At 72.6% G+C, this 55,481-nt stretch carries 53 protein-coding genes and 1 tRNA gene (1 of these 54 only partly in view); 34 read left to right on the forward strand and 20 right to left on the reverse strand.

What is annotated here, in order from left to right:
* The first annotated feature begins 179 nt into the window (after positions 1 to 179).
* On the forward strand, positions 180 to 1,070 hold the full coding sequence (locus QMG39_RS11735) for an aminodeoxychorismate lyase (protein ID WP_281885179.1): 891 nt from the start codon (positions 180 to 182) through the stop codon (positions 1,068 to 1,070).
* On the opposite strand, the gene QMG39_RS11740 is transcribed toward QMG39_RS11735, so the two are convergent.
* The 8 genes from QMG39_RS11740 to QMG39_RS11775 form a co-directional block, all read right to left on the reverse strand.
* Positions 1,054 to 2,268 (reverse strand): NAD(P)-dependent malic enzyme, encoded by a 1,215-nt coding sequence (locus QMG39_RS11740; protein WP_281885182.1) that lies wholly within the window; start codon positions 2,266 to 2,268, stop codon positions 1,054 to 1,056. The two genes, QMG39_RS11735 and QMG39_RS11740, sit on opposite strands and share 17 nt — an antisense overlap.
* 334 nt (positions 2,269 to 2,602) lie before the next feature.
* Entirely contained in the window at positions 2,603 to 3,382 is a 780-nt protein-coding gene (gene pstB / locus QMG39_RS11745) for a phosphate ABC transporter ATP-binding protein PstB (protein ID WP_281885184.1), read from the reverse strand.
* An 18-nt stretch (positions 3,383 to 3,400) separates the two neighbouring features.
* Positions 3,401 to 4,495, reverse strand: a complete 1,095-nt coding sequence (pstA, locus tag QMG39_RS11750) for a phosphate ABC transporter permease PstA (RefSeq protein ID WP_281885186.1) — start codon at positions 4,493 to 4,495, stop codon at positions 3,401 to 3,403.
* A complete protein-coding gene (gene pstC, locus QMG39_RS11755; protein ID WP_281885188.1) occupies positions 4,495 to 5,439 on the reverse strand; it encodes a phosphate ABC transporter permease subunit PstC in 945 nt (314 codons plus the stop codon). The genes pstA and pstC overlap by 1 nt, the downstream gene beginning before the upstream one ends.
* Positions 5,440 to 5,538: 99 nt before the next feature.
* Positions 5,539 to 6,633, reverse strand: a complete 1,095-nt coding sequence (locus QMG39_RS11760) for a phosphate ABC transporter substrate-binding protein PstS (protein WP_281885190.1) — start codon at positions 6,631 to 6,633, stop codon at positions 5,539 to 5,541.
* Positions 6,634 to 6,778: 145 nt separating this feature from the next.
* Positions 6,779 to 7,720 (reverse strand): NUDIX hydrolase, encoded by a 942-nt coding sequence (locus tag QMG39_RS11765; protein WP_281885192.1) that lies wholly within the window; start codon positions 7,718 to 7,720, stop codon positions 6,779 to 6,781.
* The gene (locus QMG39_RS11770; protein WP_281885194.1) at positions 7,717 to 9,900 is read right to left on the reverse strand and encodes an RNA degradosome polyphosphate kinase; all 2,184 of its coding nucleotides are present in this window, start codon (positions 9,898 to 9,900) and stop codon (positions 7,717 to 7,719) included. The genes QMG39_RS11765 and QMG39_RS11770 overlap by 4 nt, the downstream gene beginning before the upstream one ends.
* 86 nt (positions 9,901 to 9,986) lie before the next feature.
* Positions 9,987 to 10,676, reverse strand: coding sequence for a response regulator transcription factor (locus QMG39_RS11775; protein ID WP_281885196.1), 690 nt, complete (start codon positions 10,674 to 10,676; stop codon positions 9,987 to 9,989).
* 86 nt (positions 10,677 to 10,762) lie between these two features.
* Here QMG39_RS11775 and QMG39_RS11780 point away from each other — a divergent pair, with 86 nt between their 5' ends.
* The 4 genes from QMG39_RS11780 to QMG39_RS11795 all read left to right on the forward strand — a co-directional run bounded on the left by QMG39_RS11780 (position 10,763) and on the right by QMG39_RS11795 (position 14,011).
* Entirely contained in the window at positions 10,763 to 11,047 is a 285-nt protein-coding gene (locus QMG39_RS11780) for a hypothetical protein (protein ID WP_281885198.1), read from the forward strand.
* 134 nt (positions 11,048 to 11,181) lie between these two features.
* On the forward strand, positions 11,182 to 11,787 hold the full coding sequence (locus tag QMG39_RS11785; RefSeq protein WP_281885200.1) for a nitrobindin family protein: 606 nt from the start codon (positions 11,182 to 11,184) through the stop codon (positions 11,785 to 11,787).
* A complete protein-coding gene (gene ygfZ, locus QMG39_RS11790; protein ID WP_281885202.1) occupies positions 11,787 to 12,941 on the forward strand; it encodes a CAF17-like 4Fe-4S cluster assembly/insertion protein YgfZ in 1,155 nt (384 codons plus the stop codon). Before QMG39_RS11785 ends, ygfZ begins: the two co-directional genes overlap by 1 nt.
* Entirely contained in the window at positions 12,938 to 14,011 is a 1,074-nt protein-coding gene (locus tag QMG39_RS11795; protein WP_281885203.1) for an FUSC family protein, read from the forward strand. The genes ygfZ and QMG39_RS11795 overlap by 4 nt, the downstream gene beginning before the upstream one ends.
* A gap of 40 nt (positions 14,012 to 14,051) precedes the next feature.
* On the opposite strand, the gene QMG39_RS11800 is transcribed toward QMG39_RS11795, so the two are convergent.
* Positions 14,052 to 14,861, reverse strand: coding sequence for a class I SAM-dependent methyltransferase (locus tag QMG39_RS11800; RefSeq protein ID WP_281885205.1), 810 nt, complete (start codon positions 14,859 to 14,861; stop codon positions 14,052 to 14,054).
* 54 nt (positions 14,862 to 14,915) lie between these two features.
* Between QMG39_RS11800 and QMG39_RS11805 the strand changes: the two genes are divergently transcribed.
* Complete coding sequence (locus QMG39_RS11805; protein WP_281885207.1) at positions 14,916 to 15,668, forward strand: phosphoglyceromutase; 753 nt, start codon at positions 14,916 to 14,918, stop codon at positions 15,666 to 15,668.
* Between the two features lie 93 nt (positions 15,669 to 15,761).
* On the opposite strand, the gene phoU is transcribed toward QMG39_RS11805, so the two are convergent.
* A complete protein-coding gene (gene phoU, locus QMG39_RS11810) occupies positions 15,762 to 16,424 on the reverse strand; it encodes a phosphate signaling complex protein PhoU (protein ID WP_281885209.1) in 663 nt (220 codons plus the stop codon).
* A 178-nt stretch (positions 16,425 to 16,602) separates the two neighbouring features.
* On the opposite strand from phoU, the gene QMG39_RS11815 reads away from it, so the two are divergent.
* Both QMG39_RS11815 and QMG39_RS11820 read left to right on the forward strand, forming a co-directional pair.
* Complete coding sequence (locus tag QMG39_RS11815; protein ID WP_281885211.1) at positions 16,603 to 17,802, forward strand: sensor histidine kinase; 1,200 nt, start codon at positions 16,603 to 16,605, stop codon at positions 17,800 to 17,802.
* Entirely contained in the window at positions 17,799 to 18,479 is a 681-nt protein-coding gene (locus tag QMG39_RS11820; RefSeq protein ID WP_281885213.1) for a winged helix-turn-helix domain-containing protein, read from the forward strand. The genes QMG39_RS11815 and QMG39_RS11820 overlap by 4 nt, the downstream gene beginning before the upstream one ends.
* Before the next feature lie 40 nt (positions 18,480 to 18,519).
* On the opposite strand, the gene QMG39_RS11825 is transcribed toward QMG39_RS11820, so the two are convergent.
* Entirely contained in the window at positions 18,520 to 18,999 is a 480-nt protein-coding gene (locus QMG39_RS11825) for a hypothetical protein (RefSeq protein ID WP_281885214.1), read from the reverse strand.
* Positions 19,000 to 19,182: 183 nt separating this feature from the next.
* Here QMG39_RS11825 and QMG39_RS11830 point away from each other — a divergent pair, with 183 nt between their 5' ends.
* Genes QMG39_RS11830 through rlmB form a run of 4 tightly spaced genes read left to right on the forward strand, consistent with a single transcriptional unit; the run spans position 19,183 to position 23,347 of the window.
* A complete protein-coding gene (locus tag QMG39_RS11830) occupies positions 19,183 to 19,665 on the forward strand; it encodes a CarD family transcriptional regulator (RefSeq protein WP_056734541.1) in 483 nt (160 codons plus the stop codon).
* Between the two features lie 59 nt (positions 19,666 to 19,724).
* Positions 19,725 to 20,891: a 2-C-methyl-D-erythritol 4-phosphate cytidylyltransferase gene (gene ispD, locus QMG39_RS11835; RefSeq protein ID WP_281885218.1), complete on the forward strand. Its 1,167-nt coding sequence runs from the start codon at positions 19,725 to 19,727 to the stop codon at positions 20,889 to 20,891.
* A gap of 30 nt (positions 20,892 to 20,921) precedes the next feature.
* The gene (gene cysS, locus QMG39_RS11840; RefSeq protein WP_281885220.1) at positions 20,922 to 22,343 is read left to right on the forward strand and encodes a cysteine--tRNA ligase; all 1,422 of its coding nucleotides are present in this window, start codon (positions 20,922 to 20,924) and stop codon (positions 22,341 to 22,343) included.
* Positions 22,340 to 23,347, forward strand: a complete 1,008-nt coding sequence (rlmB, locus tag QMG39_RS11845; RefSeq protein WP_281885222.1) for a 23S rRNA (guanosine(2251)-2'-O)-methyltransferase RlmB — start codon at positions 22,340 to 22,342, stop codon at positions 23,345 to 23,347. The genes cysS and rlmB overlap by 4 nt, the downstream gene beginning before the upstream one ends.
* 30 nt (positions 23,348 to 23,377) lie before the next feature.
* On the opposite strand, the gene QMG39_RS11850 is transcribed toward rlmB, so the two are convergent.
* Positions 23,378 to 24,691, reverse strand: coding sequence for a DUF4032 domain-containing protein (locus QMG39_RS11850; protein WP_281885223.1), 1,314 nt, complete (start codon positions 24,689 to 24,691; stop codon positions 23,378 to 23,380).
* Between the two features lie 103 nt (positions 24,692 to 24,794).
* Entirely contained in the window at positions 24,795 to 25,895 is a 1,101-nt protein-coding gene (locus tag QMG39_RS11855; protein WP_281885225.1) for an ABC transporter ATP-binding protein, read from the reverse strand.
* Between the two features lie 250 nt (positions 25,896 to 26,145).
* Here QMG39_RS11855 and QMG39_RS11860 point away from each other — a divergent pair, with 250 nt between their 5' ends.
* Both QMG39_RS11860 and QMG39_RS11865 read left to right on the forward strand, forming a co-directional pair.
* On the forward strand, positions 26,146 to 27,057 hold the full coding sequence (locus QMG39_RS11860; RefSeq protein ID WP_281885226.1) for a DsbA family protein: 912 nt from the start codon (positions 26,146 to 26,148) through the stop codon (positions 27,055 to 27,057).
* 82 nt (positions 27,058 to 27,139) lie between these two features.
* Positions 27,140 to 27,215, forward strand: a tRNA-Thr gene (locus tag QMG39_RS11865).
* 16 nt (positions 27,216 to 27,231) lie between these two features.
* On the opposite strand, the gene msrB is transcribed toward QMG39_RS11865, so the two are convergent.
* Complete coding sequence (gene msrB / locus QMG39_RS11870) at positions 27,232 to 27,633, reverse strand: peptide-methionine (R)-S-oxide reductase MsrB (RefSeq protein ID WP_281885228.1); 402 nt, start codon at positions 27,631 to 27,633, stop codon at positions 27,232 to 27,234.
* A gap of 157 nt (positions 27,634 to 27,790) precedes the next feature.
* Between msrB and QMG39_RS11875 the strand changes: the two genes are divergently transcribed.
* From QMG39_RS11875 to QMG39_RS11920, 10 genes are all read left to right on the forward strand, one after another.
* Entirely contained in the window at positions 27,791 to 28,081 is a 291-nt protein-coding gene (locus QMG39_RS11875) for a DUF3263 domain-containing protein (RefSeq protein ID WP_281885230.1), read from the forward strand.
* A 15-nt stretch (positions 28,082 to 28,096) separates the two neighbouring features.
* A complete protein-coding gene (locus QMG39_RS11880; protein WP_281885231.1) occupies positions 28,097 to 28,642 on the forward strand; it encodes a LytR C-terminal domain-containing protein in 546 nt (181 codons plus the stop codon).
* Between the two features lie 204 nt (positions 28,643 to 28,846).
* The gene (locus QMG39_RS11885; RefSeq protein WP_281885243.1) at positions 28,847 to 29,050 is read left to right on the forward strand and encodes a cold-shock protein; all 204 of its coding nucleotides are present in this window, start codon (positions 28,847 to 28,849) and stop codon (positions 29,048 to 29,050) included.
* Positions 29,051 to 29,231: 181 nt separating this feature from the next.
* Positions 29,232 to 30,854, forward strand: a complete 1,623-nt coding sequence (gene groL, locus QMG39_RS11890) for a chaperonin GroEL (RefSeq protein WP_281885244.1) — start codon at positions 29,232 to 29,234, stop codon at positions 30,852 to 30,854.
* A 128-nt stretch (positions 30,855 to 30,982) separates the two neighbouring features.
* A complete protein-coding gene (locus tag QMG39_RS11895; RefSeq protein WP_281885246.1) occupies positions 30,983 to 32,359 on the forward strand; it encodes an NAD(P)/FAD-dependent oxidoreductase in 1,377 nt (458 codons plus the stop codon).
* A gap of 88 nt (positions 32,360 to 32,447) precedes the next feature.
* Positions 32,448 to 33,551, forward strand: coding sequence for an acetamidase/formamidase family protein (locus QMG39_RS11900; protein ID WP_281885248.1), 1,104 nt, complete (start codon positions 32,448 to 32,450; stop codon positions 33,549 to 33,551).
* Positions 33,544 to 35,133, forward strand: a complete 1,590-nt coding sequence (locus QMG39_RS11905; protein WP_281885249.1) for an AtzH-like domain-containing protein — start codon at positions 33,544 to 33,546, stop codon at positions 35,131 to 35,133. Before QMG39_RS11900 ends, QMG39_RS11905 begins: the two co-directional genes overlap by 8 nt.
* A 34-nt stretch (positions 35,134 to 35,167) precedes the next feature.
* Positions 35,168 to 36,424: a (S)-ureidoglycine--glyoxylate transaminase gene (pucG, locus tag QMG39_RS11910; RefSeq protein ID WP_507762687.1), complete on the forward strand. Its 1,257-nt coding sequence runs from the start codon at positions 35,168 to 35,170 to the stop codon at positions 36,422 to 36,424.
* The gene (locus tag QMG39_RS11915; RefSeq protein WP_281885251.1) at positions 36,421 to 37,740 is read left to right on the forward strand and encodes an allantoate amidohydrolase; all 1,320 of its coding nucleotides are present in this window, start codon (positions 36,421 to 36,423) and stop codon (positions 37,738 to 37,740) included. The genes pucG and QMG39_RS11915 overlap by 4 nt, the downstream gene beginning before the upstream one ends.
* The gene (locus tag QMG39_RS11920) at positions 37,740 to 38,597 is read left to right on the forward strand and encodes a MurR/RpiR family transcriptional regulator (RefSeq protein ID WP_281885253.1); all 858 of its coding nucleotides are present in this window, start codon (positions 37,740 to 37,742) and stop codon (positions 38,595 to 38,597) included. The genes QMG39_RS11915 and QMG39_RS11920 overlap by 1 nt, the downstream gene beginning before the upstream one ends.
* A gap of 33 nt (positions 38,598 to 38,630) precedes the next feature.
* On the opposite strand, the gene QMG39_RS11925 is transcribed toward QMG39_RS11920, so the two are convergent.
* Positions 38,631 to 39,194 carry a nucleotidyltransferase family protein gene (locus QMG39_RS11925; RefSeq protein WP_281885255.1) on the reverse strand — a complete coding sequence of 188 codons (564 nt, stop codon included), beginning with the start codon at positions 39,192 to 39,194 and terminating at the stop codon, positions 38,631 to 38,633.
* A 16-nt stretch (positions 39,195 to 39,210) separates the two neighbouring features.
* On the opposite strand from QMG39_RS11925, the gene uraD reads away from it, so the two are divergent.
* Both uraD and uraH read left to right on the forward strand, forming a co-directional pair.
* A complete protein-coding gene (gene uraD / locus QMG39_RS11930; RefSeq protein ID WP_281885257.1) occupies positions 39,211 to 39,723 on the forward strand; it encodes a 2-oxo-4-hydroxy-4-carboxy-5-ureidoimidazoline decarboxylase in 513 nt (170 codons plus the stop codon).
* A complete protein-coding gene (uraH, locus tag QMG39_RS11935) occupies positions 39,720 to 40,058 on the forward strand; it encodes a hydroxyisourate hydrolase (RefSeq protein WP_281885259.1) in 339 nt (112 codons plus the stop codon). Before uraD ends, uraH begins: the two co-directional genes overlap by 4 nt.
* An 18-nt stretch (positions 40,059 to 40,076) precedes the next feature.
* Here the strand turns inward: uraH and QMG39_RS11940 are convergent, their stop codons facing one another.
* On the reverse strand, positions 40,077 to 40,580 hold the full coding sequence (locus tag QMG39_RS11940; protein WP_281885261.1) for a nucleoside deaminase: 504 nt from the start codon (positions 40,578 to 40,580) through the stop codon (positions 40,077 to 40,079).
* Positions 40,577 to 41,938 carry an allantoinase AllB gene (gene allB, locus QMG39_RS11945; RefSeq protein WP_281885263.1) on the reverse strand — a complete coding sequence of 454 codons (1,362 nt, stop codon included), beginning with the start codon at positions 41,936 to 41,938 and terminating at the stop codon, positions 40,577 to 40,579. Before allB ends, QMG39_RS11940 begins: the two co-directional genes overlap by 4 nt.
* 173 nt (positions 41,939 to 42,111) lie before the next feature.
* On the opposite strand from allB, the gene QMG39_RS11950 reads away from it, so the two are divergent.
* The 6 genes from QMG39_RS11950 (at position 42,112) to QMG39_RS11975 (ending at position 50,435) form a co-directional block, all read left to right on the forward strand.
* Complete coding sequence (locus QMG39_RS11950; protein WP_281885264.1) at positions 42,112 to 43,275, forward strand: XdhC family protein; 1,164 nt, start codon at positions 42,112 to 42,114, stop codon at positions 43,273 to 43,275.
* 10 nt (positions 43,276 to 43,285) lie between these two features.
* The gene (locus QMG39_RS11955; protein ID WP_281885266.1) at positions 43,286 to 44,089 is read left to right on the forward strand and encodes an FAD binding domain-containing protein; all 804 of its coding nucleotides are present in this window, start codon (positions 43,286 to 43,288) and stop codon (positions 44,087 to 44,089) included.
* A complete protein-coding gene (locus tag QMG39_RS11960; RefSeq protein WP_281885268.1) occupies positions 44,086 to 46,863 on the forward strand; it encodes a molybdopterin-dependent oxidoreductase in 2,778 nt (925 codons plus the stop codon). Before QMG39_RS11955 ends, QMG39_RS11960 begins: the two co-directional genes overlap by 4 nt.
* Before the next feature lie 34 nt (positions 46,864 to 46,897).
* Positions 46,898 to 47,803: a factor-independent urate hydroxylase gene (gene pucL, locus QMG39_RS11965; protein ID WP_281885271.1), complete on the forward strand. Its 906-nt coding sequence runs from the start codon at positions 46,898 to 46,900 to the stop codon at positions 47,801 to 47,803.
* The gene (locus tag QMG39_RS11970; RefSeq protein ID WP_281885273.1) at positions 47,803 to 49,191 is read left to right on the forward strand and encodes an 8-oxoguanine deaminase; all 1,389 of its coding nucleotides are present in this window, start codon (positions 47,803 to 47,805) and stop codon (positions 49,189 to 49,191) included. Before pucL ends, QMG39_RS11970 begins: the two co-directional genes overlap by 1 nt.
* A gap of 74 nt (positions 49,192 to 49,265) precedes the next feature.
* Complete coding sequence (locus QMG39_RS11975; RefSeq protein ID WP_281885275.1) at positions 49,266 to 50,435, forward strand: hypothetical protein; 1,170 nt, start codon at positions 49,266 to 49,268, stop codon at positions 50,433 to 50,435.
* A 25-nt stretch (positions 50,436 to 50,460) separates the two neighbouring features.
* On the opposite strand, the gene QMG39_RS11980 is transcribed toward QMG39_RS11975, so the two are convergent.
* From QMG39_RS11980 to QMG39_RS11990, 3 genes are all read right to left on the reverse strand, one after another.
* Complete coding sequence (locus QMG39_RS11980) at positions 50,461 to 50,751, reverse strand: WXG100 family type VII secretion target (RefSeq protein ID WP_281885277.1); 291 nt, start codon at positions 50,749 to 50,751, stop codon at positions 50,461 to 50,463.
* 278 nt (positions 50,752 to 51,029) lie between these two features.
* Complete coding sequence (locus QMG39_RS11985) at positions 51,030 to 52,790, reverse strand: sensor histidine kinase (RefSeq protein ID WP_281885279.1); 1,761 nt, start codon at positions 52,788 to 52,790, stop codon at positions 51,030 to 51,032.
* 31 nt (positions 52,791 to 52,821) lie between these two features.
* On the reverse strand, positions 52,822 to 53,514 hold the full coding sequence (locus QMG39_RS11990; protein WP_281885280.1) for a response regulator transcription factor: 693 nt from the start codon (positions 53,512 to 53,514) through the stop codon (positions 52,822 to 52,824).
* A 155-nt stretch (positions 53,515 to 53,669) separates the two neighbouring features.
* Between QMG39_RS11990 and QMG39_RS11995 the strand changes: the two genes are divergently transcribed.
* A complete protein-coding gene (locus QMG39_RS11995; RefSeq protein ID WP_281885282.1) occupies positions 53,670 to 54,902 on the forward strand; it encodes an NAD(P)/FAD-dependent oxidoreductase in 1,233 nt (410 codons plus the stop codon).
* Positions 54,903 to 54,964: 62 nt separating this feature from the next.
* Positions 54,965 to 55,481: the 5' portion of a dihydropteroate synthase gene (gene folP, locus QMG39_RS12000; protein WP_281887271.1), read on the forward strand. The gene runs 314 nt beyond the window's last position; only the first 517 of its 831 coding nucleotides appear in the window; its start codon is at positions 54,965 to 54,967; its stop codon lies beyond the right edge, outside the window.

Genomic DNA, 55,481 nt, shown 5'->3' on the forward strand with positions numbered 1-55,481 from the left:
GCGAACGGGAATGAATCCACCGGCGGAGACTGTTTACACTGGTCGTGGCCGGTCGCAGTAACCCCGGGCTCCAATTTTCGCCGCTACGAGCGGCCTCGCGCCGAGAGGCGTTCTGCGGCCGGCCGCCAACGTCCTCACGGGGCATCCGGTGCCACTCGCCGAGCGCGTAGCATCGTGCCATGCCCGACACGTTCACGCTGCTGATCGACCCGCTGCCGTACGACGCCGTGGTCGACGACCAGGCGCTCCAGGCGACGTTCCGCGAAGTCGACGCGGCCGAGCCGGCGCTCCGCGTGGGTGAGCTCAGCACGCAGCGCGGCGACGGCATCTTCGAGACCCTCGCGGTCGTCGACGGGCACGCGCAGGAGCTGCGCCCGCACCTCGCCAGGCTGCAGAACTCGGCGCGCATCTGCGATCTCCCCGCCCCGCACCTCGGCCAGTGGGAGGCCGCCGCTGCCCGCGCGGCGGCCGCGCTGCCGGACACGGGGGAGCAGGCGCTGAAGCTCGTGCTGAGCCGCGGCGTCGAGCACGGCCCCGCACCGACGGCCTGGCTGCACGCCTTCCCCGCCGCCGACCAGACCCGCGCCCGCACCGAGGGCCTGCGCGTGGTCACGCTCGACCGCGGCTTCGACCTCGGCACGCCCGACCGCGCGCCGTGGCTGCTGCTCGGCGCGAAGACGCTCTCCTACGCCGTGAACATGGCCGCGATCCGCGAGGCGCACCGCCGCGGCGCCGACGACGCACTCTTCGTCACGAGCGACGGCTACGTCATGGAGGGCCCGACGTCGTCGGTGATCCTCCGCCACGGCGACGTGTTCTCGACGCCCGCTCCCAGCGGGGCCATCCTGCGCGGCACCACCCAGGTGTCGCTGTTCGAGCACCTCGCGGAGATCGGCGAGACCACCGAGGTGCGCGACATCCCGGTGTCGGAGCTCGAGACGGCGGATGCCGCGTGGCTGGTGTCCAGCATCCGCATGGCCGCCCCGGTGCGCGGGATCGACGGGCGCGAACTCCCCGTCGACCCGCGCACCGCGGCGTTCAACGCGTACCTGCTCAGTCCTCGGGACTGAGCTCGTCGCCTGCCCGCTCCACTGCCGCCATCACGGCCGCAGCCACCGCGGGGGCGACGCGGTCGTCGAGCGGGCTCGGCACGATGTGGTCGGGCGCGAGGTCCTCGCCGACGATCCCGGCGATCGCGCGCGCGGCCGCGATCTTCATCTCCGGCGTGATGCGCCGCGCGTCCGCGTCGAGCGCGCCGCGGAAGATGCCCGGGAAGGCCAGCACGTTGTTGATCTGGTTCGGGAAGTCGCTGCGGCCGGTCGCCACCACGCGGGCGTGACGCGAGGCGATGTCGGGGTGCACCTCGGGGTCGGGGTTCGACAGCGCGAACACGATCGCGTCGTCGGACATCCGCGCGATCGTCTCCTCGGGCACCGTGCCCGACGAGACGCCGATGAACACGTCGGCGCCGTCGAGCGCCTCGTCGATCCCCCCGGTGATGCCTCGCGGGTTGGTGCGGGCCGCGTAGTCGGCCTTGACGCCGGTCAGGCCCGGCCGGTCCGCGTGGAGGATGCCGCGCGAGTCGAGCAGCACGACGTCGTCGACGCCCGAGCGCAGCAGGATCTCCGCCACCGCGATGCCCGCCGCGCCCGCGCCCGAGATGACCACGCGCAGCGACGCCAGGTCGCGCTCGACGATGCGGGCCGCGTTCAGCAGCGCGGCGAGCGCCACGACCGCCGTGCCGTGCTGGTCGTCGTGCATCACGGGCATGTCGAGCGCCTCGATCAGCTTCGCCTCGAGCTCGAAGCAGCGCGGGGCCGAGACGTCCTCCAGGTTCACGGCGCCGAAGCTCGAGCGCAGGCGCACGAGCGTCTCGACGATCTCGTCGACGTCGGTGGTCTCGAGCACGAGCGGAATGGAGTTGAGCCCGCCGAACCGGCGGAACAGCGCCGACTTGCCCTCCATGACCGGCAGCGACGCCGACGCGCCGATGTCGCCGAGGCCGAGCACGGCGGTGCCGTCGCTCACGACCGCGACCAGCCGGCTCGCCCAGGTGTACGCGCGGGCGGCGTCGGGGGCGTCGCGGATGGTGCGGCTCACCTGCGCGACGCCCGGCGTATAGGCGATCGACAGGTCGCGCTTCGTCTCGAGCGGCGAGGAGAGCGAGATCTCGAGCTTGCCGCCGTCGTGGGCGGAGAAGATCTCCGCGTCCGTGAGCGTGATCGGGGTGCGGGTGTGGGTCGTGGTGGGGATGGGCTCGATGCTCATCGAAAGTTCCTCCGGGTCGTCGCGGGCGCGCGGGTGCGCCACCGCAGGGGGTGCGGGTCGGCGACCTGCCGGGAGGAGTCGTCTCACCGAGCGGTCTGCCGTCGTGGGGCGGCGCGTGTGCGCCGCGCGTCCATCTGCTCACCGCTGGTGTGCGATCGCGGGCGGAACCGAAGGGGTGGTCCGGAACCGGGTGCCCCCACGCTAGCAGCGTGCGCCGGGCGACGACAGGGTCGGAGGAGGAGAAATGTGCACGCTTTTCTGCACCGTCGGGGGAGACGACGGATGCCTCGGGGAGCGCATCCCCGAGGCATCCGTGAAGTTCTGTCGCGGCGGCCTAGCCGAAGCGCCCGGAGACGTAGTCCTCGGTCGACTTCTGCGACGGGTTGGAGAAGATCGTCGTGGTGTCGTCGTACTCGATGAGCTTGCCGGGCTTGCCGGTGCCGGCGATGTTGAAGAACGCCGTCTTGTCGGAGACGCGCGACGCCTGCTGCATGTTGTGGGTCACGATGACGATCGTGTACTCCTGCTTCAGCTCCTCGATGAGGTCCTCGATCGCGAGCGTCGAGATGGGGTCGAGTGCCGAGCACGGCTCGTCCATCAGGATGACCTCGGGCGAGACGGCGATCGTGCGGGCGATGCAGAGGCGCTGCTGCTGGCCGCCCGAGAGGCCGGAGCCGGGGCGGTCGAGGCGGTCCTTGACCTCGTTCCACAGGTTGGCGCCCTGCAGCGACTGCTCCACCAGGTCGTCGGCGTCGCCCTTGGACATGCGGCGGTTGTTGAGCTTGACGCCGGCGAGCACGTTCTCGCGGATCGACATCGTCGGGAACGGGTTCGGGCGCTGGAAGACCATGCCCACCTGGCGGCGCACGAGCACCGGGTCGACGCCCGGGCCGTAGAGGTTGTTGCCGTCGATCAGCACCTCGCCCTCGACGGATGCGCCGGGGGTGACCTCGTGCATGCGGTTCAGGGTGCGGAGGAAGGTGGTCTTGCCGCAGCCCGACGGCCCGATGAACGCGGTGACGGAACGGGGCTCGATCTCCAGGCTCACGCCCTCCACGGCGCGGAACTTGCCGTAGTAGACGTTGAGGTCGTTGACTTCGATGCGCTTGGACACGGGTTTCCTTTGCTGGCCCTAACGGCCGGTCTTCGGGGCGAAGGTGCGGGCGACGAGGCGCGCGACGAGATTCAGGGCCATCACGATGATGATCAGGGTGAGCGCACCGGCCCACGCGCGATCGAGGTAGGCCTCGGGCGGATTGCCCTGGTTCGCGTACTGCGTGTACACGAACACGGGGAGCGAGCTCATGCGGCCCTCGAACAGGTTGTAGTTCATGCTCGCGGTGAAGCCGGCGGCGATGAGCAGCGGCGCGGTCTCGCCGATGACGCGGGCGATCGAGAGCATGATGCCGGTCGTGATGCCGGCGATCGACGTGGGCAGCACGACCTTCACGATCGTGAGCCACTTCGGCACGCCGAGCGCGTACGACGCCTCGCGCAGCTCGTTCGGCACGAGCCGCAGCATCTCCTCGCTCGAGCGCACGACGACCGGGATCATCAGCACCGCCAGTGCGATCGAGCCGGCGAATCCCGTGCGAGTGCCCGGGCCGAGGAAGATCGAGAACAGCGAGTAGGCGAACAGGCCCGCGACGATCGAGGGGATGCCGGTCATGACGTCGACGAGGAAGGTGATGCCGCGGGCGACGGCGCCGCGGCCGTACTCGACCAGGTAGATCGAGGTCATGAGGCCGATCGGGATCGAGATGAGCGCGGCCATGCCGGTCATCTCGAGCGTGCCGATGATGGCGTGCAGCGCGCCGCCGCCCTCGCCGGTCACGTTGCGCATCGAGTACGAGAAGAACTCGACGTCGAATCGTGCCGCACCGAGGCTGACCACGGTCCACGTGACCGAGATCAGCGGGATCATCGCGATCACGAACGCGCCGATCACGAGCGCCGTGACGAAGCGGTCCATGCCCCGGCGCCGGCCCTCGACGAGCGAGGAGAACAGCCAGGTGCTGAACGCGTAGAGGAGCCCGCCGATGATGAGCCAGCCCGCGTAGTTGAACTCGGCCTCGGAGGCGATGGCGATCAGCAGGAGCACGGCGCCGACCACGGCGAAGGAGACGCCGAACACGACCCAGAGCGCATAGGTGGGCAGCTTCGCCGCCGCGAGGGCGTTCTCGACCGAGGTCGAGCGGGCAGCGGGGCGGGTGGTCGTCGTGGCCATCAGTTCGCTCCCGAGAATTCCTTGCGGCGGCTGACGACCCAGCGGGCGATCGCGTTGACGCCGAACGTGACGATGAAGAGGATGAGGCCGGTCGCGATCAGCACGTTGATGTTGATGCCGTACGCCTCGGGGAAGCTCAGGGCGATGTTCGCCGCGATCGTGGAGGGGTTCACCGAGGTGAGCAGCTGGAAGGTGACCGCGCCGGTCGCCGACAGCACCATGGCGACGGCCATGGTCTCGCCGAGCGCGCGGCCGAGGCCCAGCACGCCGGCCGAGAGCATGCCCGGTGCGCCGAACGGCAGCACCGCGGTGCGGATCATCTCCCAGCGGGTGGCGCCGAGGGCGAGTGCGGCCTCCTCGTGCAGCACGGGCGTCTGCAGGAAGACCTCGCGGTTGATCGCGGTCATGATCGGCAGCACCATCACGGCGAGCACGACCGCGGCGGTGAGGATCGTGCGGCCGGTGCCGGAGACCGGGCCCGCGAACAGCGGGAACCAGCCCATGTTGTCGACCAGCCAGGTGTAGAGCGGCTGCACGGCCGGGGCCAGGACGCCGATGCCCCAGAGGCCGAAGACGACCGAGGGCACCGCCGCGAGCAGGTCGACGATGTAGCCGAGCATCGAGGCGAGCCGGCGGGGCGCGTAGTGCGAGATGAAGAGCGCGATGCCGATCGACAGGGGCGTCGCGATGAGGAGCGCGAGGGCGGCGGCCCAGACCGTGCCGAACAGCAGCGGCCAGACGTAGTCCCAGAAGTTGGTGGTGAGGATCGACGCGTCCTCGGAGGTCGCGAACAGCGCCGGGATCGACTGGACGATCAGGAAGATGGCGACGGCACCGAGCGTCACCAGGATCATCGCGCCGGCGAAGACCGCGGAGCCCGAGAAGACGCGGTCGCCCGCTCGCTGCTTGCCCCGGATCGGCGGGGCCTTGGTGGTCGTCGTCATCGGGTTCGGATCCTCGTGTTGGGTGGAACTGGTTGGAGGCCGGCAACGGTGGTGCCCGACCCCGCGCGAGTGCCTCTCACGGGGTCGGGCACCAACCTATTACTGAATCGAGTCGATCGCAGCCGTGGCCAGCTCGCGCAGGCTGTCCGAGATCGGAGCCGAGCCGGCGGACTCCGCCGACGCCTCCTGGCCCTCGGGGCTGGCGATGTAGCCGAGGTACGCCTTCACGAGCTCGACGTTGGCCGAGTCGGCGTACTCCTCGCAGGCGACCAGGTAGCTGACCAGCACGATCGGGTAGGTGCCCGACGCGGTGGTGTCGCGCTCGAGCTCGATCGCGAGGTCGAACTCCGAGCGGCCCTCGACGAACGGCGAGGCGTCGACGATCGCGGCAGCGGCCTCGGGCGAGTACGGCACGTACTCCTCGCCGACCTTGACCGCGACGGTGCCGAGGTCGCCGGCGCGAGACGCGTCGGCGTAGCCGATGGTGCCGGTGCCGTTGGTCACGGCGTCGACAACGCCCGAGGTGCCCTGGGCGGCCTCGCCGCCCTCGAACGGCCACACGCCGTCGGCCTCGTAGGTCCACACGTCGGGCGCGGCCGCGCCGAGGTACTCGGTGAAGTTCTCGGTGGTGCCCGAGTCGTCGGCACGGTGCACGGCGGTGATCGCCTGGTCGGGCAGCTCGACGCCGTCGTTCTGCGAGACGATCGCGTCGTCGTTCCAGTTGGTGATCTCACCGGCGAAGATGCCCGCGAGGGTGTCGGCGTCGAGGTTCAGCGACTCGACGCCCTCGAGGTTGAAGATCACGGCGATCGGCGAGATGTAGAGCGGCAGCTCGATGATGTTCGTGTCGGGGGCGCAGGCCTGGAAGTTGCCCTCGGCGATCTCCTCGTCGTTGAACGCGCGGTCGGAACCGGCGAAGTCGCTCGCGCCCTCCTGGAAGGTCTCGCGACCGGCGCCGGAGCCGGACGGGTCGTAGTTCACGGTGACGTCGGGGTTCGCCGTCTGGAACGCGGCGATCCACGCCTCCTGGGCGGAGCCCTGCGACGAGGCGCCGGCGCCCACGAGGGTGCCGGAGAGCGACGAGTCGGTCGTGTCGTCGGACGACGCGCCTCCCTCGTTGGCTGCGCAGGAGCTGAGCGCGAGTGCTGCGGCAGCGGCGATTGCGGCGGGGGCGCCGAAACGCTTGAGATTCACGTGATTCCCTTCCGGGTTCGGATGCAGGTGTCGTCCCGGAGATCTCCGGCACGGCTGCGACGCTACGCAGGACGCTTAACGGATCCTCGCCCGGTCGGTGAACGCGAGGTGAACGGAAGGGAACCAGGCGGTGCGGGCGGGCCGCTCAGGGACGTGCGGGATGCGTCTCGAGCGCGACGATGCCCGAGGCGGGGTTCTCGAGCGACAGGTGCACGACGCTGAAGCCCCCCGCGTCCATCTGCGCGGCGTCGTCCGCGTAGGTGCCGATGGGGGTGCCCGTGGCGAGCGCGATCTCGCGCATGATCTGCGGGAGCACGGGCCGGTGGCTGCAGATGACGGCGGGCTTGCGCGCACGCACGCGCTTGCCGATGACGCGGCGCACGTTCGCCGTTCCCGCCTCCCACGCGTCCTGGCTGAGGTCGTCGCTGCGCTTGATGTCGATGCCCGCGTCGGCCGCGAGCGGGGCGATCGTGGTCACGCACCTCGTGGCGGGGCTCGACACGATCCGGGCCGGGGCCCAGGCCCGCAGGGTGGGCGCCAGCGCGGCGGCCTGCGCGATCCCGCGCGTGACCAGCGGCCTGGTCGAGTCGTCCTTCTTGCCCCACCCGCTGCGCGAGCGCGCCTTGGCGTGCCGCAGCACGATGAGCGGCACGGTGCTCGTGACGCCGTCGTCGACGAGCGCGGTGAACCGGTCGAGCAGCGCGACGTCGGCCTCGTAGCTCAGGTAACCCCGTGCGCGCTTGAGCGTGACCCACTCGAGCGCCGCGATCTCGCCGTTCGGCACGAACGTCGAGGTCCGCAGGGCCGCGTCCGAGACCTCGGCCGCCCAGTAGTGCACGACCTTCTCGCGGCCGTTCGGCATCGTGTAGCGGATGTCGCCGAGGGGGACGCCCAGCGCGATCGACAGGCCCGTCTCCTCCTTGATCTCGCGCACCGCGGTCTGCGGAAGGCTCTCGCCGGGATCGACCTTCCCCTTGGGGATCGTGACGTCGCCGTGCTGCGTGCGGTGCACGACGAGCACGTGGATGCGCCCGTCGATCCATCGCCAGCACACGGCGCCGGCCGCGTAGACGGCGGCCGCGCTCACCGTCGCGTTCCCGTGCGGGTGCGCTGGCCGATCTGCTGCATGAGCCAGTTCTGCAGGTCCTCGAGCGGGCCCCCGTCGGCGTCGGTCGAGTGCCGGGTCCAGACGCCGTCGGCGCCGAGCCACCACGACGAGGTGCCGTCGTCCATGGCCTTGTCGAAGTTCGCGCCGACCTCGGCGATGTGCCCGCGGTCGGTGAGGCGCACGAGCGCCTCCACGCGTCGGTCGAGGTTGCGGTGCATCATGTCGGCGCTGCCGATGAAGACCTCCGGCTCGCCGTCGTTGTGGAACGAGAAGATGCGCGAGTGCTCGAGGTAGCGCCCCAGCACCGAGCGCACGCGGATGTGCTCGCTCATGCCGGGCACGCCGGGCTTCAGGCTGCAGATGCCGCGCACCCACACCTCGACCGGCACCCCGGCGTTCGAGGCGCGGTAGAGCGCGTCGATGATCGCCTCATCGACCATCGAGTTGACCTTGATGCGGATGCCGCTGGGCTTGCCGGCCTCCGCGTTGCGCGCCTCCTGGGCGATGCGCTTGAGTAGTCCCTTCCGCAGGTGCAGCGGCGCGACGAGCAGGCGCTTGAACTTCTTCTCGATCGCGTAGCCGGAGAGCTCGTTGAACAGCCGGGTCAGGTCCTTGCCGACCTGGCCGTCGGCCGTGAACAGCCCCATGTCCTCGTACAGCCGGCTCGTCTTCGGGTTGTAGTTGCCGGTGCCGATGTGGCTGTAGTGGCGAAGCTCGCCCTTCTCCTGCCGGATCACGAGGGCGAGCTTGCAGTGCGTCTTCAGCCCGACGAGCCCGTAGACCACGTGCACGCCCGCCTTCTCGAGCTTGCGCGCCCAGGTGATGTTCGCGGCCTCGTCGAAGCGGGCCTTGATCTCGACGAGCGCGAGCACCTGCTTGCCCGCCTCGGCCGCGTCGATGAGCGCCTCGATGATCGGGCTGTCGCCCGAGGTGCGGTAGAGCGTCTGCTTGATCGCGAGCACGTCGGGATCGGCCGCGGCCTGCTCGAGGAAGGACTGCACGCTGGTCGCGAACGACTCGTACGGGTGGTGCACGAGCACGTCGCGCCGGTCGATCGCCGAGAACACATCGGCGTCGAGGTTCGACTCCGACGGCCGCAGCTGCAGCGCGGTCGTGGGCACGTGCGGCGGGTAGTGCAGGTCGGGCCGGTCGATCTTGGCGATGTCGAACAGACCGCCGAGGTCGAGCGGCGCGGGCAGGCGGTACACCTCCTGCTCGGTCACGTCGAGCTCGCGCACGAGCAGGCCGAGCGTCACGTCGTCCATGTCGTCGGTGATCTCGAGGCGGATGGGCGGACCGAACCGTCGGCGCAGGAGCTCCTTCTCGAGCGCCTTGATCAGGTTCTCGGTCTCGTCCTCCTCGATCTCCACGTCCTCGTTGCGGGTGACGCGGAAGACGTGGTGGTCGAGCACGTCCATTCCCGGGAACAGGTCCGACAGGTGGTGCGCGATGAGCGACTCCAGCGAGATGTACCGCGCGTCGTCCACGGTCTCGGCGTCGCTCACCTTGATGTAGCGGGGCAGCATCTGCGGCACCTTCACGCGCGCGAACTCCTGACGGCCGGTGCGGCTGTTCCGCACGCGCACCGAGAGGTTCAGCGAGAGCCCCGAGATGTAGGGGAACGGATGCGCCGGGTCGACCGCCAGCGGCATGAGCACCGGGAAGATCTGCGCGGCGAAGTAGTCGTCGAGGCGCTCCTGCTCGTCCTCGCCGAGGTCGTGCCAGCCCACGATGCGCACACCCGCCTCCGCGAGCGCGGGCCGCACGAGGTCCTGGTAGGCGCGCGCGTGCCGCTCCTGCAGCTCGTGGGCCGCCTGGGAGATGTCGCTCAGCACGTCGGCGGGTGCACGGCCGACGTTGGTCGGCACCGCCAGTCCCGTCGCGATGCGGCGCTTGAGGCCCGCGACCCGCACCATGAAGAACTCGTCGAGGTTCGAGGCGAAGATGGCGAGGAAGTTGGCGCGCTCCAGCACCGGCAGCGACGGATCCTCGGCGAGCTCCAGCACGCGCTGGTTGAACGCCAGCCAGCTCAGTTCGCGATCGAGGTAGCGCGCGTCCGGGAGCTCGGGCGCCCCGGCGATGTCGAGCGGCTCGAAGTCGTCGTCGAAGTCGCTGCTGGTCCGCTCTTCGCTCTCGGTGAGGGTGGCGTCGGCGTTCATCCCCTCATCATGCCACCGGCGTCGCGGGCGTTCGAGGGGCGGGCGTGAACGCCGGGTTACGCCTCGGACGGGTGGCGGGGCGTCGGTCAGCTCGCGGTGACCGGGAGGTCGCGCTCGTCCTCCTCGTGCACGTTGAACCGGTAGCCGACGTTGCGCACGGTGCCGATGAGGCCCTCGAGGTCGCCGAGCTTCGCGCGGAGGCGCCGCACGTGCACGTCGACCGTGCGGGTGCCGCCGAAGTAGTCGTAGCCCCAGACCTCGCTGAGCAGCTGCTCGCGGGTGAAGACGCGCGACGGGTGTGCCGCGAGGAAGCGCAGGAGCTCGAACTCCTTGTAGGTGAGGTCGAGCGGCTTGCCGTGCACCTTCGCCGAGTAGCTCGCCTCGTCGATGACCACACCGGACGTCTGGATGCGCTCGGACGCGGGGGCGGTCGCGGCGCGGCCGATCGTGAGCCGCACGCGGGCGTCGACCTCGGCCGGTCCCGCGGACTCGAGGATCACGTCGTCGACGCCCCAGTCGGGGCTCACCGCCGTCAGCCCGCCCTCGGTCACGACGAGGATGAGCGGCACGCTGAGCCCGGTCGTGCGCAGGATCTGGCAGAGGGCCTTGGCGCCGGCGAGGTTCGAGCGCGCGTCGACGAACACGAGATCCGAGTCGGGCGCGCGCACGAGCTGGTCGGGCGACGCCGGGATGACGCGGATGCGATGCGTGAGGAGGGCGAGCGCGGGGAGCACGTCGTTGTCGGCGGCCGACGTCAAGATCAACAGCTGCGCCACGCAGACCCTCCAGTTGTAAGGTCCGGCAATACTATCGTGACCTCGGGGGACCGATTGACGCCGGGCCCGGGGGGAGTGTGGACGACATGGACGAACGCGCGGCGGACCGGCTGTGGTGGACGAGCGTGGTGCCGGTGTGGGCCGCGGCCCTCGTGGCATCCGCACTGGTGCTCGTGCTCGGGCCCGAGCAGCCGGTCGCGTGGCTGTCGGTGAGCCTCGGCGCGTGCGTGGTGCTCGCGTTCGGCCTGCAGCTCGCGACCCGCACGCCGGCCGGCTACCTCGCTCGCGCGCGCGACAGCCTCGGGGGAGCGGTCGTCATCATCGGGGCCGCAGTGCTCGTGCAGGTCCTCCTCACCCCGTTGAGCGGCTAGACTCACGCGCATGGAATCCTCCCTCGTCGCCCTCGAACTCGTGTTCCTCGGACTGCTCGGCCTCGCCAGCGTGTCCATCGCGTGGATCAGCGGCGTGGTCGTCTACAAGCTGTTCACGGGGCAGCGCTAGCACGATGCTCGAGATCCCCGCCGACCTGCCGGCGGAACTCGTCCCGCTCTCCTGGCTCATCGGCACGTGGGAGGGCACGGGAGTCATCGACTACCGGGTCGGCGACGACACGGTCACCCACGAGTTCGGCCAGCGCGTGCAGTTCGCCCACGACGGTCAGCCCGTGCTGCAGTACTCGTCGGTCGCCTGGCTGCTGGACGCCCCCGAGGGCACCGCTCGCGAGCTCCCCTCGGAGCTGGGCTACTGGCGCCTCGCCCGGCCGCTCGCCGACGGCGACGCCGGACCGGGCATGCTGCCCGCGACCTCGGACGCGGCGTTCGGCGACGCCGAGGCCGTCGAGACGCTGCGCAACGACGCCGGTGCGTTCGACCTGCAGGTGCAGCTCGTGCACCCCGACGGCGTCGGCGAGCTCTACCTCGGGCAGGTGGCCGGCCCCCGCATCGACCTCGCGACCGACGCGGTCGTGCGCGCCGAGGGCGCCAAGCCGTACTCGGCCGCGACCCGCCTGTACGGGCTCGTCGAGGGCCACCTGCTCTGGGCGTGGGACATCGCCGCGCTCGGCCAGGACCTGCGCACGCACGCCTCGGCCAGACTCGCGAAGGTCGCCTGATGGCCGACTCGCCGCTGCTCGCCGTGCCCGGCGCCGTGCCCGCCGAGGGCGTGGACGCCGGCGTGCCCGCGCACTACGGCAACCCGATCGTCGAGCAGCGCGACCTCGAGCGCGGGCTCGCGCTCGTCGACTGCTCCGGCCGCGGCGTCGTGCGCGTCGAGGGCCCCGACCGGCTGAGCTGGCTCGACTCGATGGCCAGCCAGTCGCTCGCGCGGCTCGCGCCCGGCGAGTCGGCCGAGGCGCTGTTCCTCGACGCGGGCGGCCACGTCGAGCACGCCGTGCACGTGCTCGACGACGGCGTCGCGACCTGGCTCGTCGCCGAGGGCGGCGACGCCGACGCGCTCGGCTCGTGGCTCGACCGCATGCGCTTCATGCTGCGCGTCGAGGTGTCGGTGCGCACCGACGAGTTCGCCGTGCTCGGCACGGCCGCCGAGGATCCGGCCGCGCTGCTGCCCGACGGCGTGACCGCGGCGGCGCCGAACGACGTGCCGCTCGTCTGGCGCGACCCGTGGTCGCACGTGGCGGCCGGCGGCTACCAGTACGCGACCGACCCCGAGCACCCCGCCGCCGAGTGGCGCTGGAGCGAGGTGCTCGTGCCGCGCGACGCGCTGCGCGCGCTCGCCGCGGCCGCCCGGACCGGCTCGGTGCGCATGGCCGGCTCGCTCGCCGCCGAGGCGCTGCGCATCGCCGCGTGGCGCCCGCGCTTCGCGACCGAGGTCGACGACCGCTCGCTGCCGCACGAGCTCGACTGGCTGCGCACCGCGGTGCACCTGTCGAAGGGCTGCTACCGCGGCCAGGAGACCGTGGCGAAGGTGCACAACCTCGGCCGTCCGCCCCGGCGGCTGGTGATGCTGCACCTCGACGGCTCCGACACCGTGCTGCCCGCGCACGGCGAGGTCGTCTCGGCGATCAAGCAGCTGCCCGAGGGCGAGCAGGAGCGGCGCGCGGTGGGCACCATCACCGCGAGCGGGCTGCACCACGAGCTCGGCCCCATCGCGCTGGCCGTCGTCAAGCGCGCGGTGCCCGACGACATCGCGCTCATCGTCGAGTCGCACGACATCGACGTCGCCGCGTCGCAGGTCGCGGTCGTGCCCTCGGGCGCGGGCGCCGCGGTGGAGGTGCCGCGACTGCCGAGGCTCGGCGCCCGGCGGTGAACCTCCGCGGCCTCGCGCGCACGGTCGACGTGCGGCGCATGGTCGACGCGGCCCCGGCCGTGCTCCAGATCACGGTCACGGCGGTCGCCGCCTACGCCTTCGCGTCGATCGTGCTGGGCCACGAGCGGCCCCTGATCGCCGCGATCGTGGTGATCTCCTCGCTCGGCTTCGTGCGCGACGCCAGGCCCGTCCGGGTGCTCGAGACCGTGATCGGCATGACGCTCGGCATCGCGCTCGCCGAGGTGCTGCTGATCGTCGCCGGCCAGGGCATCCCGCAGTACGCGCTCGCGCTCGCCGTCACGATGCTCGTCGCGCGCCTCGTCTCGCCGTCGGCGGCCTTCGCGGTCGCGGCCGCGCTGCAGTGCACGCTCGTCATGCTGATGCCGCTGCCCGAGGGCGGGCCGTTCACGCGCACCCTCGACGGCCTGGTGGCGGGCGCGTTCGCGCTCCTTGCCACCGCGATCATCCCGCGAGACCCGCGCCGGACCGCCGCACGGGAGGGCCGCAGGCTCGTGCACGAGCACGTCGCGGTGCTGCGGGCCTTCGCCGACGCCATGCGTTCGGGCGATGCGGATGCCGCGGATCGGGCGCTCTCACGCGCGAGGTCGACCCAGCCCGTGGTCGACGCGTGGACCGCGGCCGTGGACTCGGGCGTCGCGATCGCCCGCATCTCGCCGTTCGGCCGGCGGAGCCGCTACGACCTCGACCGCCAGCGCACCATGCTCACGGGCCTCGAGCTCGCCACGCGCAACCTGCGGGTCGCCTCGCGCCGCACCGCGTTCGCGCTGCGCGACGGCGCGCCGCGGCCCGAGCTCGCCGAACTGTTCACGCGCACGTCCGTCGCGGTCGGGCTGCTCGCCGACGCGATGGGCGACGTCGAGCAGCTGCCCGTGGCCAGGCAGGCCGCGATCGAGATCGCCAAGCACCTCGATCCGGAGCGCATCGTGCCCGCGGCGGGCTCGGTCGCCGACCGCAACGTCGTGCACGCGCTGCGCCCCTACCTCGTGGACGTGCTCACGGCGACCGGGCTCGACGTGGCCGACGCGCGGGACGCGCTCGCCCTGCTCTGAACGCGGGTCCGGGGCATCCGCCCGCCCGTCCGTGCCGGGCTCAGCCCGGTGCGACCGCCGACCAGGCCACCGTGACCTCGCCGAGCCGCCAGCGTCGCACGCCGCCCTCGACCGGCCAGCCGTCGTCGCGCAGCGTGGTCACGGTGCGGATCCAGCGCTGGGACGGCCCGTACACCGACAGGGGAGCGTGCACCCGCCACGCGCGGTCGAGCGCGGCCAGGAACTCGTGCACGCGCTCGCCCGGCACGTTGCGGTGGATGAGCGCCTTCGGCAGCCGCTCGGCCACGACCGACGGCGCCTCGAGGCCGGCGAGCCGCAGCGCGACCGTGAACGTCCTCGGACCGCCTGGGTCGAGGCCGACCCAGGACGCGATGCGCCCGAGCTCGTCGCACGTGCCCTCGACGAGCAGCCCGCCCGGTGCGAGCCGCCCCGTGAGCATCGCCCAGGCGTCTGCCACCTCCGACTCGTCGTACTGCCGCAGCACGTTGCAGGCGCGGATCACGCACGGCGCGCGGCCTCCGGGCACCGGCACCTCGAACCCGCCGAGGGCGAACGAGACGGATGCGGCGGGGTCGAACGCCGTGCCCCCGGCGCGCACCTCCTCGAGTTGCGCGCGGGCGCGCGCAACTCGCGCGGGGTCGATCTCGAGCCCGAGCACCTCGACGTCGTCGCGCACCGCCGCGAGCCCTCGATGCAGCTCGAGCGGCGTCACCGCGCTCGCGCCGTAGCCGAGGTCGACGACCAGCGGATCCGTGGCGCGCCGCAGCGCCGGCTGCGCCGCGATCCAGCGGTCGAATCGGCGCAGCCGGTTGGCGTTCGTCGTCCCTCGCGTGATCGAGCCCACCGGCATGCGCCCCAGTCTGCCAGCGCTCGCGCGACCTGCCCTCGGCGCTAGTCTGGGGGCATGCCAGCTCCCTACACGCTCGTGCTGCTGCGGCACGGCAACAGCGAATGGAACCAGAAGAACCTCTTCACGGGGTGGGTCGACGTCGGGCTGACCGACATCGGCAAGGCCGAGTCCGAGCGCGCGGGCGAGCTGCTCGCCGAGCAGGGCGTGCTCCCCGACGTGGTGCACACCTCGGTGCTGAAGCGTGCGATCGTCACCGCGAACATCGCGCTCGAGCAGGCCGACCGCCTCTGGATCGACGTGAAGCGCTCGTGGCGGCTCAACGAGCGCCACTACGGCGCGCTGCAGGGCCTCGACAAGGCCGAGACGCTCGAGAAGTACGGCGAGGAGCAGTTCATGCAGTGGCGCCGCTCGTTCGACGTGCCGCCGCCCCCCATCGACGACGACGATGAGTGGTCGCAGGTGGGCGACGCGCGCTATGCAGGCCTCGCCGACGACGAGCTGCCCCGCACGGAGTGCCTGAAGGACGTCATCGCCCGCATGATGCCGTACTGGGAGGGTCCGCTCGCCGACGACCTCCGCGCAGGGAAGACGGTGCTGGTCGCCGCGCACGGCAACTCGCTCCGCGCGCTCGTGAAGCACCTCGACGGCATCTCCGACGACGACATCGCCGGCCTCAACATCCCCACCGGCATCCCGCTGGTGTACACGCTGGGCGAGGACCTCATGCCCCTGAAGCCGGCCGAGTACCTCGACCCCGAGGCCGCCGCCGCAGGTGCCGCGGCGGTCGCGGCGCAGGGCAAGAAGTAGCCGCACGAGACGGGTACGACGAAGGGCGACGGATGCGGCTGCATCCGTCGCCCTTCGCACTTCCCCCTGCGGAAGTCCCTCCGGTGTGCCCGACTACGCGTCGGACGTGCGATCGACGTCCCAGTCGCCCGTCGCCAGGTACTGCACCTTCTTGGCGATCGAGACGGCGTGGTCGCCGAACCTCTCGTGGTAGCGGCTCGCGAGCGTGGCGTCGACGGTGGAGGCCGTCTCGCCGCTCCAGGTCTCGCCCAGCACCTTCTCGAACACGCTGAGGTGGAGCGCGTCGAGCTCGTCGTCCTGGTCGCGGATGGCCTCGGCGATCTCGACGTCCTGCGTGCGGAGCATCTCGACCAGCTTGCGCGCCAGCTCGACGTCGATGCGGCCCATCTCGGAGAAGGTCGGGCGCAGCGACTTCGGCACCACCTTGTCGGGGAACCGGTAGCGGGCGAGCTGGGCGATGTGCCGTGCGATGTCGCCCATGCGCTCGAGCGAGGCGCTCACCCGGAGCGCGCTCACCGTGATGCGCAGGTCGCGCGCGACGGGCTGCTGCCGGGCGAGGATCATGATCGCGAGCTCGTCGAGCTGGTTGGCCGCCTCGTCGATGATGGGGTCGCTCGCGATGACCTCCTCGGCGAGCGCGACGTTCGACTCGTTGAACGCGGAGGTCGCCTTCTCGATCGATTCGGCCACGCGTTCCGCGATCTCGACCAGGCGATCCTGGACGTCACGCATCTCCTGCTGGAAGACTTCGCGCATGCTTCGACATCCCTCTTCTCGGGTTTCGTGATTCGGGCGGGGCATACCGCGCTCGCCCCCGACATGCTCGCCGCCGGAGGTGAACGGGAGGTGCCGGAACCCTGAACAGACTCTAAAGTAGCGCCGTCGGGGCTCCCGCGTGCAAGCCGGCCGATTCGGGGTCAGTACGCTGAGGTCCATGGAGTCCACCTGGCTGGTGCTCGCCGCCCTCGGCGTGGGCAGCGTGATCGGGGCGGCGTTCGTGGTCGTCTTCCTGATCGCCGAGCGGCGGGGATCGTCGGCAGCCAAGGTGGTCAACCCCACGATCCCGGAGGGCATCGACGAGATGCTCGACGCACTCGAGACCGCCGGCGTCGTCCTCGACCCGTCCAACAACGTGCTGAAGGCCTCGCCGGGTGCGCTCGCGATGGGCCTCGTGTGGGACCGAGCGCTCGTGCACACGGAACTGGTGTCGCTCGTCGACCAGGTGCGGCGCACCGGCGAGGCGACGACCCGCGAGGTGCGCCTCGTGCGCGGTCCGATCGGCGACACGACGCTCCTCCTGCGGGTGCGGGCCGCGCGGCTCGGCCCGCGCTACGTCATGCTGCTGGCCGAGGACCGCACCGAGGCGAACCGGCTCGACGACGTGCGGCGCGACTTCGTGGCGAACATCAGCCACGAGCTGAAGACCCCGATCGCGTCGGTCACCCTGCTCGCGGAGGCGCTCGACCACGCCGCCGACGATCCCGATCGCGTGCGTCGGTTCGCGCAGCGGCTCACCGAGGAGTCGGCCCGCCTCGGGCGCATCACCAACGAGATCATCGAGCTCTCCCGCCTGCAGGCGCACGAGGCGATCGAGGGTGCCGAGCGCATCGAGATCGACGCGCTCGTGCGCCAGGCCGTCGACCAGAACCGCGTGATCGCGGCCTCGAAGCGCGTCGACATCGCGATCAAGGCGAAGTCGAAGGCCGCCGTCTACGGCGACGAGGCGCTGCTCCGCGTCGCGGTGCACAACCTCATCGCGAACGCGCTCACCTACTCGCACGAGGGGTCGCGCGTCGGCATCGGCGTGTACCGCTCCGCCGACGGCGTCGTCGAGATCGCCGTCACCGACCAGGGCATCGGCATCGCCGAGGCCGACCTCGACCGCGTGTTCGAGCGGTTCTACCGCGTCGACCAGGCGCGCGCACGGGACACCGGCGGCTCCGGGCTCGGGCTCGCCATCGTCAAGCACACCGTGCAGAACCACGGCGGCGACGTGCGCGTCTGGTCGCAGCCGGGCCGCGGCTCCACCTTCACCATCCGCCTGCCGGAGGCGGCGGCCGAACCGACTCCCGAACCCGAACCATCACCTGCCGCGGACAGCCGTCCGCGCACACCCGAGGAGACACGCAAGTGACACGCATCCTGCTCGTCGAGGACGAGGTCGCCCTGAGCGAGCCGCTGAGCTACCTGCTCGAGCGCGAGGGCTACGAGGTGGAGGTCGCCGGCGACGGCGCCGACGCCGTCACGGCCTTCGACCGCGCCGGCGCCGACCTGGTGCTGCTCGACCTCATGCTGCCCGGGCTGCCCGGCACCGAGGTGTGCCGCGAGCTGCGCGCGCGCTCGGGCGTGCCGATCATCATGCTCACGGCGAAGGACTCGGAGGTGGACATCGTCGTCGGGCTCGAGCTCGGTGCCGACGACTACGTCACCAAGCCCTACTCGACGCGCGAGCTGCTCGCGCGCATCCGCGCCGTGCTCCGCCGCCGTGTCGACGACGAGGACCTCGACGACCGCGTGCTCGAGGCCGGGCGGGTTCGCATGGACGTCGAGCGCCACACGGTCGCGGTGGACGGCGACGAGATCTCCATGCCGCTCAAGGAATTCGAGCTGCTCGAGCTGCTCATGCGCAACGCCGGTCGCGTGCTCACGCGCGGTCAGCTGATCGACCGCGTGTGGGGGTCGGACTACTTCGGGGACACCAAGACCCTCGACGTGCACATCAAGCGCATCCGCTCGAAGATCGAGCACACGCCGTCGGAGCCGGTGATGCTCGTGACCGTGCGGGGGCTCGGCTACCGGTTCGAGGCGTAGCCGGGCCGGCCGGACGCGGGTGCCGCGCGGCGCCCGCCGGTCACGGCACGTATTCGGCGTACTCCGGCAGCCCGCCGTCGAGCACGGGAGCCTGGACCTGCACGCCCGGCTCGCCGCCGTACTGCAGGTAGATCGGCATGAGCGAGCCCGGGTCGGTGTCGATGCCCGAGAGCAGGTACGGCTCGATCTGCTCCTCGGTCTCGACGTCGCCGGTGCCGAAGACGACGGTGGAGCCGCCCTCGATCGGGACGATCTCGGTGGTGCCGCCGTCGGCGTACTGCACCGACAGCTCGACGTCGTCGCCGCCGCGGTTGACGACGGTCATGAGCAGGTTGCCCGACTCCCCGTCGTCCGAGACGACCAGGATGTTGCGGATGGCGAGGTCGCCCACGTCCGCGCTCACGCCGTCGCTGGCGTCGTAGCGCTCCGTGGTGGCCTGATAGGTGATCATCGAGCATCCCGTGCCCGCGAGTGCGATGCCGAGGGCAAGGGCGACGGATGCCGCGAGACGCGCCTTCACTGAACCTCCAAGTCCGGGGTGCACGCGCATCACGCGCGCGCGGTTGAAATCGGTCAGAGTCTAGCCGATGGCACCCGCCGGGCCCGGTCGCGGGCCTCGCGCACACGCGCGCGGAGGTGGCGGGGCGAACCCTAGCACGGGGGTGCTGTGGTATCCTGAACGTTGCCGAAAGGACATATATTCATGCTTTTTGAGGTCGGCGAGACTGTCGTCTATCCCCACCACGGAGCCGCAACGATCACCGAGGTGAAGAAGAGGATCATCAAGGGTGAAGAGAAGCTCTACCTCAAGCTGAACGTCACGCAGGGCGACCTGGTCATCGAGGTCCCCGCTGAGAACGTCGACCTGGTCGGCGTCCGCGACGTGATCGGCAAGGAAGGCCTCGACAAGGTCTTCGAGGTGCTTCGCGCCCCGTTCACCGAGGAGCCCACCAACTGGTCGCGCCGGTACAAGGCGAACCTGGAGAAGCTCGCGTCGGGCGACGTGATCAAGGTCTCCGAGGTCGTGCGCGACCTCTGGCGTCGCGACCAGGACCGCGGCCTCTCGGCGGGCGAGAAGCGCATGCTCGCGAAGGCGCGCCAGATCCTCATCTCGGAGCTCGCGCTCGCGGAGAAGACCGACGAGGAGCAGGCGTCGACCGTCCTCGACGAGGTCCTCGCCTCCTGAGCACCCGGGCGTGAGCCCTGCGCGCCGATCTCCCGCACGGCGGGCGATACGCTCGTGACGTGATCGAGCGCACCGCCACCGTCGGAGTCGTCGTCGTCGCCGCAGGCAGCGGCACGCGCCTCGGGGCCGACGCGCCCAAGGCGTTCGTGCCGCTCGGCACGGGCACGATCCTCGGGCGTTCGCTCCATGCCGTGCTCGGCATGAGGGAGCCGGCGCACGTCGTCGTCGTCGCACCCGCCTCGCACGTCGAGCGTGCGCGCGACATCTGCGCGGGCGTGCTCGGCGACGCGATCCCGGCGCACGTGGTCGCGGGCGGTGAGACCAGGCAGGCGTCGGTCACGGCCGGCCTCGCCGCGCTGCCGGCCGCCGTCGGCACCGTGCTGGTGCACGACGCCGCACGACCGTTCACGCCCAGCGCGGTCTTCGACGAGGTCGTCGCCGCGGTCCGCGCGCGCGACTGCGGGGTCATCCCGGTGCTCGACGTGATCGACACGATCAAGCGCGTCGACGGGCGGAGCGTGCTCGAGACCGTCGACCGGTCGGAACTGGCCGCCGTGCAGACGCCGCAGGGCTTCCCCCGCGCGGCGCTCGAGCGGGCGTACGCCGAGGCGCGCCGGGAGCACACCGACGACGCCGCCCTCGTGGCATCCGCCGGGCTCGAGGTCGAGGTCGTGCCGGGGGACGCGCGTTCGTTCAAGATCACCGTGCCTGCCGACCTGCGCCGGGCCGAGCAACTGGTCGCCCCGGGTGCGCCCGCCTGGCGGGTGGGGCAGGGCGTCGACGTGCACGCGTTCGGCGACGACGGCGACGAGCTGTGGCTGGCCGGACTGCACTGGCCGGGGGAGCGCGGCCTCTCGGGCCACAGCGACGGGGACGCCGCGGCGCACGCGATCTGCGATGCGCTGCTGTCCGCCGCCGGGCTCGGCGACATCGGCGGCATGTTCGGCACCGACGACCCGCGGCTCGCGGGCGCGCACGGCGAGGTGTTCCTCGCCGAGACGGTGCGCCGCCTCGACGCCGCGGGCTGGCGCGTCGCCAACGTCGCCGTGCAGGTCGTCGGCAATCGCCCCAAGCTCGCCCCGCGCCGCGTCGAGGCCGAGCGCGTGCTCTCCGAGGCGGTCGGCGCGCCCGTGAGCGTCTCGGCGACCACGACCGACCGGCTCGGCTTCACGGGTCGCGGCGAGGGCGTCGCGGCGATCGCGACCGCGCTGGTCGCGCCACGGTGATGCGGGGCGCCCGCCGGTAGGCTTGCTGGCGTGACACTGCGCATCTACGACTCGAAGGCACAGTCGCTGCGCGACTTCACGCCGCTGCGCGAGGGGCACGTGGGCATGTACGTCTGCGGCCCGACCGTGCAGTCGAGCCCGCACATCGGCCACCTGCGCAGCGCGCTCGTCTACGACCAGCTGCGGCGCTGGCTCGTCTACCGCGGCTTCGACGTCACCTTCGTGCGCAACGTCACCGACATCGACGACAAGATCCTCGTGAACGCCTCCGACTCGGGCGAGCGCTGGTGGGCGCTCGCGTACCGGTACGAGCTCGAGTTCACCGCCGCGTACCAGCGGCTCGGCATCCTCGCGCCGACCTACGAGCCCCGGGCCACCGCGAGCGTGACCCAGATGCAGGACCTCATCGCCCGCCTCATCGAGCGCGGCCACGCCTACCCCGCGCCCGACGGCTCGGGCGACGTGTACTTCGACACGTCGTCGTGGCCGGAGTACGGCGCGCTCACCCGGCAGAGCCGCGACCACATGGAGGCCGCCGCCGACGCCGATCCGCGGGGCAAGCGCGACGAGCGCGACTTCGCGCTCTGGAAGGGGCACAAGCCCGACGAGCCGGCGGATGCCGCGTGGGAGTCGCCCTGGGGCGCGGGCCGCCCCGGCTGGCACATCGAGTGCTCCGCGATGTCGCGCCGCTACCTCGGCGCGCACTTCGACATCCACGGCGGCGGGCTCGACCTGCGGTTCCCGCACCACGAGAACGAGCTCGCCCAGTCGACGGCGGCCGGCGACGCGTTCGCCGAGTACTGGGTGCACAACGGCCTCGTGAACGTCTCGGGGCAGAAGATGTCGAAGTCGCTCGGCAACTCGGTCTACGCGGCCGACCTCCTCGGCCGCGCCCGGCCGATCGTCGTGCGCTACCTGCTCGGCCAGGCGCACTACCGCTCCACCCTCGACTACACGCCCGCGTCGATCTCGGAGGCCGAGGCCGCGCTCGAGCGCATCACCGGCTTCCTCGAGCGCGCCGAGCGCCGGCTCGCCGGCACGCGGTTCGTCGGCACCGCCGCCGAGGTGGTGCCCGACGCGTTCGGCCGGGCCATGGACGACGACCTCGGCGTGCCCCAGGCCCTGGCCGTGCTGCACGACACCGTGCGCGCGGGCAACCAGGCGCTCGACTCGGTCGACCTGCCGGCGGCGGCCCGTGCGCACGCGGAGGTGCGCGCCATGGCCGAGGTGCTCGGCATCGACCCGCGCGACCCCGCGTATCGCCGGGGCCAGGACGAGTCGGCCGCGGTGGGGGCACTCGACGCCCTCGTGACCCGGCTCCTCGACGACCGCCAGGCGGCGCGCGAGGCGAAGGACTACGGTGAGGCCGACCGCATCCGCGCCGAGCTCACCGGCGCGGGCATCACGCTCGAGGACACCGCCCACGGAACGCATTGGAGTCTCGGCACATGAAGGGCAGCAGCGGAAAGTCGCGTGCGGGAGCCGTGCGCAAGAAGGGCAAGGGCGCGTCGACCGGCACCGGGGGACACGGGCGCAAGGCGCTCGAGGGCAAGGGCCCGACGCCCAAGGCGGAGGACCGCGAGTACCACCCCGCGCACAAGCGCAAGGTGCAGGCCGAGCGCCGCGCCGCGAAGCAGGGCGGCCAGGGCGGGCAGAAGGGGGCGCCGCGCGGCGCGTCCGGGGCCTCGCGACGCTCGAAGTCGGGTGACGAGGCGGAGATCGTGACGGGTCGCAACGCGGTCGTCGAGGCGCTGCGCGCGAAGATCCCGGCCAGCACCCTCTACGTCGCGGCACGCGTCGAGATGGACGACCGCGTGCGCGAGGCGCTGAAGGTCGCGACCAACCGCGACATCCCGATCATGGAGGTCATGCGACCCGAGCTCGACCGGCTCGCCGGCGACGGCGGCGTCCACCAGGGCCTCGCGCTGAAGGTGCCGCCCTACGAGTACGCCCACCCGGTCGAGCTGCTCGACGAGCTCCTCGACCGCGACGAACTGCCGCTGCTCGTGGCGCTCGACGGCGTGACCGACCCGCGCAACCTCGGCGCGATCATCCGCTCTACCGCGGCGTTCGGCGGGCAGGGCGTCATCGTGCCCCAGCGACGCTCGGCGGGCGTGACGGCCGCGGCCTGGCGGACGTCGGCCGGCGCCGCCGCGCGGGTGCCCGTGGCGATGGCGTCGAACCTCACCCAGACCCTCAAGGCACTCAAGGAGCGCGGGGTGTTCGTGCTCGGTCTCGACGGCGGCGGCGACGTGAGCCTGCCCGGGCTCTCCTTCGCCGATCGCCCGATCGTCGTGGTCGTCGGCAGCGAGGGCAAGGGACTCTCCCGGCTCGTCACCGAGACCTGCGACGCGATCGTGTCGATCCCGATCCACGACGCGACCGAGTCGCTGAACGCCGGCATCGCCGCATCCGTCACGCTCTACGAGGTCGCCAAGCTCCGCGCCGAGGGCTGACGGGAGCGGATGCCACGGGGCATCCGCTGCTCAGACCCGCGACCGCCAGTCGCCCTCGTCGTCGAGCGTCGAGATGGGCCCGGTGGCCTGGCCGACCATGGTCGTCGGCATGGTGATCGCCTCGGTGGGCGGGGAGATGACGGTCGCCTCGTCGCGGCGATGCCGCAGCACCGAGTTCACGTACGACGACATCGCCTCGGCGAGCGGGATGTCGTGGCCGGCCTCCTGCGCCATGAACCATCGGTGCTCGAGGAGCTGGTGGAACATCTCGGCGGGCTCGAGCTTGCCCTTCAGCTCCGCGGGGATGGATCGGATGACCGGCTCGAAGACCCGCACGAGCCACTCGTGGGCGATCATCTCCTCGTCCGCGCCGGGCCGGCCGTACATCGCGCGGTAGCTGTCGAGGTCGTTGAGCAGCCGGCGCGCCTGGTTCTCCTGGGCGTCGAGACCGGTGAGCCGGAGCAGGCGCCGGTGGTGGTGCCCGGCGTCGACGACCTTGGGGCGGATGCGCACGGTCGTGCCGGCGTCGTCGGTGCGGATCGCGAGCTCCTCGATGTCGAAGCCCAGCGCGTTCAGGCGGTTGACCCGCTCGTTGATGCGCCAGCGCTCGGCGCTCGAGAACGACTCGGCGCCGGTGAGCTCGGTCCACAGGCTCCGGTAGGCGTGGACGATGCCGTCGCTGATGCGCACGGGGTCGAGCTCGTCGGCGACGCGGCCGCCCGCCTCGAGGTCGAGCAGCTCACCGGCGATGTTCACGCGCGCGATCTCGAGGTCGTTCTCGCGCTGGCCGTTCGACAGCCCGCCCTCGTACAGCTTGCCGGTCTCGGCGTCGACCAGGTACGCGGCGAACGCGCCCGCGTCGCGGCGGAAGAGCGTGTTCGACAGCGACACGTCGCCCCAGAAGAACCCGATGATGTGCAGGCGGACGAGCAGCACCGCGAGCGCGTCGACCAGCCGCGTGGCGGTGTCGGGCCGGAGCGTCTGCGAGAACAGGGCGCGATAGGGGAGCGAGAAGCGCAGGTGACGGGTCACGAGCACCGGGCGGAGCGGCTCGCCGTCGGCGTCGACGCGGTTGGAGATCACGGCGACGGGCTCGACGCACGGGACCATGAGGCGCTGCAGCGTGCGCAGCATCTCGTACTCGCCGCGGGCCATCTCCGCGGTCGTCTCCTTGACCGCGACGACGTAGCCCCCGAAGTGGGCGAAGCGCACGAGGTGGCGCGAGATGCCCTTGGGGAGCGCGGCGATGGTCTCGTTCGGCCAGGCGTCGAGCGGCAGGTGCCACGGGAGGTCGAGCAGTGCCGGGTCGACCGTGGCGGAGGTGATGGACAGCGAAGCGGTCATTGCTGCAACCGTACAGTGCCCGCCCCCGCGCTCCTACCGCGGAGACGAACGACGCCGGCCGGGCTCCGAGGAGCCCGGCCGGCGTCGTGGTGCGAGATCGGGGTCAGCTGACCACGGCCTGGCTGCCGAGGCGCTCGCCGCTCTCCGCGTCGAAGACGTGGACGTGGCGCGGGGTCGGCATGAGGTAGACCTTGTCGCCGGCGTCGGGGTGGGTGCGGCCGTCGACGCGCGCGACGATGTCGGTGCGCTTGCCCTCGACGGTCGAGTGACCGTAGAGGTAGCCGTCGGCGCCGAGCTCCTCGACCAGGTCGACGTCGACCTCGAGGCCCTCGCCCTGCGTGGTCGAGACCACGATGTCCTCGGGGCGCACGCCCACGGTGACGGTCGGGCCGCTGGCCTCGGAGATGACCTCGCGCTCGACGGGCACGACGGCCGAGCCGAAGAGCACGCCGCCGTCCGCGACGTCGGCGTGGAAGAGGTTCATCGCGGGGGAGCCGATGAAGCCGGCGACGAACACGTTGCTGGGCTTCTCGTAGAGGTCGCGCGGGGTGCCGACCTGCTGGAGGATGCCGTCCTTCAGCACCGCGATGCGGTCGCCCATGGTGAGCGCCTCGGTCTGGTCGTGCGTGACGTAGACCGTGGTGACGCCGAGGCGGCGCTGCAGCGAGGCGATCTGGGTGCGCGTCTGGACGCGGAGCTTCGCGTCGAGGTTCGACAGCGGCTCGTCCATGAGGAACACCTGCGGCTGGCGGACGATCGCGCGGCCCATGGCGACGCGCTGGCGCTGGCCGCCCGAGAGCGCCTTCGGCTTGCGGTTGAGGTACGGCTCGAGGTCGAGCAGCTTGGCCGCCTCGAGCACGCGGGCGGCGCGCTCGTCCTTGCCGACGCCGGCGATCTTCAGGGCGAAGCCCATGTTCTCGGCGACGGTCATGTGCGGGTACAGCGCGTAGTTCTGGAAGACCATCGCGATGTCGCGGTCCTTCGGCGGCACGTCCGTGACGTTGCGGTCGCCGATGAAGATGTTGCCCTCGTTGACCTCCTCGAGACCCGCGAGCATGCGGAGGGAGGTGGACTTGCCGCAACCGGACGGGCCGACGAGGACGAGGAACTCGCCGTCTGCCACCTCCAGGTCCAGCTTGTCGACTGCGGGGCGGGTTCCGCCGGGGTAGAGGCGGGTTGCCTGGTCGAAAGTGACAGACGCCATCGTTCTTTGCTCCTTCACCGGCAGGTACGTGCCGGACGATCCGTTGTGAATGGAATGCGTCGACGCCGCCAGTGGCATCGACACGCGCCCCAGTATGCCATGCCGGGACCGTGATGCGAACCTCGATGCCGAGGAATGCTCGTATCCACCGGTCGCCGGGCGTGTTTGGACGATTCCCAGCGTGCGGCCCTACGATCGGTTCTTGCGTTCGCAGGGATCCTGCGCGCCCACAGCATACGGAGACCAATCGATGACCTACGGCGGATCGGACCGACCCACCAAGAACGAACGGCGCGAGGCGGCTCGCGAGAAGGCCCGGCAGCTGCGTGAGGAGCAGCGTCGGCGCGAGCGTCGGAACAAGTTCCTCATCCAGGGCGGCGTCATCGTCGCGGTCGTCGCGATCGTCGCCCTGATCGGCACCCTGATCTGGCAGAACATCCAGCCCGAGGGCCCCGGGCCGCGCAACATGGCCAGCGACGGCATCGTCTACGACGTCGGCATGGTGCCGGTCGAGACCACGGCCCTGGAGCCCGACGAGGCGCCCACCGCGACCGTGCAGGACGAGAGCGGCACGATCGCCAACATCGTGACGTACGTCGACTACCTCTGCCCCTTCTGCGGTCAGTTCGAGACGACCAACGGCGACCAGATCCGCACCATGGTGGAGTCGGGTGCGGCGACGATCGAGATCCACCCGGTCGCGATCCTCACCAACCGCTCGGCCGGCTCGCAGTACTCCCTGCGCGCGGCGAACGCCGCCGGCTGCGTGGCCGACGCGTCCCCCGAGCAGTTCTACGACTTCAACGCGCTGCTGTTCGCCAACCAGCCCGAGGAGGGCACCACCGGCCTCAGCAACGACGAGCTCAAGGCGCTCGCCGCGGAGGCCGGCGCGAGCTCGCTGTCGAGCATCGAGCAGTGCATCGACGACACCGAGTTCAAGGGCTGGGTGCAGGACGCCACGAACCGGTTCCTGTCCGAGCCCATCCCGAACTCCGACATCGAGACCCAGCAGCGCGGCACCCCGACCGTCGTGGTCAACGGCAAGCAGTACACCGGCTCGCTGACCGACCCGGCCGAGTTCGCGTCGTTCGTGCTCCAGGCGACGGCCGACACGTACACCGAGGCGACCGCGACGCCGACCCCCGAGCCCGACGACGAGTGATCGTCGGCTGAGTGATGCGGCAGGGGCCCGGCGTTCGCGCCGGGCCCCTGCCGTATCATGACCGAAGGCCCGCGAGGGCCAGGCCGGCTTGGCGCAATCGGTAGCGCAACGCTCTTGTAAAGCGTAGGTTGCGGGTTCGAGTCCCGCAGCCGGCTCCAGTGGACGGTCGAGCCGTCAGTCCTCCGGCGTGAACTCCAGCGCGATCGAGTTCATGCAGTAGCGGTCGCCCGTGGGCGTGCCGAACCCGTCGGGGAAGACGTGCCCCAGGTGCGAGCCGCACCCGGCGCAGCGCACCTCGGTGCGCACCATGCCGAGCGAGCGGTCCTCGATCAGCTCGACCGCCTCCGGCCGGACCGACTCGTAGAAGCTCGGCCAGCCGCAGCCGGAGTCGAACTTCGTGCCGCTCTGGAAGAGCTCCGCGCTGCAGGCCCCGCACGTGTAGATGCCGGCGCGCTCCTCGTCGAGCAGCTCGCCGGTCCACGGGCGCTCCGTGCCCGCGCCCCGCAGCACCTCGTAGCGCTCGGCGCCCAGGTGCTCGCGCCACTCGTCATCGCTCTTGCGGACCTCGTAGCCCATGGTGTTCCCTTCGTCGGCGTCATCCTACGCGCGCCCGCTGCTCGCGCCGCGCGCTCGTGTCGCAGGACGCAACATGCGCGGACCCCGGCATGTTCCCGCGTCGGCCGGCCGGCGCGCGCCTAGGATTGCCGGACGCAGGTACCCGGAGGGAGCGCGCATGGCGGAGGCGGAGCACCGGAGCGGCGGGCTCTCCGAGCGCGACCTGCGCGTGCTCGCGTTCGAGCGGGAGTGGTGGTCGCACGCCGGTGCCAAGGAGGAGGCCATCCGCGACGCGTTCGGCTTCAGCCCGGCCCGGTACTATCAGGTGCTCGGTGCGTTGATCGACTCCCCGGACGCGCTGCGCCACGACCCCATGCTGGTGAAGCGGTTGCAGCGGCTGCGCGAGTCGCGTGCCCGGGCGAGGTCGCGTCGTGCGCTGTCGTACGGCCGCACCGCGACTGACCGCTGACCCGACTGGACCCCGATGGCAGAGAAGTACCCCCGAGACCGGTTCGACGAGATCCCGGACGCGATGCACCGCGTGGGCGCGCACCGCGCGCCGGTGCGACGGCGTTCGGCATGGGCGGGTTTCGCCTGGGCGGTCTTCGCGACCGCGGTGCTTGCCGGGTTCGGCATCGCGGCGGTCATGGCCCTCGACGACCGTCTTTTCCCGTCCGACGTGCCGGTGCCCGTCCAGACCACGGAGGCGGTCGTGACCGCCGAGCCCACGGTGGACCCGAGCGTGCCGGTCACGGTGCTCAACGGCACGACCGAGTCCGGGCTCGCCGCCGCGACCGCGCAGGTCATCGCGGAGGCGGGGTTCACGGTCGGCGTGACGGCCAACGCGAGCGAGAACGACATCCAGACCACCGTGGTCTACTACGGGCGCGAGGAGCTCGAGGGTGCCGCGCGGGGAGTGGCGCAGGCGATCGGCACCTCCGAGGTGCGCATCAGCGAGGAGTTCGCCGCGACGGGAGCCGACCTGGTGGCCGTGCTCGGTGCCGATCATGTCGAGGACACCGCCCCGTAACCATCACGTAAATTGTTGCCGTTCTGCGACATCCGAGCCTGTGGGAACCGGTTCGGGCACCCCCGCGCTGGCTAGTATCTGGCTTGGTCGGTACTTCCGTGTGAGTCCCCCGCTCGACCAGCGGGTTCCTCGTCCAGCACGTTCGTTCGGCCCGGTACAGGCGAGAGGCACGTGCTGCACGACCACGGCAATCAGGAGCAAGGCATGGCGAACGGGACCGTCAAGTGGTTCAACGCTGAAAAGGGATACGGGTTCATCACCGTCGACGGCGGCGGGCAGGACGTCTTCGTCCACTACTCCGCCATCGACATGGCCGGATACAAGGTACTCGAGGAGGGCCAGCAGGTCGTCTTCGAGGTGGGAACCGGGGCCAAGGGCCCGCAGGCGGAGTCCGTCCGCCCGGTCTGACCTTCCGGCCCCACGAGCGTCCGGCGCGCCGTCGAGCATCTCGACGGCGCGCCGTCGTGTCTCCGGCGCCGGGTTCGCTTGCACTCTCCGGACACGAGTGCCAGAATCGTTCTGGCACTCGTCTGATTCGAGTGCTAATCCATCGAATCTTCCAACGTCCGAGAAAGGACGAGAGAACCACATGGCAAAGATCATTGCTTTCGACGAGGAGGCCCGCCGCGGTCTCGAGCGTGGCCTCAACACGCTCGCCGACGCCGTCAAGGTGACCCTCGGCCCGCGCGGTCGCAACGTCGTGCTCGAGAAGAAGTGGGGCGCCCCCACGATCACGAACGACGGCGTGTCGATCGCCAAGGAGATCGAGCTCGACGACCCCTACGAGAAGATCGGCGCCGAGCTCGTCAAGGAGGTCGCCAAGAAGACCGACGACGTCGCGGGTGACGGCACCACGACCTCCGTCGTGCTCGCCCAGGCGCTCGTGCGCGAGGGCCTCCGCAACGTCGCCGCCGGCGCCGACCCGATCAGCCTCAAGCGCGGCATCGAGAAGGCCACCGACGCCGTCTCGGCCGAGCTGCTCGAGGCCGCCAAGGAGATCGAGACCAAGGACGAGATCGCCGCGACCGCGTCCATCTCGGCCGCCGACCCGCAGATCGGCGAGATCATCGCCGAGGCGATCGACAAGGTCGGCAAGGAGGGCGTCGTCACCGTCGAGGAGTCGAACACCTTCGGCACCGAGCTCGAGCTGACCGAGGGCATGCGCTTCGACAAGGGCTACCTGTCGGCGTACTTCGTCACCGACCCGGAGCGCCAGGAGGCGGTCTTCGAGGACCCGTACATCCTGATCGTCAACAGCAAGGTCTCGAACATCAAGGACCTGCTGCCGATCGTCGACAAGGTGATCCAGACCGGCAAGCAGCTGCTCATCATCGCCGAGGACGTCGACGGCGAGGCGCTCGCCACCCTCGTGGTGAACAAGATCCGCGGCATCTTCAAGTCGGTCGCCGTCAAGGCCCCCGGCTTCGGCGACCGCCGCAAGGCCCAGCTGCAGGACATCGCGATCCTCACCGGTGGCCAGGTCATCGCCGAGGAGGTCGGCCTCAAGCTGGAGAACGTCGAGCTCGACATGCTCGGCCAGGCCCGCAAGGTCGTCATCACCAAGGACGAGACCACCATCGTCGAGGGTGCCGGCGACACCGAGCAGATCGCCGGCCGCGTGGCCCAGATCCGCTCGGAGATCGAGAACACCGACTCCGACTACGACCGCGAGAAGCTCCAGGAGCGCCTCGCCAAGCTGGCCGGCGGCGTCGCCGTCATCAAGGCCGGCGCGGCCACCGAGGTCGAGCTCAAGGAGCGCAAGCACCGCATCGAGGACGCCGTCCGCAACGCGAAGGCCGCCGTCGAGGAGGGCATCGTCGCCGGTGGTGGCGTGGCCCTCATCCAGGCCGGCGCCAAGGCCTTCGAGACCCTCGCGCTCGAGGGCGACGAGGCGACCGGCGCGAACATCGTGCGCGTCGCGATCGAGGCCCCGCTGAAGCAGATCGCCCTGAACGCCGGCCTCGAGCCGGGCGTCGTGGCCGCCAAGGTCGCCGAGCTCCCCGCGGGCCACGGCCTCAACGCCGCGACCGGCCAGTACGGCGACCTCGTGGCGCAGGGCATCATCGACCCGGCCAAGGTCACCCGCTCGGCGCTGCAGAACGCCGCGTCGATCGCCGGCCTGTTCCTCACCACCGAGGCCGTCGTCGCCGACAAGCCGGAGAAGAACGCTCCGGCCGTCCCGGCCGACCCGACCGGTGGCATGGACTTCTAGTCCCACCCCAGCCGGCGGATGCCGGCGAACGCGACGGGCGTCTCCCCACCGGGGAGGCGCCCGTCGTCGTTCCCGCCCGGCACGCTCGCCCTTGACGCCGGGCTCCCGCGCTTGGTGTCATGAGTCGCATGACCGTCACGGTGGACGCCGACTACCTCGTCGTCGGGGCGGGTGCCATGGGCATGGCCTTCCTCGACGCGCTGTTCGAGCACTCCGACGCCACGGTCGCGCTCGTCGACCGGCGCCACGCGCCCGGCGGGCACTGGCTCGGGGCGTATCCGTTCGTGCGCCTGCACCAGGCATCCGCGCTCTACGGGGTCGCCTCGACGCTGCTCGGCGACGGGCGCCTGCAGCAGGTCGGCCCGGAGGCGGGCCTGCAGGAGCGCGCGACCGCGCCCGAGATCGTCTCGTACTACGGGCGGGTGCTCGAGCGGATGGTCGCGAGCGGGCGGGTGACGTTCTTCCCCGGGTGCGAGTACACCGGGGGCACCCGGTTCCGGTCGCTCGTGAGCGGCGAGGAGTACTCCGCCGACCGGGCGCGCCTGGTCGATGCGACGTACGTCGAGGGCTCGATCCCGTCGGAGACGGCGCCGCCCTTCGCGGTCGAGCCCCGGGCGACCGTCATCCCGGCAGGGGGCCTCGCTCGCCTGGACCACGCGCCCCGGCAGTTCGTCATCGCCGGCGGCGGCAAGACCGCGATGGACGCGTGCGTCTGGCTGCTGCAGCGGGGCGTCGACCCCGGCGCGATCTGCTGGGTGCGCCCCCGCGAGGCGTGGCTGTTCGACCGGGCGGTCGTGCAGCCCGATCCGGCCGTGTTCCTCGGCATGGCGGCCGACACCATGGAGTCGGCGATCGGCGCGGCGACGCCGGACGAGATCTTCCTGCGCCTCGAGGAGCGGGGCGTGATGCTGCGCGTCGACCGCGGCGTGCTGCCCACCATGGCGAAGACGCCGACGATCGGGCAGTGGGAGATCGACCTGCTGCGGACGATCACGAACGTCGTCCGCCGCGGGCACCTGGTCGCGGCCGCGCCGGGCCGACTCGTCTTCGCCGACGGCGACGTGCGGGTGGACCCCGACGCGGTGGTCGTGCACTGCGCGGCGCCGGGCCTGCCCGACCGGCCGGCCGTGCCGATCTGGCAGCCCGACGCGATCCGCCCGCAGGTCGTGCGCGTGGGCTTCCCGTGCCTCGGCGCGGCGATGGCCGGCTTCGTCGAGGCCACGCGTGACGACGACGAGGCGAAGAACGCGATCTGCCGGCCGACGTCGTACTCGGACTCGCCGGTCGACTGGCTGACGATGCAGGTGGAGGGCTCCGTCTCCGCGCAGGCGATGAGCGGCGCGCGCGACCTGAAGGCGTTCGCGAACTCGACGGCGCTCAACCCCGGTCGCGTCACCCCCGACCGGGCGGAGGACCCCGCGGTCGCCGAGGCGTCCGCGCGGCTGAAGGCGGCGATCGGGCCCGGCCGGGAGCAGATCACGCGGCTGCAGGCCGAGTTCGCCTGACCAGACCGCGCGCCGACCGCGTCCCGGCGGCCGGTACCCTCGACCGACAGAGGTGCCGTCGGCACCGGCGACGGAACGGAGCGCGTGCATGGGCGGATATCGGGGAGTGCTCCAGGCGGGCGACGGCGTCGGCGACGGCCGGCCGTACCTGCCCGCCGAGGTCGGGGCGCTGCACTGGGGGAGACTGCCCTCGCGCGCCGACGCGCCCGTGCTCACGATCGACCCGGGCGACGAGGTCGTCGTCGACACCGTCAGCCACGAGGGCATCCTCGAGGACCAGGGGCGCGACCCGGTCGCGTTCTTCGGGGCGCAGGGCGTCGAACCCGACGCGGTGCTGGCGGAGGCGGCCGCCCTCGCGGCATCCGACCACCCCCGCGACCCCCGTGTCGACGGCCCGCACGTCGTGACCGGCCCGATCCACGTGCGCGGCGCGCGCCCCGGCGACCTGCTGAAGCTCACCGTGCTCGACACCACGCCACGGGTGCCGTACGGCGTCATCTCGAACCGCCACGGCCGCGGCGCGCTGCCCGGCGAGTTCCCGCGCGGCGAGGGCAACGTGAGCGTGTTCGCGCCCATCGACCAGGGCGCCGGCGGCGACTGGTTCGGCGCGCTGCCGCTGGACGACGGCGGCGAGCGCGTCGTGCGGTTCCCGCTCGCGCCGTTCTTCGGCATCATGGGCGTCGCCGTCGACGCCGACGAGCGCCCGCACTCGGTGCCGCCCGGCACGCACGGCGGCAACATCGACATCAAGCTGCTCAGCGAGGGCGCGTCGCTCTACCTGCCGGTGCAGGTGCCCGGCGCGCTCGCGTACCTCGGCGACCCCCACTTCGCGCAGGGCGACGGGGAGGTCGCGCTCACGGCGCTCGAGGCATCGCTGCGCGGCACGATCCGGTTCGACGTCATCGCCCGCGAGGACGCCGTGCGCGAGTTCGGCGACGTCGCCGCGCCGCTGGCCGAGACGAGCGAGTACCTCGTGCCGACGGGCATGGACGAGGACCTCGACGTCGCGATGCAGGACTGCGTGCGGCGCGCGGTCGCGCTGCTCGAGGCGCGGTACGGGATGGACCCGCACCTGGCGCTCGCGTACCTCAGCGCGGCGACCGACTTCGACATCTCGCAGGTCGTCGACCTCGTGAAGGGCGTGCACGCGCGCATCCGCACCTCCGACTTCCGCGAGGTGCGCCGTGGCTGAGTCCGGCGGCGTGCCGGTGCACGTCGCCGGCGGCGGCCCCGCGCCCGAGGGGCTCGTCGAGGCCGCGCTGGGCTACGAGGCCGCGCTCATGGCCGACGACCTCGACGCGCTGCGCGACTGGTTCGAGCCGGGCGACGAGACGGTGCGGGCGGATGCATCGGGGCTGCTCGTCGGTCGCGACGCGATCACCCGGTTCCGGGGCCGGCGCGGCGGTGCGGCGTCGCGACGGGTGAGCGGGCTCCGGGTGCTGCCCGTGGCCGAGGGCGTGGCGCACGTCGTGGTCGAGAACGCCCCGGCGGCGGGTGGCCGCGGCGTGGTCAGCCAGCTGTGGCGCCGCGCCGAGGGAGGCTGGCGCATCGCGGCCGCCCACGTCACGGCACCCGCACCCGCGCTCGACCGCCGCACCTGGCGCGTGGTCGGCGATCCGCTGCTGCCCGCGGGCGGGTCCGGCGCCCTCGACGGGCGCACGGTCGCGGTGAAGGACGTCTTCGCCGTGGCGGGGCATCCGATCGGTGCCGGGATCCCCGGCTACCTCGCCGAGGCGCCGGTCGAGGCGCGGTCGGCGGCCGCGGTCGAGGCGTTGCGGGCCGCGGGCGCGTCGATCCGCGGCATCGCGCGCACCGACCAGTTCGCGTACAGCATCGCCGGGCGCAACCCGGCGTACGGCACTCCGCCCAACCCGGCCGTTCCCGGCGCGATCTCGGGCGGCTCGACGAGCGGGCCGGCCGCCGCGGTGGCGCTCGGCCAGGCCGACCTCGGGCTCGGCACCGACACCGCCGGGTCGATCCGGGTGCCGGCGTCGTACCAGGGACTGTGGGGCATCCGCACCACCCACGGGGCCGTCGACCGCGAGGGCGTGCTGCCGCTCGCGCCGCGCTTCGACACCGTGGGGTGGCTGACGCGCGACCGCGAGACGCTGGAGGCCGCGGCCCGGGCGAGCCTGCCGGCGGCATCCGCTGCTGCCACGGGGGAGCCGGCGCTCGTGATCGCGCCCGCCCTGCTGCACGGACTCGGGCCCGGCGTGCGCGAGGTGTTCGAGCACGGCGCCGCAGCACTGCGTGCGGCGGGGGCCGACGTGCGCGAGCTCGACGCCCCGGCGCTCGCCTCGGATGCGCTCGACGAACTGTTCGCCGCGTTCCGCACCGCGCAGGCCGCCGAGGCCTGGCGGGCGCACGGCGAATGGATCACCGCGCATCCGGGCGAACTCGCCGACGACGTGGCCGCGCGCTTCGCGTGGGCGTCGGAGGTGACGCCGGAGCGGGAGGCGGCCGCGATCGTCGCGCTCGCCGCGGCGCGCACCGCGATCGACGCGGCACTGGGGGAGGCGCTCCTGCTGCTGCCGTCGGCGGCCTCGGTCGCACCCGCGTTCGACGCCGAGGGCGCCGACATCGAGGCGGTGCGTCAGGCGACGCTGCGCATGACCGCGGTCGCCGGGGCCACCGGCCGGCCCGCGCTGTCGATCCCGGGGCTCGAGCTCGACGGCGCCCCGCTCGGCACCTGCGTGGTCGGCCCGCGCGGCGGCGACCTCGACCTCATCGCCCGCGCGGGCGGTTGGCACGAGGCGCTCGCGCAACGCGACTGAAACACCGGTTGCGTATGATTGCCTGCTGAAACACTTGACTCAGCAGGAGGATCCCATCGACGCCGCACCGATCAATCCGCCCACGAGGCTCCTCATGGGCCCCGGCCCGGTCAACGCCGACCCGCGCGTGCTCCGCGCCATGTCGGCCCAGCTCGTCGGCCAGTACGACCCGTCGATGACGGCGTACATGAACGAGACCATGGAGCTGTACCGCGGCGTCTTCCGCACCCGCAACGCGGCCACGCTGCTCGTGGACGGCACCTCCCGCGCCGGCATCGAGGCGGCGATCGTCTCGCTCGTGGAGCCGGGCGACCGCGTCCTCGTGCCCATCTTCGGCCGGTTCGGCCACCTGCTCGCCGAGATCGCGGGTCGCGCGGGCGCCGACGTGCACACGATCGAGACCGAGTGGGGCGAGGTGTTCGCGCCCGAGCGCATCGAGGCCGCCATGCGCGAGGTGCGTCCGAAGCTGCTCGCCGTCGTGCACGGCGACACCTCGACCACGGTGGCCCAGCCGCTCGACGAGCTCGCCGCGATCTGCGCCGAGCACGGTGCGCTGTTCTACACCGACGTCACCGCGTCGCTCGGCGGCAACGAGTTCGAGATGGACGCGTGGGGGCTCGACGCCGCCACCGCCGGGCTGCAGAAGTGCCTCGGCGGCCCGTCGGGCAGTGCGCCGATCAGCCTCTCGCCTGCGGCGGTCGAGCGCATCGAGTCGCGCAAGAGCATCGAGGCGGGCATCCGCTCCGCCGGCGACGCCGTGCGGGCCGACCCCATCCGCTCGAACTACTTCGACCTCGGCATGATCCTCGACTACTGGGGCGAGAAGCGGCTGAACCACCACACCGAGGCCACGTCGATGCTCTACGGGGCGCGCGAGTGCGCCCGACTGCTGCTCGACGAGGGCATGGACCAGGCGATCGACCGACACCGGGTGAACGGCGCCGCGATGGCGGCGGGCGCCGCCGCGATGGGGCTGGAACTGTTCGGCGACCAGGCGCACCGCATGCACAACGTGGTGGGCGTGGCCATCCCCGACGGCGTCGACGGCGAACGCGTGCGCGGCGCGCTGCTGGAGGACTTCGCGATCGAGATCGGCACGAGCTTCGGCCCGCTGCACGGGAGGATCTGGCGCATCGGCACCATGGGCTTCAACGCCCGGCGCGACGCGGTGCTCACCACGCTCGCCGCGCTCGAGCAGGTGCTGCGCGCCGAGGGGCACCCGGTCACCGCGGGCGCGGGGGTGGGCGCCGCACGCGACGCCTACGCCGATGCGGCGGGGGCGGGCGCATGAGCGACCGGCTCCGCACCGGCTCGCTCGCGATCGCCGAACGCATCCTCGACCGCTGCGACCGCCTCGGCACCATCACCTCGACGCCGGGCATGATCGAGCGCGTCCACCTCTCGCCGGAGCACCGCGAGGCGAACGACCTCGCCGCGTCCTGGCTGACCGAGGCAGGGCTCGAGACCTGGCAGGACGCCGCGGGCAACCAGTGCGCCCGGCTCGAGGGCGAGCGGCCCGACCTGCCCGCGCTCGTCGTCGGCTCGCACCTCGACACGGTGCGCGACGCGGGCCGCTACGACGGCATGCTCGGCGTGCTGCTCGCGATCGAGGTCGCCGCGCGCATCGCGGCCCAGGACCAGCCGCTGCCCTTCGCACTCGAGGTCGTCGCGTTCAGCGACGAGGAGGGCACCCGGTTCGGCAGCGGGCTCGCCGGCAGCCGGGCGTTCGCCGGCCAGTTCGCCGCCGACTGGTGGGAGTACCGCGACGAGGACGGCCTCACCTACGCCGACGCGAGCATCGACTTCGGGCTGGACCCGGGCCGCATCGGCGCCGCCGCCCGACGCCCCGAGGCGCTCGTCGGCTACCTCGAGGCGCACATCGAGCAGGGCCCGTACCTCGAGGACGCCGACCGCGCGCTCGCCGTGGTGCCGACCATCGCGGGCGCGCGCCGCTTCGCGCTCACGATGACCGGCGTCGCCGGCCACGCCGGCGGCACCCCCTACGCGCGTCGCCGCGACGCGCTCGTCGGGGCGAGCGAGCTCGTCGCGGCCATCGAGCGCATCGGCATCGACTCGGGCACGATCGCGACGGTCGGCCACCTGCAGGCGTTCCCCGGCGGGGTCAACGTCATCCCCGGCCGGGTGGAGTTCAGCCTCGACCTGCGCGCCGAGTCGAACGAGGCGCGCGATGCCGCGTGGGCCGAGATCGACCGGGTCGCGCAGGAGATCGCCTCGCGACGCCGGCTCGACTTCCACGCCGAGGAGCGCTACCGGGCCGACGCCACCCCGTGTGCGGGCTGGCTGCAGGACGCGGTGACCGCCGGCATCCGCTCGACCGGCGACGACGACCCGATGCGCATCTGGAGCCGCGCCGGCCACGACGGCATGGCCGTCCACGCCGTCACCGACATCGCGATGCTGTTCATCCGCTGCGGGCGCGGCGGCATCAGCCACCACCCCGACGAGACGGTGACCCGGCGCGACGTCGCCCTCGCGCTCGACGCGCTCGAGCAGGCCGTGCTCGCCGTCGCCGAGCGGGTGCGGGCCGAGCCCGAGCGCCTGGTCACCGCGGCGCCCCCCGAGCCGCACGGGGTCGGGCTGCACTGATGGCCGAGCGGATGCCCCGCACCATCGCCGAGCGCATCGACGGCGCGTTCGACGAGCTCACGCCGCAGGAGCGGCGCGTCGCCGAGTTCGTGCTCGACCACCCCGGCGAGCTCGCCGTGTACAACGACAGCGAGCTCGCGCGCATGGCCGGGGTGTCGAAGGCGACCGTGAGCCGGCTCTACCGGCGACTCGGGTTCTCGGGTTCCGCCGAGGTGCGCGACCACGTGCGGGCCCTGCGCAGCTCGGGCACGCCGCTCGGGCACGCCGGGGTGCCGGCGACCGCTCCCGAGGGCGTGTCGGCCGTGCTCGAGGCCGAGCGGGCGAACCTGTCCCGGCTGCTCGACGGGCTCGCCGACGGCGTGCTCGAGCGGGTCGCGACGCTGCTGCGCGAGGCGCGCACCGTGCTCGTGGTGGGCTACCGCAACGGGTACCCGGTCGCGCTGCACCTGCGCGAGCAGCTCGCGCAGTGCCGCCCGGGCGTGCGGATCGGCCCGCAGCCCGGACAGTCGATCGGGGAGGAGCTCGCCGACCTCGGCCCAGGCGACGTGGCCGTGCTCGTCGGACTGCGCCGCCGGCCGGCCGGGTTCGCGGAGCTCGTGGCCGCCGCCGCGGAGACGGGCGCCGAGGTGGTCGCGATCGTCGACCCGGCGGGGGCGGATGCCGCGGGCGCGGCCGGCACCGTCATCGCGTGCCCCGTCGACGGGGCGGGCGCCTTCTCGAGCTACGCGAGCGCGATGAGCCTCGTGAGCCTCGTCGCGAGCGCGGTGCTCGCGGGCGGGTTGCGCGCGGGGCGCACGCGCATCGCGCGCATCGACGACGCGTATGCGCGGCTGGGCGAGGTCGAGGCGTCGGGCTGAGCGGGCCGGCCCGGCGATCGGCCGCTCGAGCGCTCAGCGGTCGCGGTCCAGGCCGGTGGAGAGGTCGCCGCACTCGACCGCCACGGCGCGGTGGTCGCGCAGGTAGGCGCTCGCGCCCGCGTCGCCGTGCAGCGCCGCGGACAGCCGCGTCCAGTGCGCGCGACCGATGAGCACGGGGTGGCCGGGCCGGCCGTCGAAGACGGCGCGGGCGAGCGAGGTCGCCGGTTCGGTGTCGGCCGCATCGAGCACGCGCCGGGCGACGCTCGCGGGCAGGCCGGGCAGGTCCACCAGGGTGAGCAGCACGGCGTCGGCCGGGGTCGCTGCGGCGGCGTCGAGCGCGACCCGCACGGTCGAGGCGAGGCCCTCGCTCCAGCCGGGGTGCGTCACGATCGCGGCGCCGGGCGGCACCAGCGCGCGAGCCGCATCGGCCTCGGCCCCGAGCACGACGAGCACCGACGGGCAGCCGGCCTCGCGCAGCATCCGCACCGCCAGCTCGACCCACGGCGTGCCGTCGGGCTCGCGCACGAGCGCCTTGGGGCGACCCATGCGGCTGCCGCCGCCCGCGGCGAGCACCACGCCGAGCACGTCACCTGCCATCACTACAGTGGACCACATGCCAGCGCCCCAGACGCCAGACTCCTTCCGGGCCGACCTCACTGCCTGCCTGCATGTCGAGCGGTTCGTCGACGAGGTCGCCGCGGGCGCGCCCTACGCGTCGTTCGACGCGCTGCGGGCCGCAGCCGCCGCATCGGCGGCGACGCTGACGCCGGCCGAGGTCGACGAGGCGATGGCGAGCCACCCGCGCATCGGCGAGCGGCCAACCGGGCAGGGCACGGCGCAGTCGTTCTCGACGGCCGAGCAGGCGTCGGCCGACGCGTCCGACGAGGGCCTCGCACGCGCGATCGCCGAGGGCAACGCGGCGTACGAGGAGCGGTTCGGGCGGGTGTTCCTCATCCGCGCGGCCGGGCGCAGCCGGGCGGAGATCCTCGCGGAGCTCCGTCGGCGGATCGTGCTCGACGACCCCGAGGAGCTCGCCATCGTCTCCGACCAGCTCGCGCAGATCGCCCTGCTGCGGCTCGAGCAGCTCTACGGCGACGCAGCCGCGCCGATCGGGGTGGCCGCATGAGCGGGCGCAGCCACGTCACGTCGCACGTGCTCGACGCCACCACCGGGCGGCCCGCGGCGGGGGTCGGCGTGCGGCTCGAGGCATCCGATGCAGGCACCTGGCGCGCGGTCGGCGCGGGCACCACCGACGACGACGGCCGGGTCGGGACGCTGGGGCCGGAGCAGCTGCCCGCGGGGCGCTACCGCGTGGTGTTCGACACGGCCGCGTACTTCGGCGACCGGCCGACGTTCTACGCCGAGGTCACGATCGACTTCCTGATCGACGACCCCGCGCAGCACTACCACGTGCCGCTGCTGCTCAGCCCGTTCGCGTACTCGACGTACCGGGGCAGCTAGTAGGACGTACCGGGGCAGCTAGTAGTCGGTGCGGTCGGCCTTGCCGCGCCAGGCGTCGAACGGCGTGGTCGAGTCGTCGGGGCGCAGCTGCTCGACCGGCGTGTCCCAGGTGGCGCGGTCGCGCGCGAACATCTCGTAGAACTCGCGGTCGTCGAACCCGCCGTCGGCGGCGTCGTGCCGGTCGGCCGCGTAGACGACGCGATCGACCCGTGCCCACAGGGCGGCGGCGAGGCAGAGCGGGCACGGTTCGCACGACGCGTAGAGCGTGGCGCCGGCCAACGAGAAGTCGCCGACCGTGCGGCACGCCTCGCGGATGACGCACACCTCGGCGTGGGCCGTGGGGTCGAGGTCGCGGGTCACGCGGTTGCCGCCCGCGGCGAGCAGGCGGCCGTCGCGCACGAGCACCGCGCCGAACGGCCCGCCGCCGTCGGCGACGTTGCCGGTCGCGAGCTCGACGGCCTGCTCGATCCAGTAGCGGTCGTCGCGGGGGCGGTCGTCGGTGGACACGTCGTCGGCGGTCATGCGGTGCTCCGTTCTGCCGGCCGGTCGAGCAGCCGGCCGATGGGTTCGCCGTCGGGTTCGACGGGGGTGCCGCGCAGCCAGACCGCGTCGGCGAGGCCGGCGAGGGTCCTGCCGTCGTAGGCCGACACGGGGTTGCGGTGGCGCAGCGCGGCGGCGTCGACGGTGAACTCCGCGTCGGGGTCGAACGCGACCAGGTCGGCGTCGGCGCCGACCTGGATGCGGCCCTTGGCGGCCAGGCCCGCGAGGTCGGCCGTCGCGCGCGCCATGCGGTCGACGACGAGCTCGAGGCCGACGCCGCGGCGGCGCGCCTCGGTCCAGACGTTCGCGAGCGCGAGCTGGAGCCCCGAGATGCCGCCCCACGCACGACCGAAGTCACCGTCGAACCCGAGCTTCAGCTCCGCGGTCGCGGGGGAGTGGTCCGAGACGACGCAGTCGAGCGTGCCGTCGACGAGCCCGGCCCAGAGCAGGTCCTGGTTGGCCTCGTCGCGGATCGGCGGGCAGCACTTGAACGCGGTCGCGCCGTCGGGGATGTGCGCGACATCGAGCGTGAGGTAGTGCGGGCAGGTCTCGGCCGTCAGTCGCAGGCCCTCGGCCTTCGCCTCGGCGATGAGGGGGAGCACGGCGGCGGAGGACACGTGCAGGATGTGCGCGCGCCCGCCGGTGCGCCGGATGCCGTCGATGACGCGCCGTACCGCGTCGAGTTCGGCCTCGGGCGGCCGCGATTCGGCGAACCTGCGGGCGCTCGGGCCGCCGTCGTTGGCGTGGGCGTCGAGCACGTCGGGGTCCTCCGCGTGCACGATGAGCAGCCCGTCGAACGCGGCCAGCTCGTCGAGCGCCGCGTCGAGGCCCGCCGCGTCGAGCGGCGGGAACTCGTCGACGCCCGACGGCGACAGGAAGGCCTTGAACCCGAACACGCCCGCGTCGTGCAGGGCGCGCCGCGCGCCGGCGTTGGAGGGCACCGCACCGCCCCAGAACCCGATGTCGACGTGCGCCGCCCGCGCCGCCGCCGCACGCTTGACCGCGAGCGCGTCGACGTCGATCGTCGGCGGGATGCTGTTGAGCGGCATGTCGATGATCGTCGTGACCCCGCCGGCGGCAGCCGCACGGGTCGCGGTCGCGAAGCCCTCCCACTCGGTGCGCCCGGGCTCGTTGACGTGCACGTGCGCGTCGACGATGCCCGGCAGCAGCACGCGTCCGCCGTCGACGCGGGCGGTCGTACGGCCGCGCAGGCCGGCGCCGGCGGGCGCCACGGCGGCGATCACGCCGTCGTCGACGCCGACCTCGGCCGGGGCGATCCGGCCGTCGACCAGCGCCGCGTCGGCGAGCACGACGAGGTCGTGGAGTGGGGTATCGGGCATGTCTCCTCCATGGCTGACGCTAACAGGCATGCGTTTCGCGTCCGTTGCGGCGGGCGGCGACGCGTGCGCTCGACGCCGGATGGGGGCAGGATCGAAACACCGGGTTAACGCGTGCCGCATACGATCACACGATCGCGCGGCTCGCCCCGCGCATCGCACGAAGTGAGGTCTCGATGCTCGAACTGGCGCAGGACGTGGTGGGCCGGCTCGGCCGGGGGGAGGCCTTCGCGCTCGCGACCGTGACCGCGATCCGCGGCTCCGCCCCGCTGCCGGTCGGCACGTCGATGCTCGTCGACGCGAGCGGACGGGTCGCAGGCAGCGTCTCGGGCGGCTGCGTCGAGGGCGCGGTGTTCGAGCTCTGCGCGCTCGCGCTCGAGGAGGACTCCGCGCACGTCGAGCGCTTCGGCATCGACGACGAGACCGCGTTCGCTGTGGGCCTCAGCTGCGGTGGGGAGCTCGACGTGTTCGTGCAGCCGTTCCCGAGCGGGGCGGGGGCGGATGCCGCGGGCGAGCCGTTCCGGCGCGCGCTCGCCGGGTCCGACGCGGGCGTCGCGGTCGTGGTCGCCGGGCCGGCGGGGCTCGTCGGCCGGGTGCTGCCCGCCGGGGCCGACGACGCGCTCACGGACGCCGAACTCGACGCCGCCGGGCTCGACGGCGTGCGCGCGGAGCGCGTGCAGGCCGAGGTCGATCGCGCCGCGGCATCCGGCCGCACCGGCATGGTCGACGTCGACTGCGGCGAGGCCGTGCTGCGCCTGTTCGTCGAGTCGCGGCTCGCGCCGCCCCGGTTGCTCGTGTACGGCGCGATCGCGTTCGGCGATGCGCTCGCCGCGGCCGCGAAGCCGCTCGGCTACCGCGTCACCGTGTGCGACCACCGCCCGGCGTTCGCGACGCCCGAGCGGTTCCCGCACGCCGACGAGGTCGTCGTCGCGCGTCCCGCCGAGCACCTCGCGCGCACGGCGACCGACGAGCGCACGGTCGTCGTCGTGCTCGGCCACGACGCGCGCACCGACGTGCCCGTGCTCGCCGCGGCGCTCGAACGGCCGGTCGCCTTCGTCGGCGCGCTCGGCTCCCGGCGCACCCACGACGAGCGGATGCGGCTGCTGCGCGACGTCGGCGTCGGCGACGCCGCGCTCTCGAGCCTGCATTCGCCGATCGGGCTCGACCTGGGCGCCGCGACCCCGGCCGAGACCGCGCTGTCGATCCTCGCGGAGGTCGTCGCCGCGCGCACCGGCGCGTCCGGCCGGCCGCTGCGCGAGACGACCGGCCCGATCCACCGCACCGTGCCGGGCACCGACGCCGTCGTCCGTTCCGCCCCGACCGCGCCCGCCGCGCACTGAGGCGGCAACCGTGGATCTCGAGACCGTCGCCACGTACCGGCGCGCCACCTCACGAGCCGACCTCGCGCTCGCCCCGGGCGAGCGGTTCGTCGCCGGCGGCACCTGGCTGTACTCCGAGCCCCAGGTCGGCACGAGCGGCCTCGTCGACCTCACCGGCATGGGCTGGGCGAGCATCGAGGAGCACGACGGAGGGCTCCGCATCGGCGCGACCTGCACAATCGCCGAGTTGGTCGCGCACGCGGTGGGAGCGGCCTGGCCGGCGCATCCGCTCGTCTCCGACTGCGCGAACGCGCTGCTGGCCTCGTTCAAGGTGTGGAACTCCGCGACCGTCGGCGGCAACGTCTGCCGCGCGTTCGCCGCGGCCGGAATGGTCTCGCTCTGCACGACCCTCGACGGCGTCGCGACGATCTGGACGCCCGACGGCGGCGAGGAGCGGCGGCCGGTCGTCGACCTGGTCGCGGGCAACGGCGTGACGACCCTCGCCGACGGCGAGGTGCTGCGCGCGATCGACCTGCCCGCGCACGCGCTGCGGGCCCGCACGGCGTTCCGCAAGATCGCGCTCGCCGAGCTCGGCCGCTCGGGTGCCGTCCTCACCGGTCGCGTCGACGGGGACGGCGCCGCGACCCTCGTGATCACGGCCGCGACCGAGCGCCCGACCGTGCTCCGCTTCGACCGGCTGCCCGACGCGGCGACCCTGCGCAGCGTCGTCGAGGCCGCGCCCGGCTACTACTCCGACCCGCTCGGTTCGGCCGACTGGCGGCGCGCCGTGAGCGTCGCCCTGCTCGAGGACGTGCGCGAGGAGCTGGCCGCATGAGGGTCACCGTGAACGGGCAGCCCCGGGAGGGCGAGCCGCGGGCCGGCCAGAGCCTGCGCACCTACCTGCGCGAGCACGCGCACTTCGAGGTGAAGAAGGGCTGCGACGCGGGCGACTGCGGCGCATGCGCAGTGCTCGTCGACGGGGTGCCCGTGCACTCGTGCATCACGCCGGCGCACCGCGCCGACGGCGCCGAGGTCACCACGGCCGCGGGGCTCGGCACGCCCGACGACCTGCACCCGATGCAGGAGGCGTTCGTCGACCACTTCGGGTTCCAGTGCGGGTTCTGCACCGCCGGCATGGTCGTGACCGCCTCCACCCTCGACGAGGACGACCTCGACGACCTGCCGCGGCGCATGAAGGGCAGCCTCTGCCGGTGCACGGGGTACCGCAGCATCCGCGAGTCGATCCGGGCGGGCGTCGCCGCGGGGGCGGGCTCGGGACGCGCGGGCGCGCGGAACCTCGGGTCGACCGGTGCGGTCGGCACCTCGGCGCATCCGCCCGCCGCCCGCCGCGTGGTCACGGGCACCGAGCCGTTCACGTTCGACACCGCCGTGCCGGGCATGCTGCACCTGCGGGTGCTCGGCTCGCCCCACGCGCACGCCCGCATCGTCTCGATCGACACGAGCGCCGCCATGGCGATCGACGGCGTCGAGCTCGTGCTCACCCACGAGGACGTGCCCGCGACGCGCTACTCCACCGGACGGCACGAGCACCGCACCGACGACCCCGACGACACGCGCATGCTCGACGACGTCGTGCGCTTCGTCGGCCAGCGCGTCGCCGCCGTGGTCGCGACCAGCGCCGCGGCCGCCGAGGCGGGCTGCCGCGCCATCGAGGTCGTCTACGAGGAGTTGCCCGCGGTCTTCGATCCGGATGCCGCGCGGCGGCCCGGTGCGCCGGTGATCCACCCCGGGCGCACGCCCGACGACCGTGTCGACGAGGCCGACCGCAACGTGATCGCGGCCCTGCACGCGGGCTTCGGCGGTGACGTGGACGATGCCCTCGCGGCATCCGAGGTCACCGTCTCGGGCACCTGGCAGACGCAGCGCCAGAGCCACGCCCAGCTCGAGACGCACGGCAGCATCGCCTGGACCGAGGAGGACGGGCGGCTCGTCGTGCGCACCAGCACCCAGGTGCCGTTCCTCGTGCGCGACGAGCTCGCGCGCGTGCTCGACCTGCCTCCCGAGCGGGTGCGCGTGTACGCGGCGCGCGTCGGCGGCGGCTTCGGCGGCAAGCAGGAGCTGCTCACCGAGGACCTCGTCGCCGTCGCGGCGTTGCGGCTCGGGAAGCCGGTCGGCTGGGAGTACGCGCGCACCGACGAGTTCACGCGCGCGACGCTGCGGCACCCGATGCGCGTCGCGGTACGGCTCGGCGCGACCCGCGACGGCGTGCTCACCGCGATGCACGTCGACGTGCTGAGCGACACCGGCGCGTACGGCAACCACTCGCGCGGCGTCATGTTCCACGCCTGCTCCGAGTCGATCTCGCTGTACCGGAGCCCGGTGAAGCGCGTCGACGCCGAGGCGGTGTACACGAACAACCCGCCGTCGGGCGCGTTCCGCGGCTACGGGCTCGGGCAGGTGATCTTCGGCGTCGAGTCGGCGCTCGACGAGCTCGCGCTCGAGCTCGGCATCGACCCGTTCGAGCTGCGCCGGCGCAACGTCATCCGCGACGGCGAGCCGCCGTTCGCGTGGCACGACGAGGCCGAGGCCGAGCTCGTGCACGGCAGCTACGGGCTCGACCAGTGCCTCGACCTTGCCGAGCGGGCGCTGCGGCGCGGCAACGGCGTCGACGCTCCCGAGGGGCCCCAGTGGCGCGTGGGCGAGGGCATGGCGGCCGCGATGATCGCGACCATGGCGCCGCGGGGCCACATCTCCGAGACCACCGTGACGCTGCGCCCCGACGGCACCGTGCGCCTCGGCGTCGGCACGAGCGAGTTCGGCAACGGCACCACGACGGTGCACGCGCAGATCGTCGCGACCGACCTCGGCACCGGTACGGACCGCATCGTGATCCACCAGTCCGACACGGATGCCGCGACCCACGACACCGGTGCGTTCGCGTCCGCAGGCACGACCGTCGCCGGCAAGGCGCTGCACGCGGCGGCGCTCGCGCTCCGCGAGGTGCTGGTCGCGGCGGCCGCGGGGATCGCGGGGTGCGTGCCGGAGGAGGTCGTGCTCGACCGGGACGGGGCGCTGGCGGGTGCCGGGCTCGACGCACGCCGCGTCGGCTTCGATGAGCTCATCGCCGCCGTGCCCGCCGAGCACCGCTCGCCCGAGGGCGCGTTCGCGCAAGGGGCCGAGTACGGCGACCGGCGCTCGCTCGCCTACAACGTGCACGCCTTCCGCGTCGCGGTCGACGTGCGCACGGGCACCGTCCGCATCCTCCAGTCCATCCAGACGGCCGACGCGGGCACGGTCATGAACCCCGAGCAGTGCCGCGGCCAGGTCGAGGGCGGCGTCGCCCAGGCGATCGGCGGCGCGCTGTACGAGGAGGTCGTGCTCGACGAGGGGCACGTCACCACGCCCGTGTTCCGCCTCTACCGCGTGCCGCAGATGGCCGACGTGCCCGACACCGAGGTGTACTTCGCCGAGACCAGCGACGACCTCGGGCCGTTCGGCGCCAAGTCGATGAGCGAAAGCCCGTACAACCCGGTCGCGGCTGCGCTCGGCAACGCGATCCGCCGCGCGATCGGCGTGCGCGGCTACGAGCTGCCGTTCTCGCGCGACCGCGTCTGGCGGCTCGCGAGCGGCACCATCCAGACAGACTGACCCACGACACATCGAACGAACTCAGGAGCAGCAGATGGCGATCATCCTCGGCGACGACCGGTACGGCAAGGCGGAGAACCGCATCGTGCGGATCGTGCGCGACAGCCCCCGCCACGAGATCCGCGACGTGAACGTGTCGACCGCGCTCCGCGGCGACTTCGCGGCCGCCCACCTCGAGGGCGACCAGGGCAACGTGCTGCCCACCGACACGCAGAAGCAGACCGCCTACGCGTACGCGAAGCTGCACGGCCTGACGGAGCTCGAGGAGTACGGCCTCGCGCTCGCGCGCCACTTCGTGGACGACGTGGAGCCCGTGGCATCCGCCCGCATCGAGATCGAGGAGTTCGCGTGGGACCGCGTCGTCGCCGACGGTGCGGAGCACGACCACACCTGGACGCGCAACGGGAAAGAGGTGCGCCTCGCGTCGGTCACGGTCGCCGGGTCGGGCGAGGCGCAGCAGACGTGGGTGACCGGCGGGTTCAAGGACCTCGTGATCCTGAAGTCGACCGGCTCGGAGTTCCACGGCTTCCTCGAGGACGAGTACACGGTGCTGGAGCCCACCACCGACCGCATCATGGCGACGTCGCTCGTCGCGACCTGGCGCTTCGGCACCACCGACGTCGACTGGAATGCGGTCTACGACGGGGTGAAGGCCGTCATGGTCGAGCGCTTCGCGAACGTGCACTCGCTCGCGCTGCAGCAGACGCTCTACGCGATGGGCCGCGCCGTGCTCGAGGCGTACCCCGAGATCGTGGAGATCCGCATGTCGGCGCCGAACAAGCACCACTTCCTCTACGACCTCGGGCGCTTCGGCATCGACAACGACAACGAGGTCTTCCACGCCGACGACCGGCCCTACGGGCTGATCCAGGCGACGGTCACCCGCGACGATGCGCCCGATGCCGGGCCCGCGTGGGACCACTACACCGGTCTGGTCTGATGGCGGCGGGTGCCGGGGGCGCGCCGGCACGCCGGGTGGTGATCGACGGATGCCACGTGGCGACCGTCGACGCGGCCGGCACGGAGTACGCCGACGGCTACGTGGTCGTCGACGGGGACCGCATCACCGCGGTCGGCGCGGGGCCGGTGCCGGGTGAGCTCGCGGCATCCGCTCACGAGCGCATCGACGGGCGCGGGCACCTGCTCACGCCCGGCCTCGTGAACACCCACCACCACCTGTACCAGTGGCTCACGCGCGGGTTCGCGCAGGACGACATCCTGTTCGACTGGCTCGTCGCGCTGTACCCCATGTGGTCGCGCATCGACGCCGACCTCGTGCGCGCCGGTGCCGCAGGGGCGCTCGCCGTGGCGGCGCGCTCGGGCTGCACGACGCTCGCCGACCACCACTACGTGTTCCCGGCGGGCGGCGGCGACCTCGTCGGCGCGATCGTCGAGGCCGGGTCGGAGGTCGGCATCCGCCTGCACGCGACGCGCGGGTCGATGGACCTGGGGCGGAGCGCCGGCGGCCTGCCGCCCGACTTCGCGGTCGAGACGACGGATGCCGCGCTGGCGGCCACCCGCGAGGCCGTCGACGCGTACCACGACCCCGGGTTCTCGTCGATGGTGCGCATCGCCGCGGCGCCCTGCTCGCCGTTCTCGGTGACCGCCGACCTGCTGCGCGAGTCGGCGGTGCTCGCGCGCGAGCTCGGCGTGCGGCTGCACACGCACGGCGCCGAGACCGTCGAGGAGGAGGCGTTCTGCCGCGAGCGATTCGGCACCTCGCCCGCGGGCTACCTCGAGTCGCTCGGCTGGCTGGGGGACGACGTGTGGATGGCGCACTGCGTGCACCTCGACGACGCCGACGTGCGCCGCTTCGCCGACACCGGCACCGGCGTGGCGCACTGCCCGTCGTCGAACGCGCGGCTCGCGGCGGGCATCGCGCCCGTGCGTGCGCTCGTCGATGCCGGCGCGCCCGTCGGCCTCGGCGTCGACGGGGCCGCGTCGAACGAGTCGGGCCGGCTCGGCGACGAGATCCGCGAGGCCGTGCTGCTCGCGCGCCTGCGCGACGGCGCCGGGGCGATGGACGTGCGCACGGCCCTGCGGCTCGCCACGATCGGCGGCGCGCGCGTGCTCGGGCGGCAGCACGAGCTCGGCTCGATCGAGCCGGGCAAGCTCGCCGACCTCGCCCTCTGGCGCATCGACGGCGTCGAGCACGCCGGCATCGCCGACCCGGTCGCCGCCCTCGGGCTCGCATCGCTGCCGCCGCTCGCCCGCCTGCTCGTCGGCGGTCGCACTGTCGTGGAGGACGGCGAGCTCGTGACCGCCGACTCCCGGGCGATCGCCGACGCGGCTGCCCGCGCGAGCGGGGAACTCGCCGAGCGCGCGTGACGCGGGCGGCGCGCACCGGTCCCGCCGTCCACAGGCGGCCGGAATGCGTCCCGTCTCGCACGTAGCCTGACGGGATGCGACGACGGACTGGCCCTGCACTCGGTTCGATCGCCGCGGTCGCGCTGCTCTCGCTAGCGGCATGCGCCGCCCGACCCGCGGCGGAGGCTCCGCCCGTCGCATCCTCCGCGCCGGCATCGCCGACGCCCACCGAGGTCGCGTTCGAGGGGCCCGAGCCGCGCCTCGACCTGACTTGCGACGAGGTCCTGCCGATCGACGAGCTCGAGTCGTTCCTGAGCCCGCCCGAGCAGCTCTCGCCCGTGCCGGTGCTCAGCACGTTCCCGCCAGACCACGCGGCCTCGCTGCAGCTCGGGGCGCTCGAGTGCGTGTGGGACGGGGGCCTCGTGCAGGGGTTCGGGCAGCCTGAGCCGGAGCGCATGTCGGTCGTGTTGAGCGTGCTGCCCGAAGGAGGAGCGGCTGCGCTGGAGGAGGCCGCCCTCTCCAACGGACCTCTGGCCTCACCGTACGGCTCGTCGGTCCATGGGCCGAGGTGCGGGGGCGTCGGTGGATACTCAGGACTGGGATGGTGCCAGCTGTTCGGCTGGGTCGCAGGAGCCTGGATCGACTTCCGAGGGACGGGCATCGACGTGTCGTCGTTCGCGACGCAGGACGACATGACCGAGGCGTTCGCGGTCCTCGCTGACGCGGTCGTGGTGGCGGTCGACGCGGCCGGCGACCCGACCGCACGATGGGTCCCGACCGCATCGACGCCGCAGATCGAGTCATGCGACGACCTCGGCACGGCCGAGGAGCTCGGCGAGGTCACCGGCCTTGGTGTCGTCGCGTTCGGTCCGTACTGGGACGGCCCGAGGATCGGTCGCTACCTGTACGAGACTGAAGCCGCCGGCGCACTCAACTGTCAGCTGTTCTTCGACAGTGATCTGAGCTTCGGGGAGGTCAGCGTGCTGCCCGGCGGCGAGTGGGCGTTCCTCGACGCCCGCGACGACTGGCTGGCCGACGGCGGTTCCGAGATCGCGGTCGCCGGAGTCGAGCCGGGGGATGCGATCCTCCGCTGCAACGACGGTGAGGAGTGCATCCTCGACCTGCACCGTCAGCACGACTGGATCCGCGTCGCGTTCCCGCCCGTGCCGTCCCCATCGCCCTACACGCCCGAGCTGGACTACACCGGTGCTCGGGCGTCCGTGGTGCCGCTCGCCGAAGCGATCCTCGCGAACGTCGCCGACTGACTCCCGGCCGGTTCGCCCGACGCGCTCAGCGCACGAACAGCGCCGCGTTCGCCTGCTCGACCTCGGCGTAGCGCGCGCCCGCGGCGCCGAGCGCCTGCTGCACGCCCGCGAGCGTCTGCTCGACGGACTGCTGCACGGCGCGCCACTCGGCGACCGCCGACTGGAACGCGACCGACGCCTGCCCCGACCAGGCGCCCTGCAGCCCGGTCAGCTGGGCATTGAGCCCGGCGGTGTCGGCCATCAGGCGCTCGATCGTGGCCTGCGCGGCCGACGCGGTGGTCAGCACCTGGTCGCTGTCGACGTGGAAGGTGGTCATGGTCGCATCCTCTCGTTCGGTGCGACCGACGCTAGGTCGCCCACGCGCCACCGCCCGGCCGACGCGGCCCCGAGGCATCCGACCCGTACCCGCCCCACCCTGTGGAGGGACGGCGCTTTTCAGGAGTCGGATTGGCCGGGTGGGGGATTCCTGCGCAGCATCCGCTCGATTCGCACGGATGCTGCGTGAGATCGCCACCCGCGCACCGATCTGCACCCGGCCGTGCCGGCGCTCCTGAAAAGTGCCGTCCTGCCGATACGGGCGGGCGCGAGTCGGGGTCAGGCGGGGGCGTCGAGCGCGCGCGGCGCGCGCGACGAGTCCGCGAGCGGCAGGGTGACGCGGAAGGTCGCGCCGCCACCGGGGGTCTCGACCACGCCGACCGCGCCGTTGTGGGCGGACACGATCGAGGCGACGATCGCGAGCCCGAGGCCCGAGCCGCCCGTCTCGCGCGTGCGCGAGGTGTCGGCGCGCCAGAAGCGCTGGAAGATCTTCTCGCGGATCTGCGGCGGGATGCCCTCGCCGTGGTCGACGATCTCGACCGTCGCCGACTCGCTCGCCCGGTCGGTCGAGACCACGATCTCGATCGGGCTGTCGTCGGGCGTGAAGCGCATCGCGTTCGCCATGAGGTTCGTGATGACCTGGCGCAGCTTGTTCTCCTCGGCCATGACGATCGCGGGCACGGCCTCGGTCGGCTCGTCGCGCTCATCGGGCTCGTTCGGGAGGATCTCGAACAGGGGCTCGGGCTCGCCGGCAGCGGCCCCGGCGGCACCTGCGGGCGCCGGAGCGACACCGCGCCGCGGCCGACGCCGCAGCCGTGCGAGCGTCGCGCCCGCGAACGCGATCGGGCCCGACCCGGTCGCCGTGCGCGCCTCGGCATCGCCCTGCGTGCGCGACGGCAGGCTCGTGGCATCCGTCGCCTCGTCGCCGTGGATGCCGCGCGCGATCACCGAGACCGTGCGCGCGGGCGAGATGGCCATGGCGTCGAGCGCGGCGTCGCGGGCGAGCGGCACGAGGTCGACCGACGCGAGGGCGAGCGGCTTGGTCTCGTCGAGGCGGGCGAGCTCGAGCAGGTCCTCGACCAGACCCGACATGCGGATCGCCTCCTTCTCGATGCGATCCATCGCCTGGCCCACCTCGTCTGCCGACTGCAGTGCGCCCATGCGGTAGAGCTCGGCGTAGCCGCGCACTGACACAAGCGGCGTGCGCAGCTCGTGCGACGCGTCGCCGACGAAGCGGCGCATCTGCTCGATCGTGCGCGCGCGGTCGCGGAAGGCCCGGTCGATGCGGTTCAGCATCGTGTTGAGGGAGCGGTTCAGGCGCCCGACCTCGGTGTTCGGGGTCGCCCCGCCGAGGCGCTGGCTGAAGTCGCCGTCGGCGATCGCCGCCGCGGTGTGCTCCACCTCGCGCAGGGGGAGGAACGTCGTCGTCACGAGCATCCGCGTGAGCAGGGCGCCGACCAGCACCACGCCGATGCCGAAGCCGAGGAAGATCGTGAGGTACGCCGCGAGCAGGTTGCGCGACTCGGTCATCGAGACGGCCACGAGCACGGGCGCGAAGTTGCCGTGGTTGTCGGCGTTGGCGACGACCGCGATCGCGTGGAAGTTCGGGTCGCCGTTCACGTCGTTCAGCGTGCGCACGGTGTATCCGCTAGTGCCGGCGTTCAGCAGCGAGACGTCCGAGACGGTGAGCTCGGCGGGGATCTCCGGCCACGAGTCGCGGTCGTGCAGCAGCCAGTTGTGGGCGACGAACCCGCCCTCGCCGTCGTAGATGGCGATGAACACGTCATCGGTCGTGTCGAGGCGCAGGTCCTCGCCGTCGAGGGTGTCGCCGGCGTCGCCGCCGACGAAGTACTTCGACAGCTCGCCGCGTGCGATCGCGATGAGCTTCTTGTCCTGCTGGTCCTCGACCCAGCTGCGCAGCATCGTCATCGTGCCGACGCCCGAGACGAGCAGGCCGAGGGTGAGCATCAGCACCGTCACGCCCGTGATCTTGGAGCGCAGCGAGACGCGGCTCCAACGGTCGGTGAGTGTCTGATGCATGGCGCCGCGAGTCTACGTGCGCGTTCCTGAGTCAGGCCTTGGAGGCCTTGAGCATGTACCCGAAGCCTCGCTTGGTCTGGATGAGCGGCTCGCTCGAGTGCTGGTCGAGCTTGCGCCGCAGGTACGAGATGTAGCTCTCGACGATGCCCGCGTCGCCGTTGAAGTCGTACTCCCAGACGTGGTCGAGGATCTGCGCCTTCGACAGCACCCGGTTCGGGTTCAGCATCAGGTAGCGCAGCAGCTTGAACTCGGTGGGGGAGAGCTCGATCGGCACGTCGCCCACCAGCACCTCGTGGGTGTCCTGGTCCATGGTCAGCTCGCCGGTGCGGATGATCGCGTCCTCGTCGGCGTTCATGGTGCGGCGCAGGATGGCGCGGATGCGCGCGACGATCTCGTCGAGGCTGAACGGCTTGGTCACGTAGTCGTCGCCGCCGACGGTGAGGCCGGTGATCTTGTCCTCGGTGTCGTCCTTGGCGGTGAGGAACAGGATCGGCGCGGTGTAGCCGGCCGAGCGGAGGCGCTTGGTGACGCCGAACCCGTTCATGTCGGGCAGCATGACGTCGAGGATGATGAGGTCGGGTTCCTCCTCGATCACCGCCGAGATGGTCTGGGCGCCGTTGCCGACCGCGCGCACCGCGAAGCCCGCGAAGCGCAGGCTCGTGGTGAGCAGGTCTCGGATGTTGGGCTCGTCGTCGACGATGAGGATGCGTGGTCCGTCGCTCATGCGCCCAGTATCTGCGGATTCACTGGAACTTTCCTGTGAGTCTTTCGAGCGCGGCTCGATCACGGGCTGTGGCGCGGCCCCGCGGAAGCCATGCATCCGCCGTGCGTCGTGCCCGATCCGGCGCGTCCCGCCCCGCCGCGTGGAAGACTCGGCACATGGCGAGCACCGGGCGAGTGATCATCGTGGGCGGCGGACTCGCGGCGGCCCGGGCGGCCGGCGCGGCCCGCGAGGCGGGGCACGACGACGAGCTGGTGCTGGTCGCCGGCGAGCCGCTGCTGCCGCACGAGCGCCCGCCCCTGTCGAAGGGTTACCTGCAGGGGTCGGATGCCGCGGACGTGATCTTCCCCCACGACGCGGCCTGGTACGCCGGGCACGACGTCGACGTGCGCACCGGCTCCGAGGCGGTGGGCCTCGACACGGATGCCCGTGAGCTGACCCTCGCCTCGGGCGAGCGCCTCGCCTACCGTCGCGTGCTCGTCGCGACCGGCGCCCGCGCGCGCCGGTTCACCGGCCCCGGGGCAGGCCTCGACGGCGTGCACCACCTCCGCACGCTCGCAGAGTCGACCGCGCTGCGCGACGCGATCTCGGGCGGCGACCGGCGCGTGGCCGTCGTCGGCGCGGGATGGATCGGACTCGAGGTCGCCGCCGCGGCCCGCAGCTACGGCAACGAGGTGACGGTGCTCGGCCACGGCGAGGTGCCGCTCGCGCGCGAGATCGGGCCCGAGCTCGGTGCGGTCTTCCAGTCGCTGCACCGCGAGCACGGCGTCGACCTGCGCATGGGCGCGGACGTCGTCGGCGTGCGCGGCGACGGCGCGGCGTCGGCGGTCGTGCTCGGCTCGGGCGAGGAGGTGCCCGCCGACGTCGTCGTGTTCGGCATCGGGGCGGTGCCGAACGTCGAGCTCGCGGCATCCGCCGGCCTCGCCGTCGACGACGGCGTCACGGTCGACGCGCACCTGGCCGCGAGTGCGCCCGGGGTGTTCGCGGCGGGCGACGTCGCGAGCATCTTCTCGCCGACGCTCGGCACGCACCTGCGGGTCGCGCACTGGGGCAACGCCGACGCCTCGGGTACGGCCGCCGGGCGCGCGCTCGCCGGCGAGCGGGTGACCTACGACGAGATCCCGTACTTCTTCACCGACCAGTACGACCTCGGCATGGAGTACTCGGGCTACGGCTCGCTCGCGGAGGGCGCCGAGCTGGTCGTGCGCGGCGACCTCGCGGCCCGCGAGTTCGTGGCGTTCCGGGTGGCCGGCGGGCGGGTGGTCGCGGGCATGAACGTCAACGTGTGGGACGTCAACGACCAGGTGCAGCGACTCATCCGCTCCGGTGCCGTGGTCGACCCGGCCGCGCTCGCCGACGCGGACGTGCCGCTCGAGGGCATCGCCGCGTGAGCGCGTCGCAGGTGCGCCGGATCGCCGGCCGCGAGATCGACTTCGCCCGCCGGGTCGTCGTCATGGCCATCGTCAACCGCACGCCCGACTCGTTCTACGACCGCGGGGCGACCTTCGCGCTCGACGCGGCGGTGGGGGCGGCGCTCGCCGCGTACGCCGACGGCGCCGACTGGGTCGACGTGGGCGGCGCGAAGTTCGCGCCGGGCCCGGCGATTCCCGTCGAGGAGGAGATCGAGCGGGTCGTGCCGGTCGTCGCCCAGCTCGCCGGCGCGGGCGGCATCTCGGTCGACACGTTCCACCCCGACGTGGCGCGCGCGGCGATCGACGCGGGCGCGCACGTCATCAACGACACCACCGGCATCCACGACCCGCGCATGGCCGACGTCGTGGCCGACAGCGACGCCACGATCGTCATCACGCACAGCCTCGCGGCGCCGCGCACCCCACACCCCTCGCCGACCTACGGCGATGTCGTCGCCGAGGTGGCCGACTTCCTGCGCCGACGCGTCGACCTCGCGCTCGAGCGCGGCGTGCCGGCCGAGCGCATCATCGTCGACCCCGGGCACGACCTGAACAAGA

It is taken from the genome of Agromyces rhizosphaerae, from assembly GCF_027925245.1.
Classification (GTDB): Bacteria; Actinomycetota; Actinomycetes; order Actinomycetales; family Microbacteriaceae; genus Agromyces; species Agromyces rhizosphaerae.

What these genes read in the sequence shown, in the direction of transcription:
- uraD (WP_281885257.1), top strand. Translation starts at nt 39,211, where the DNA reads ATGCCAGCGCCCCAGACGCCAGACTCCTTCCGGGCCGACCTCACTGCC.
- QMG39_RS11770 (WP_281885194.1), bottom strand. Translation starts at nt 9,900, where the DNA reads ATGAACGCCGACGCCACCCTCACCGAGAGCGAAGAGCGGACCAGCAGC.
- QMG39_RS11800 (WP_281885205.1), bottom strand. Translation starts at nt 14,861, where the DNA reads ATGCCGGTGGGCTCGATCACGCGAGGGACGACGAACGCCAACCGGCTG.
- QMG39_RS11885 (WP_281885243.1), top strand. Translation starts at nt 28,847, where the DNA reads ATGGCGAACGGGACCGTCAAGTGGTTCAACGCTGAAAAGGGATACGGG.
- uraH (WP_281885259.1), top strand. Translation starts at nt 39,720, where the DNA reads ATGAGCGGGCGCAGCCACGTCACGTCGCACGTGCTCGACGCCACCACC.
- QMG39_RS11980 (WP_281885277.1), bottom strand. Translation starts at nt 50,751, where the DNA reads ATGACCACCTTCCACGTCGACAGCGACCAGGTGCTGACCACCGCGTCG.
- QMG39_RS11960 (WP_281885268.1), top strand. Translation starts at nt 44,086, where the DNA reads ATGAGGGTCACCGTGAACGGGCAGCCCCGGGAGGGCGAGCCGCGGGCC.
- QMG39_RS11855 (WP_281885225.1), bottom strand. Translation starts at nt 25,895, where the DNA reads ATGGCGTCTGTCACTTTCGACCAGGCAACCCGCCTCTACCCCGGCGGA.
- msrB (WP_281885228.1), bottom strand. Translation starts at nt 27,633, where the DNA reads ATGGGCTACGAGGTCCGCAAGAGCGATGACGAGTGGCGCGAGCACCTG.
- QMG39_RS11880 (WP_281885231.1), top strand. Translation starts at nt 28,097, where the DNA reads ATGGCAGAGAAGTACCCCCGAGACCGGTTCGACGAGATCCCGGACGCG.
- QMG39_RS11815 (WP_281885211.1), top strand. Translation starts at nt 16,603, where the DNA reads ATGGAGTCCACCTGGCTGGTGCTCGCCGCCCTCGGCGTGGGCAGCGTG.
- QMG39_RS11940 (WP_281885261.1), bottom strand. Translation starts at nt 40,580, where the DNA reads ATGACCGCCGACGACGTGTCCACCGACGACCGCCCCCGCGACGACCGC.
- QMG39_RS11830 (WP_056734541.1), top strand. Translation starts at nt 19,183, where the DNA reads ATGCTTTTTGAGGTCGGCGAGACTGTCGTCTATCCCCACCACGGAGCC.
- QMG39_RS11895 (WP_281885246.1), top strand. Translation starts at nt 30,983, where the DNA reads ATGACCGTCACGGTGGACGCCGACTACCTCGTCGTCGGGGCGGGTGCC.
- QMG39_RS11970 (WP_281885273.1), top strand. Translation starts at nt 47,803, where the DNA reads ATGGCGGCGGGTGCCGGGGGCGCGCCGGCACGCCGGGTGGTGATCGAC.
- QMG39_RS11860 (WP_281885226.1), top strand. Translation starts at nt 26,146, where the DNA reads ATGACCTACGGCGGATCGGACCGACCCACCAAGAACGAACGGCGCGAG.
- pucL (WP_281885271.1), top strand. Translation starts at nt 46,898, where the DNA reads ATGGCGATCATCCTCGGCGACGACCGGTACGGCAAGGCGGAGAACCGC.
- pstA (WP_281885186.1), bottom strand. Translation starts at nt 4,495, where the DNA reads ATGGCCACGACGACCACCCGCCCCGCTGCCCGCTCGACCTCGGTCGAG.
- QMG39_RS11735 (WP_281885179.1), top strand. Translation starts at nt 180, where the DNA reads ATGCCCGACACGTTCACGCTGCTGATCGACCCGCTGCCGTACGACGCC.
- phoU (WP_281885209.1), bottom strand. Translation starts at nt 16,424, where the DNA reads ATGCGCGAAGTCTTCCAGCAGGAGATGCGTGACGTCCAGGATCGCCTG.
- QMG39_RS11975 (WP_281885275.1), top strand. Translation starts at nt 49,266, where the DNA reads ATGCGACGACGGACTGGCCCTGCACTCGGTTCGATCGCCGCGGTCGCG.
- QMG39_RS11805 (WP_281885207.1), top strand. Translation starts at nt 14,916, where the DNA reads ATGCCAGCTCCCTACACGCTCGTGCTGCTGCGGCACGGCAACAGCGAA.
- QMG39_RS11875 (WP_281885230.1), top strand. Translation starts at nt 27,791, where the DNA reads ATGGCGGAGGCGGAGCACCGGAGCGGCGGGCTCTCCGAGCGCGACCTG.
- allB (WP_281885263.1), bottom strand. Translation starts at nt 41,938, where the DNA reads ATGCCCGATACCCCACTCCACGACCTCGTCGTGCTCGCCGACGCGGCG.
- QMG39_RS11925 (WP_281885255.1), bottom strand. Translation starts at nt 39,194, where the DNA reads ATGGCAGGTGACGTGCTCGGCGTGGTGCTCGCCGCGGGCGGCGGCAGC.
- QMG39_RS11850 (WP_281885223.1), bottom strand. Translation starts at nt 24,691, where the DNA reads ATGACCGCTTCGCTGTCCATCACCTCCGCCACGGTCGACCCGGCACTG.
- rlmB (WP_281885222.1), top strand. Translation starts at nt 22,340, where the DNA reads ATGAAGGGCAGCAGCGGAAAGTCGCGTGCGGGAGCCGTGCGCAAGAAG.
- QMG39_RS11950 (WP_281885264.1), top strand. Translation starts at nt 42,112, where the DNA reads ATGCTCGAACTGGCGCAGGACGTGGTGGGCCGGCTCGGCCGGGGGGAG.
- QMG39_RS11780 (WP_281885198.1), top strand. Translation starts at nt 10,763, where the DNA reads ATGGACGAACGCGCGGCGGACCGGCTGTGGTGGACGAGCGTGGTGCCG.
- QMG39_RS11985 (WP_281885279.1), bottom strand. Translation starts at nt 52,790, where the DNA reads ATGCATCAGACACTCACCGACCGTTGGAGCCGCGTCTCGCTGCGCTCC.
- ygfZ (WP_281885202.1), top strand. Translation starts at nt 11,787, where the DNA reads ATGGCCGACTCGCCGCTGCTCGCCGTGCCCGGCGCCGTGCCCGCCGAG.
- QMG39_RS11990 (WP_281885280.1), bottom strand. Translation starts at nt 53,514, where the DNA reads ATGAGCGACGGACCACGCATCCTCATCGTCGACGACGAGCCCAACATC.
- QMG39_RS11900 (WP_281885248.1), top strand. Translation starts at nt 32,448, where the DNA reads ATGGGCGGATATCGGGGAGTGCTCCAGGCGGGCGACGGCGTCGGCGAC.
- QMG39_RS11785 (WP_281885200.1), top strand. Translation starts at nt 11,182, where the DNA reads ATGCTCGAGATCCCCGCCGACCTGCCGGCGGAACTCGTCCCGCTCTCC.
- QMG39_RS11740 (WP_281885182.1), bottom strand. Translation starts at nt 2,268, where the DNA reads ATGAGCATCGAGCCCATCCCCACCACGACCCACACCCGCACCCCGATC.
- pstC (WP_281885188.1), bottom strand. Translation starts at nt 5,439, where the DNA reads ATGACGACGACCACCAAGGCCCCGCCGATCCGGGGCAAGCAGCGAGCG.
- QMG39_RS11915 (WP_281885251.1), top strand. Translation starts at nt 36,421, where the DNA reads ATGAGCGACCGGCTCCGCACCGGCTCGCTCGCGATCGCCGAACGCATC.
- groL (WP_281885244.1), top strand. Translation starts at nt 29,232, where the DNA reads ATGGCAAAGATCATTGCTTTCGACGAGGAGGCCCGCCGCGGTCTCGAG.
- QMG39_RS11920 (WP_281885253.1), top strand. Translation starts at nt 37,740, where the DNA reads ATGGCCGAGCGGATGCCCCGCACCATCGCCGAGCGCATCGACGGCGCG.
- QMG39_RS11995 (WP_281885282.1), top strand. Translation starts at nt 53,670, where the DNA reads ATGGCGAGCACCGGGCGAGTGATCATCGTGGGCGGCGGACTCGCGGCG.